The 52,700-nt window shown below is 70.5% G+C and carries 58 protein-coding genes and 1 pseudogene; 28 read left to right on the top strand and 31 right to left on the bottom strand.

The features are described 5' to 3' along the window. Positions 1–42 precede the first annotated feature (42 nt). The gene (locus ACFWY5_RS27210) at positions 43–528 is read right to left on the bottom strand and encodes an RrF2 family transcriptional regulator (RefSeq protein ID WP_379613196.1); all 486 of its coding nucleotides are present in this window, start codon (positions 526–528) and stop codon (positions 43–45) included. Positions 529–583: 55 nt separating this feature from the next. On the opposite strand from ACFWY5_RS27210, the gene ACFWY5_RS27205 reads away from it, so the two are divergent. After that, positions 584–1,618 (top strand): LLM class flavin-dependent oxidoreductase, encoded by a 1,035-nt coding sequence (locus ACFWY5_RS27205; protein WP_379613197.1) that lies wholly within the window; start codon positions 584–586, stop codon positions 1,616–1,618. On the opposite strand, the gene ACFWY5_RS27200 is transcribed toward ACFWY5_RS27205, so the two are convergent. Then, a complete protein-coding gene (locus tag ACFWY5_RS27200; RefSeq protein WP_379613198.1) occupies positions 1,587–1,973 on the bottom strand; it encodes an SCO5389 family protein in 387 nt (128 codons plus the stop codon). The two genes, ACFWY5_RS27205 and ACFWY5_RS27200, sit on opposite strands and share 32 nt — an antisense overlap. Before the next feature lie 88 nt (positions 1,974–2,061). Next, positions 2,062–2,997 carry an ATP-binding protein gene (locus tag ACFWY5_RS27195; protein ID WP_379613199.1) on the bottom strand — a complete coding sequence of 312 codons (936 nt, stop codon included), beginning with the start codon at positions 2,995–2,997 and terminating at the stop codon, positions 2,062–2,064. 70 nt (positions 2,998–3,067) lie between these two features. Here ACFWY5_RS27195 and ACFWY5_RS27190 point away from each other — a divergent pair, with 70 nt between their 5' ends. Continuing rightward, positions 3,068–3,541 (top strand): tetratricopeptide repeat protein, encoded by a 474-nt coding sequence (locus ACFWY5_RS27190; RefSeq protein ID WP_379613200.1) that lies wholly within the window; start codon positions 3,068–3,070, stop codon positions 3,539–3,541. Here the strand turns inward: ACFWY5_RS27190 and ACFWY5_RS27185 are convergent. After that, entirely contained in the window at positions 3,538–4,935 is a 1,398-nt protein-coding gene (locus ACFWY5_RS27185) for an LCP family protein (protein ID WP_379613201.1), read from the bottom strand. The two genes, ACFWY5_RS27190 and ACFWY5_RS27185, sit on opposite strands and share 4 nt — an antisense overlap. Positions 4,936–5,060: 125 nt before the next feature. On the opposite strand from ACFWY5_RS27185, the gene ACFWY5_RS27180 reads away from it, so the two are divergent. Beyond that, positions 5,061–5,777, top strand: coding sequence for a class I SAM-dependent methyltransferase (locus ACFWY5_RS27180; RefSeq protein ID WP_379613202.1), 717 nt, complete (start codon positions 5,061–5,063; stop codon positions 5,775–5,777). A 40-nt stretch (positions 5,778–5,817) separates the two neighbouring features. Here the strand turns inward: ACFWY5_RS27180 and ACFWY5_RS27175 are convergent, their stop codons facing one another. From ACFWY5_RS27175 to ACFWY5_RS27160, 4 genes are all read right to left on the bottom strand, one after another. Next, positions 5,818–6,435 carry a hypothetical protein gene (locus tag ACFWY5_RS27175; RefSeq protein WP_379613203.1) on the bottom strand — a complete coding sequence of 206 codons (618 nt, stop codon included), beginning with the start codon at positions 6,433–6,435 and terminating at the stop codon, positions 5,818–5,820. Next, a complete protein-coding gene (locus tag ACFWY5_RS27170) occupies positions 6,436–7,098 on the bottom strand; it encodes a hypothetical protein (protein WP_379613204.1) in 663 nt (220 codons plus the stop codon). It abuts the gene before it with no gap. Between the two features lie 88 nt (positions 7,099–7,186). Then, on the bottom strand, positions 7,187–8,188 hold the full coding sequence (locus ACFWY5_RS27165; protein WP_379635177.1) for a polyprenyl synthetase family protein: 1,002 nt from the start codon (positions 8,186–8,188) through the stop codon (positions 7,187–7,189). Positions 8,189–8,262: 74 nt separating this feature from the next. Beyond that, positions 8,263–9,675, bottom strand: a complete 1,413-nt coding sequence (locus tag ACFWY5_RS27160) for an MDR family MFS transporter (RefSeq protein ID WP_379635175.1) — start codon at positions 9,673–9,675, stop codon at positions 8,263–8,265. Positions 9,676–9,731: 56 nt separating this feature from the next. On the opposite strand from ACFWY5_RS27160, the gene ACFWY5_RS27155 reads away from it, so the two are divergent. From ACFWY5_RS27155 to ACFWY5_RS27145, 3 genes are read left to right on the top strand one after another with little or no spacing between them, the layout of a single operon-like run. Beyond that, complete coding sequence (locus tag ACFWY5_RS27155) at positions 9,732–10,238, top strand: PadR family transcriptional regulator (protein ID WP_379613207.1); 507 nt, start codon at positions 9,732–9,734, stop codon at positions 10,236–10,238. Positions 10,239–10,252: 14 nt separating this feature from the next. Continuing rightward, complete coding sequence (locus ACFWY5_RS27150) at positions 10,253–10,651, top strand: VOC family protein (RefSeq protein ID WP_379613208.1); 399 nt, start codon at positions 10,253–10,255, stop codon at positions 10,649–10,651. Between the two features lie 34 nt (positions 10,652–10,685). Continuing rightward, a complete protein-coding gene (locus ACFWY5_RS27145) occupies positions 10,686–11,624 on the top strand; it encodes a serine hydrolase domain-containing protein (protein ID WP_379613209.1) in 939 nt (312 codons plus the stop codon). On the opposite strand, the gene ACFWY5_RS27140 is transcribed toward ACFWY5_RS27145, so the two are convergent. Then, positions 11,599–12,474 carry a LysR family transcriptional regulator gene (locus ACFWY5_RS27140; protein ID WP_379613210.1) on the bottom strand — a complete coding sequence of 292 codons (876 nt, stop codon included), beginning with the start codon at positions 12,472–12,474 and terminating at the stop codon, positions 11,599–11,601. The two genes, ACFWY5_RS27145 and ACFWY5_RS27140, sit on opposite strands and share 26 nt — an antisense overlap. A gap of 71 nt (positions 12,475–12,545) precedes the next feature. Here ACFWY5_RS27140 and dapA point away from each other — a divergent pair, with 71 nt between their 5' ends. Beyond that, entirely contained in the window at positions 12,546–13,421 is an 876-nt protein-coding gene (dapA, locus tag ACFWY5_RS27135) for a 4-hydroxy-tetrahydrodipicolinate synthase (protein WP_379613211.1), read from the top strand. Between the two features lie 4 nt (positions 13,422–13,425). On the opposite strand, the gene ACFWY5_RS27130 is transcribed toward dapA, so the two are convergent. Continuing rightward, positions 13,426–14,571 (bottom strand): FAD-dependent monooxygenase, encoded by a 1,146-nt coding sequence (locus tag ACFWY5_RS27130; RefSeq protein ID WP_379635173.1) that lies wholly within the window; start codon positions 14,569–14,571, stop codon positions 13,426–13,428. A gap of 51 nt (positions 14,572–14,622) precedes the next feature. On the opposite strand from ACFWY5_RS27130, the gene ACFWY5_RS27125 reads away from it, so the two are divergent. The 3 genes and pseudogenes from ACFWY5_RS27125 to ACFWY5_RS27115 all read left to right on the top strand — a co-directional run bounded on the left by ACFWY5_RS27125 (position 14,623) and on the right by ACFWY5_RS27115 (position 17,421). After that, positions 14,623–15,120, top strand: coding sequence for a MarR family winged helix-turn-helix transcriptional regulator (locus ACFWY5_RS27125; RefSeq protein WP_379635171.1), 498 nt, complete (start codon positions 14,623–14,625; stop codon positions 15,118–15,120). A gap of 156 nt (positions 15,121–15,276) precedes the next feature. Next, positions 15,277–15,606, top strand: a pseudogene (locus ACFWY5_RS27120) (ATP-binding cassette domain-containing protein); the annotation flags it as partial. Between the two features lie 138 nt (positions 15,607–15,744). Beyond that, a complete protein-coding gene (locus ACFWY5_RS27115; RefSeq protein WP_379635314.1) occupies positions 15,745–17,421 on the top strand; it encodes an ATP-binding cassette domain-containing protein in 1,677 nt (558 codons plus the stop codon). A gap of 375 nt (positions 17,422–17,796) precedes the next feature. On the opposite strand, the gene ACFWY5_RS27110 is transcribed toward ACFWY5_RS27115, so the two are convergent. The 5 genes from ACFWY5_RS27110 to ACFWY5_RS27090 all read right to left on the bottom strand — a co-directional run bounded on the left by ACFWY5_RS27110 (position 17,797) and on the right by ACFWY5_RS27090 (position 26,071). After that, positions 17,797–22,563 (bottom strand): DNA repair ATPase, encoded by a 4,767-nt coding sequence (locus ACFWY5_RS27110; RefSeq protein WP_379635169.1) that lies wholly within the window; start codon positions 22,561–22,563, stop codon positions 17,797–17,799. A gap of 4 nt (positions 22,564–22,567) precedes the next feature. Next, a complete protein-coding gene (locus ACFWY5_RS27105) occupies positions 22,568–24,652 on the bottom strand; it encodes an SPFH domain-containing protein (protein WP_379613215.1) in 2,085 nt (694 codons plus the stop codon). Next, the gene (locus ACFWY5_RS27100; RefSeq protein ID WP_379613216.1) at positions 24,652–25,209 is read right to left on the bottom strand and encodes a hypothetical protein; all 558 of its coding nucleotides are present in this window, start codon (positions 25,207–25,209) and stop codon (positions 24,652–24,654) included. Before ACFWY5_RS27100 ends, ACFWY5_RS27105 begins: the two co-directional genes overlap by 1 nt. Before the next feature lie 137 nt (positions 25,210–25,346). Next, positions 25,347–25,838: a DUF1269 domain-containing protein gene (locus ACFWY5_RS27095; protein ID WP_379613217.1), complete on the bottom strand. Its 492-nt coding sequence runs from the start codon at positions 25,836–25,838 to the stop codon at positions 25,347–25,349. 47 nt (positions 25,839–25,885) lie between these two features. After that, positions 25,886–26,071: a hypothetical protein gene (locus tag ACFWY5_RS27090; protein ID WP_184959265.1), complete on the bottom strand. Its 186-nt coding sequence runs from the start codon at positions 26,069–26,071 to the stop codon at positions 25,886–25,888. A gap of 80 nt (positions 26,072–26,151) precedes the next feature. Between ACFWY5_RS27090 and ACFWY5_RS27085 the strand changes: the two genes are divergently transcribed. Continuing rightward, positions 26,152–27,075, top strand: coding sequence for an NADP-dependent oxidoreductase (locus ACFWY5_RS27085; RefSeq protein WP_379635167.1), 924 nt, complete (start codon positions 26,152–26,154; stop codon positions 27,073–27,075). Positions 27,076–27,122: 47 nt separating this feature from the next. On the opposite strand, the gene ACFWY5_RS27080 is transcribed toward ACFWY5_RS27085, so the two are convergent. Beyond that, the gene (locus ACFWY5_RS27080; protein WP_379635165.1) at positions 27,123–27,632 is read right to left on the bottom strand and encodes a CGNR zinc finger domain-containing protein; all 510 of its coding nucleotides are present in this window, start codon (positions 27,630–27,632) and stop codon (positions 27,123–27,125) included. A gap of 88 nt (positions 27,633–27,720) precedes the next feature. Between ACFWY5_RS27080 and ACFWY5_RS27075 the strand changes: the two genes are divergently transcribed. Both ACFWY5_RS27075 and ACFWY5_RS27070 read left to right on the top strand, forming a co-directional pair. Then, complete coding sequence (locus ACFWY5_RS27075) at positions 27,721–28,575, top strand: alpha/beta fold hydrolase (protein WP_379635163.1); 855 nt, start codon at positions 27,721–27,723, stop codon at positions 28,573–28,575. Continuing rightward, positions 28,575–29,036 (top strand): HPP family protein, encoded by a 462-nt coding sequence (locus ACFWY5_RS27070; RefSeq protein WP_379635161.1) that lies wholly within the window; start codon positions 28,575–28,577, stop codon positions 29,034–29,036. The genes ACFWY5_RS27075 and ACFWY5_RS27070 overlap by 1 nt, the downstream gene beginning before the upstream one ends. A 2-nt stretch (positions 29,037–29,038) precedes the next feature. Here the strand turns inward: ACFWY5_RS27070 and ACFWY5_RS27065 are convergent, their stop codons facing one another. Genes ACFWY5_RS27065 through ACFWY5_RS27050 form a run of 4 tightly spaced genes read right to left on the bottom strand, consistent with a single transcriptional unit; the run spans position 29,039 to position 31,744 of the window. Further along, on the bottom strand, positions 29,039–29,962 hold the full coding sequence (locus tag ACFWY5_RS27065) for an aminoglycoside phosphotransferase family protein (protein ID WP_379635159.1): 924 nt from the start codon (positions 29,960–29,962) through the stop codon (positions 29,039–29,041). A gap of 7 nt (positions 29,963–29,969) precedes the next feature. Beyond that, positions 29,970–30,848, bottom strand: coding sequence for a 1,4-dihydroxy-2-naphthoyl-CoA synthase (locus ACFWY5_RS27060; RefSeq protein WP_184959270.1), 879 nt, complete (start codon positions 30,846–30,848; stop codon positions 29,970–29,972). 10 nt (positions 30,849–30,858) lie between these two features. Then, the gene (locus tag ACFWY5_RS27055) at positions 30,859–31,371 is read right to left on the bottom strand and encodes a PadR family transcriptional regulator (RefSeq protein ID WP_379613223.1); all 513 of its coding nucleotides are present in this window, start codon (positions 31,369–31,371) and stop codon (positions 30,859–30,861) included. A 37-nt stretch (positions 31,372–31,408) separates the two neighbouring features. Next, positions 31,409–31,744 (bottom strand): ArsR/SmtB family transcription factor, encoded by a 336-nt coding sequence (locus tag ACFWY5_RS27050; RefSeq protein WP_379613224.1) that lies wholly within the window; start codon positions 31,742–31,744, stop codon positions 31,409–31,411. Between the two features lie 87 nt (positions 31,745–31,831). Here ACFWY5_RS27050 and ACFWY5_RS27045 point away from each other — a divergent pair, with 87 nt between their 5' ends. Further along, positions 31,832–31,999, top strand: a complete 168-nt coding sequence (locus ACFWY5_RS27045) for a DUF3073 domain-containing protein (protein WP_184959274.1) — start codon at positions 31,832–31,834, stop codon at positions 31,997–31,999. A 97-nt stretch (positions 32,000–32,096) separates the two neighbouring features. Here the strand turns inward: ACFWY5_RS27045 and ACFWY5_RS27040 are convergent, their stop codons facing one another. Then, positions 32,097–32,981 carry an NADP-dependent oxidoreductase gene (locus tag ACFWY5_RS27040; RefSeq protein ID WP_379613225.1) on the bottom strand — a complete coding sequence of 295 codons (885 nt, stop codon included), beginning with the start codon at positions 32,979–32,981 and terminating at the stop codon, positions 32,097–32,099. A gap of 154 nt (positions 32,982–33,135) precedes the next feature. Between ACFWY5_RS27040 and ACFWY5_RS27035 the strand changes: the two genes are divergently transcribed. Both ACFWY5_RS27035 and ACFWY5_RS27030 read left to right on the top strand, forming a co-directional pair. After that, positions 33,136–34,185, top strand: a complete 1,050-nt coding sequence (locus tag ACFWY5_RS27035; RefSeq protein ID WP_379635157.1) for a hypothetical protein — start codon at positions 33,136–33,138, stop codon at positions 34,183–34,185. Positions 34,186–34,205: 20 nt separating this feature from the next. Then, a complete protein-coding gene (locus ACFWY5_RS27030) occupies positions 34,206–36,764 on the top strand; it encodes an AAA family ATPase (protein ID WP_379635156.1) in 2,559 nt (852 codons plus the stop codon). Here the strand turns inward: ACFWY5_RS27030 and ACFWY5_RS27025 are convergent. Further along, a complete protein-coding gene (locus ACFWY5_RS27025) occupies positions 36,757–37,203 on the bottom strand; it encodes a hypothetical protein (RefSeq protein WP_379635154.1) in 447 nt (148 codons plus the stop codon). The two genes, ACFWY5_RS27030 and ACFWY5_RS27025, sit on opposite strands and share 8 nt — an antisense overlap. Continuing rightward, positions 37,190–37,714, bottom strand: coding sequence for an RNA polymerase sigma factor (locus ACFWY5_RS27020; protein ID WP_379613229.1), 525 nt, complete (start codon positions 37,712–37,714; stop codon positions 37,190–37,192). The genes ACFWY5_RS27025 and ACFWY5_RS27020 overlap by 14 nt, the downstream gene beginning before the upstream one ends. A 119-nt stretch (positions 37,715–37,833) precedes the next feature. On the opposite strand from ACFWY5_RS27020, the gene ACFWY5_RS27015 reads away from it, so the two are divergent. Together ACFWY5_RS27015 and ACFWY5_RS27010 are read left to right on the top strand one after the other, a co-directional pair. Continuing rightward, positions 37,834–38,718 (top strand): DUF1702 family protein, encoded by an 885-nt coding sequence (locus ACFWY5_RS27015; protein ID WP_379635152.1) that lies wholly within the window; start codon positions 37,834–37,836, stop codon positions 38,716–38,718. Between the two features lie 40 nt (positions 38,719–38,758). Beyond that, on the top strand, positions 38,759–40,270 hold the full coding sequence (locus ACFWY5_RS27010; protein ID WP_379635150.1) for an NAD(P)-binding domain-containing protein: 1,512 nt from the start codon (positions 38,759–38,761) through the stop codon (positions 40,268–40,270). Here the strand turns inward: ACFWY5_RS27010 and ACFWY5_RS27005 are convergent. Then, positions 40,267–41,214, bottom strand: coding sequence for a glycerophosphodiester phosphodiesterase family protein (locus ACFWY5_RS27005; RefSeq protein WP_379635148.1), 948 nt, complete (start codon positions 41,212–41,214; stop codon positions 40,267–40,269). The genes ACFWY5_RS27010 and ACFWY5_RS27005 overlap by 4 nt on opposite strands. A gap of 48 nt (positions 41,215–41,262) precedes the next feature. Continuing rightward, positions 41,263–41,865: a response regulator gene (locus ACFWY5_RS27000; RefSeq protein ID WP_379635146.1), complete on the bottom strand. Its 603-nt coding sequence runs from the start codon at positions 41,863–41,865 to the stop codon at positions 41,263–41,265. A 7-nt stretch (positions 41,866–41,872) separates the two neighbouring features. On the opposite strand from ACFWY5_RS27000, the gene ACFWY5_RS26995 reads away from it, so the two are divergent. The 7 genes from ACFWY5_RS26995 (at position 41,873) to ACFWY5_RS26965 (ending at position 47,049) form a co-directional block, all read left to right on the top strand. Then, on the top strand, positions 41,873–42,895 hold the full coding sequence (locus tag ACFWY5_RS26995) for a sensor histidine kinase (RefSeq protein ID WP_379635144.1): 1,023 nt from the start codon (positions 41,873–41,875) through the stop codon (positions 42,893–42,895). A 3-nt stretch (positions 42,896–42,898) separates the two neighbouring features. Further along, the gene (locus ACFWY5_RS26990) at positions 42,899–44,716 is read left to right on the top strand and encodes a polysaccharide lyase 8 family protein (RefSeq protein WP_379635142.1); all 1,818 of its coding nucleotides are present in this window, start codon (positions 42,899–42,901) and stop codon (positions 44,714–44,716) included. Between the two features lie 55 nt (positions 44,717–44,771). Further along, the gene (locus tag ACFWY5_RS26985) at positions 44,772–45,146 is read left to right on the top strand and encodes a PRC-barrel domain-containing protein (protein ID WP_379613236.1); all 375 of its coding nucleotides are present in this window, start codon (positions 44,772–44,774) and stop codon (positions 45,144–45,146) included. Between the two features lie 66 nt (positions 45,147–45,212). Beyond that, positions 45,213–46,205: an SDR family oxidoreductase gene (locus ACFWY5_RS26980; RefSeq protein WP_379635140.1), complete on the top strand. Its 993-nt coding sequence runs from the start codon at positions 45,213–45,215 to the stop codon at positions 46,203–46,205. After that, a complete protein-coding gene (locus tag ACFWY5_RS26975; RefSeq protein WP_379635311.1) occupies positions 46,127–46,324 on the top strand; it encodes a DUF6766 family protein in 198 nt (65 codons plus the stop codon). The genes ACFWY5_RS26980 and ACFWY5_RS26975 overlap by 79 nt, the downstream gene beginning before the upstream one ends. A 45-nt stretch (positions 46,325–46,369) precedes the next feature. Continuing rightward, the gene (locus tag ACFWY5_RS26970) at positions 46,370–46,783 is read left to right on the top strand and encodes a CBS domain-containing protein (RefSeq protein WP_379635138.1); all 414 of its coding nucleotides are present in this window, start codon (positions 46,370–46,372) and stop codon (positions 46,781–46,783) included. A gap of 5 nt (positions 46,784–46,788) precedes the next feature. Continuing rightward, positions 46,789–47,049, top strand: coding sequence for a hypothetical protein (locus tag ACFWY5_RS26965; RefSeq protein ID WP_379613241.1), 261 nt, complete (start codon positions 46,789–46,791; stop codon positions 47,047–47,049). 7 nt (positions 47,050–47,056) lie between these two features. Here the strand turns inward: ACFWY5_RS26965 and ACFWY5_RS26960 are convergent, their stop codons facing one another. Further along, on the bottom strand, positions 47,057–47,554 hold the full coding sequence (locus tag ACFWY5_RS26960; RefSeq protein ID WP_379635136.1) for a DUF1707 domain-containing protein: 498 nt from the start codon (positions 47,552–47,554) through the stop codon (positions 47,057–47,059). A 49-nt stretch (positions 47,555–47,603) separates the two neighbouring features. Further along, positions 47,604–48,326, bottom strand: a complete 723-nt coding sequence (locus ACFWY5_RS26955; protein WP_379635134.1) for a TetR/AcrR family transcriptional regulator — start codon at positions 48,324–48,326, stop codon at positions 47,604–47,606. A gap of 77 nt (positions 48,327–48,403) precedes the next feature. Here ACFWY5_RS26955 and ACFWY5_RS26950 point away from each other — a divergent pair, with 77 nt between their 5' ends. Then, on the top strand, positions 48,404–49,198 hold the full coding sequence (locus ACFWY5_RS26950) for a DUF4097 domain-containing protein (protein ID WP_379635132.1): 795 nt from the start codon (positions 48,404–48,406) through the stop codon (positions 49,196–49,198). Here the strand turns inward: ACFWY5_RS26950 and ACFWY5_RS26945 are convergent. Beyond that, a complete protein-coding gene (locus ACFWY5_RS26945; protein ID WP_379635130.1) occupies positions 49,183–49,371 on the bottom strand; it encodes a hypothetical protein in 189 nt (62 codons plus the stop codon). The two genes, ACFWY5_RS26950 and ACFWY5_RS26945, sit on opposite strands and share 16 nt — an antisense overlap. Positions 49,372–49,413: 42 nt before the next feature. Beyond that, positions 49,414–49,788 carry a hypothetical protein gene (locus tag ACFWY5_RS26940; RefSeq protein ID WP_379635128.1) on the bottom strand — a complete coding sequence of 125 codons (375 nt, stop codon included), beginning with the start codon at positions 49,786–49,788 and terminating at the stop codon, positions 49,414–49,416. 73 nt (positions 49,789–49,861) lie between these two features. Between ACFWY5_RS26940 and ACFWY5_RS26935 the strand changes: the two genes are divergently transcribed. After that, the gene (locus ACFWY5_RS26935; RefSeq protein WP_379635126.1) at positions 49,862–49,993 is read left to right on the top strand and encodes a hypothetical protein; all 132 of its coding nucleotides are present in this window, start codon (positions 49,862–49,864) and stop codon (positions 49,991–49,993) included. 196 nt (positions 49,994–50,189) lie between these two features. Continuing rightward, complete coding sequence (locus ACFWY5_RS26930) at positions 50,190–50,666, top strand: hypothetical protein (protein WP_379613247.1); 477 nt, start codon at positions 50,190–50,192, stop codon at positions 50,664–50,666. 3 nt (positions 50,667–50,669) lie between these two features. Here the strand turns inward: ACFWY5_RS26930 and ACFWY5_RS26925 are convergent, their stop codons facing one another. Together ACFWY5_RS26925 and ACFWY5_RS26920 are read right to left on the bottom strand one after the other, a co-directional pair. Next, positions 50,670–51,050 (bottom strand): HNH endonuclease family protein, encoded by a 381-nt coding sequence (locus ACFWY5_RS26925; protein WP_379613248.1) that lies wholly within the window; start codon positions 51,048–51,050, stop codon positions 50,670–50,672. 818 nt (positions 51,051–51,868) lie between these two features. Next, entirely contained in the window at positions 51,869–52,450 is a 582-nt protein-coding gene (locus ACFWY5_RS26920; RefSeq protein WP_379635124.1) for a TetR/AcrR family transcriptional regulator, read from the bottom strand. Positions 52,451–52,700: the final 250 nt, after the last annotated feature.

The following is a 52,700-nucleotide window of genomic DNA, read 5'->3' as shown; positions in this document are numbered from 1 at the left end:
TGGATGTTTGATATCTAGAATTTGGTCGCGGGAGAAGCCCGCTCAGGTGCGCAGGCTCTCGAAGCGGGCACGGGTGCCCTCGCGGGTGCGCGGATGCTTGCGCTGGACGGTCGCGGCGATGTCGGCGACGGTCTTGCCCGCCAGTGACTTGCGCCAGGCGAGGTCGGCCTGCCGCATGGCCACCGCGACCTCGCAGTGCGCGCGGTAGTCCACGTCGTCACGGCCGCCCGGACCCTTGCGCAGGATGCCCTCGCAGCGGAACGCGTCCTCGCGACCCTCGATCGCGGTCACGATGTCGAGCAGCGTGATCTGGTCGGGCCGCCTGGCCAGCTTGAAGCCGCCGCGCGGGCCCGAGATCGAGGTGAGGATGCCCGCCTTCACCAGGGACTGAAGCTGTTTGTTGAGGTAGGCGGCGGGCAGCTCGTAGAAGGCGGCGAGCTTCTTCGCCGTGACCGCCTCTTCTGGGTCGAGCCACGTCATGTTGACGCAGCTGTGCAGCGCCCACTCGACGCCCTCGTTCATCCGCATATTCTGGATACTAGACCTCCAGAATAGGAAGCGCAACCCGGTTAGCATCTGAGGGGTGCGTATCGGGATCTTTCTGATCGCGGCCCAGTTTCCCGGGCAGGACGCCGGTCAGGCGCTGGCCCAGGCCGTGGAGTGGATCGAGGCCGCCGAGGCGGCCGGGTTCGACGACGTGTGGATCGCCGAACATCACTTCATGTCGTACGGCGTGTGCCCGTCGGCCACCACGCTCGCCGCGCTGGCCCTGGGCCGGACCCGGCGCATCGGCGTCGGTACGGCGGTCAGCGTGCTGTCGGCCTGGCACCCGGTGGCGCTGGCCGAGCAGGCGGCGATGCTGCACCACCTGTCCGGCGGCCGGTTCACGCTCGGGGTCGGGCGCGGCGGGCCGTGGCTGGAGCTGGAGGTGCTCGGCACCGGCGTGGAGCGCTACGAGCGCGGGTTCGCCGAGTCGCTCGACCTGCTGTGCGCGGCGATGTCGGGGGAGCGGGTCGCGGCCGACGGGGAATTCTTCCGCTTCCGCGAGGTGGAGATGGTCCCGGCGGCCCGGATGCGGCCGGTGGTGGCCTGCACGTCGCGGGCGACGCTGGCGCTGGCGGCCGAGCGTGGGCTGCCGATGCTGCTGGGCATGCACGTCGGCGACGAGGAGAAGGCGGGCCTGCTGCGCGAGCACGCGGCGCTGTCGGGCGGCGTCGGCGGGCACGTGGCCGCCGCCGTGGGGTTCGTGGGGGACTCGACCGAGCAGGCGGTCAGGGAGCTCAAGGAGGCCATGCCGCGCTGGCTGGAGCCGGGTTTGGCGGGATACGTGCCAGTGGACGGCCGGCCCCGCCCGCCCCGCGATATCCCGAAATATGTGGACTTCTTGAGTCAGGTGCACCCGGTCGGCGACGCCGATCTCTGCGTCGAGCGGATCCGGCGCACCGCCGAGGTCACCGGCCTGCGCCACCTCATCCTCATGGTCGAGGGCGGCGGGCCGGACCGGACTCTGGACAACATCCGCCGCCTCGGGCGGGAGGTGCTGCCGAGGGCCCGGCGGCCGACACCGCCGGGCCCCGCGCTGCCGGCTAGCAGTCCACCAGCTCCGGCTTCTGGTTGAGGATCTGCGCCCTGGGGGTCACGAACTCGGCGAGCGCCTTTTCGGCCGACGGGTCGAAGACGGCGACCCGGTGGCAGTTCTGGAAGGCGAGCCGTACCCCGAAGTGGCGCTCCAGCGCGCCGCGCATCGAGTCGCTGGCGAGGCAGCGCAGGAGCTGTCCCCGCGCCTCCTCCGACGGCGGCGGTACCTGGTTGTCGGCGAACTCGGCGCCGCTCTGACCACGCTGCTGGACCAGCTCGCTGATCACCGACCAGGCGTAGGGCAGGGAGTCGCGCACGCAGGCGACGAAGGCCGCGTCGTCGACCTCCCCGGCACGGGCCCGATCGAGCAGATCGTTCGGAACGGTCAGCGACATGCTGTCTCCTCACTATGGAAGAAAGGGATCTATCTGACGCTAGGTGAGAGCCCCGGAGGGCTCCAGATGGCGGGAGGGGGACAGTCGTCTATTGGGCCAGCGCGGCAGGGCCGTACACGAAGCCGGGGTCGATCTGCGTGGCGAGGTCGAGGCCGGTGCGCTCGTTGCCCCACGCGCGGGCGTTGCGCAGGTGGAACTCGGCCGTCTGACGGCCGAACCGCGCCCAGTCCTTGGGCTGCGCGTCGAGCTGCTTCAGCAGTACGGCCAGCGCGTCGAGGTTGCCGGTCTCCAGATCGGCCAGCGCGAACGGCCGCCCCTGCTCCAGCGCGCGCACGGCCGGCGAGTGCTCCATCCAGGTCAGCAGGTCGTCGCCCACGTGCTCGCGCAGGAACTCGACGTCGCCGGGGTCCTGCACCTTGTTGCCGACGACCGCGATCGGCACCTCGAAGTCGGCGGCGTAGTCGCGGTACTGCCGGTAGACGCTGACGCCCTGCCGGGTCGGCTCGGCGACGAGCACGGTCAGGTCGAAACGGGTGAACAGCCCGGAGGCGAAGGAGTCGGCGCCGGCGGTCATGTCGACCACGACGTACTCGCCGGCCTCGTCCACCAGGTGATTGAGCAGGAGCTCGACCGCGCCGACCTTGGAGTGGTAGCAGGCGACGCCGAGGTCCTCCTCGCCGAACGGGCCGGTCACCATGAGCCGCGGGCCCTCGGGCGTCGGGACCGTGTAGGGCAGGTCCTCGAACGTCAGCAGCCGCGAGCCGCGCCCCGGCGGGGTGGTCTTGACCATGGCCGCGGCCGAGGGGATGCGCGGGTTGTCGCCGCGCAGCAGGTCCTTGATCTCGGTGAGGCGGGCGCCGAGCGGCTCCGGCTGGGTGTCGAGGCCGAGCACGAGCGCGAGGTGCTGGTTGATGTCCGCGTCGACGGCGACGACCGGGCTGCCCTGGCCGGCCACATATCTGGCGAACAGCGCGGACATGGTGGTCTTGCCGCTGCCGCCCTTCCCCACGAATGCCACGCGCACGCCGGAGCCTCCCTTTGGTTTTGAAAACCGTTTTCGTTCTTGGGTGGGCTCATCATGCCACACTGCGGCCATGAGAGAAGAAGCTTTGGCGCGAGTCGCGGAACTGAACCGAGAGGGCAAGCTGGAGGAGGCACGCGCTTCGCTGCTGGAGTTGTCGGCCGCGTATCCGGGTGATCCGGACGTGGCGCGGGAGACGGCCTACGCGCACGACCGGCTCGGCCTGGAGAAGGAGGCGGTGCCGTACTACGAGAAGGCGCTTGAACTGCGGGCCGATGACCGGATCGGGGTGTTCACCGGGTTCGGCAGCACGCTGCGGGTGCTCGGCCGTTATGACGAGGCGCTGGAGACGCTGGAGCGCGGGCTGGCCGAGTTCCCCGGCGATCCGGCGTTGCGCGCCTTCCGCGCGATGGCGCTGCACAACAAGGGAGCCCACCGCGAGGCGGTGAGCTCCCTGCTGAAGCTGGTGTCCGAGGGCGAGCAGGCCGGTGGGTACGGCCGCGCGCTCGCCTACTACGCCGACAACCTCGACCTGGTCGTGGACTAACCGCAGGTCTCGTCGAGGGCGATCGGGCGGTCGGCGCTCGGTTCCTGCGTGGGCGTGGGCGTGGGCGTCGGCCGCTCGCCGGGGGCGGTGGCGGTCTTGTTCGCCGGGCGCTCGGCCAGCGCCTGCTCGACCTTCCGCCTGATCAGCTGCCAGTCGGGGTAGGCGGTGCTGATCAGCGGCGGCACGAAGCTGAGGCTGCGGATCCTGGTGTCCTTGACCTTCTGCGCCAGGTCGACCAGGGCGGGCAGCAGGCTCTGCGGGATGTCGGTGGAGATGGCCCGCTTGGTGGCGGTGGCCAGGCTCTCGAAGCTGTTGAGCACGGTCATCGGGTCGGCCTGCTTGGCGACCGCGTTGAGCAGGCACTTCTGGCGGCCCATGCGGACGTAGTCGTCGCTGTCGGTGCGCGAGCGGCCGTACCAGAGCGCTTCCTCGCCGGAGAGCTTGCGGGTGCCGGCGGGCAGCAGGCCCTCGCGGTACTTGCCGTAGACGATGGGTTCCTTGATGGTGACCTTGACCCCGCCCATCGCATCGACGATCTGGGCGAAGCCATACATGTCGACCATCGCGTAGTAGGTGACCGGGATGCCGAGGATGCCGCTGATCGTCTGCTTGAGCAGGGCCGGGCCGCGCTGGCCCTTGTGCACGCCTGGGGTCATCTCGGGGTAGTCCTCGGCGTACTGGAAGACCTCGTTGAGCAGGCCGGGCGTGTACGGCGGCTCGCCGGTGAAGCCATAGGGGAAGCGCTGGCGGGCCGGGCCGGCGGGCAGCGGCACGTTCTCCAGGTTGCGCGGCAGGCCGAGCAGGGTGGCGGCGCCGGTGGCCACGTCCACGCTGGCCACGGTCATGCTGTCGGTACGCACGCCCGGCCGGTTGGCGGCGGCGTCGGCGCCGATGAGCAGGATGTTGACCCGGTCGGCCCCGCTCCAGGGGTCGGCGGCGACGACGGGGGCGGTGTTCGTGTTGTTGAACAGGCTGGTGACCACGTCGCGCGAGACATAGGCCAGGCGGGCGGCGTAGGCGGTCGGGGCGACGACCAGGACGCACAGGACGACGGCCAGGATCGTGGTGGCCTTGCGGGCGGCGGTGTCGGAGGCGGCCGGCCGTACCAGGGCATAGGACCAGATGATCACCGTGGACCAGGCGACGGCGATCGCGATCAGCGTGATCGTCAGGGTGGTCAGCCAGCTCGGCTGGACCGCCAGCGACAGCAGATGGCTGCCCAGGACGGTGATCACGGTCAGCACGGAGGCGAGCAGCAGCGCGTAGACGGCCATCAGCGCCAGGCCGGTACGCCGCCGGCCGGTGGCCAGGTGGGCCACGCCCCACAGCAAGGCCGAGCCGAAGGTCAGCGCGATGCTGGCGCCGAGGCTGAATTCGCGATCTCTGGCTGCCATCCCCTGCCAACCCCCGTTTCGAGCAGATCCGTCTCAGATTAGTAACGGTTTAGGGATGATTGGGACAAAATCCGGGTTGTGGCGCGTCAATTCACGGCAACGGAAACTTGCGATATAACGTGAGTGTGAGACGTGGAAAATATGGATTCGACGCGCCGCTGCCCTTCGCGGGACTGGTCGTGGGAGCCGTTGTGCTGCTGGCTCTCACGATCGTCTCCTTCGCCTACGACGTGCTCCCCGCCGGCCTCGCCTTCCTCCTCGGAGGTCTATATACCCTGGCCAGCGCGTTCAGCTACGCGTACACCACACGCCGGGGAAAGTTCGAGATCTGGGCGGGGGAGCTCGACGACCTCGACGGCGGCGAACGCGTGCTCGACCTCGGCTGCGGGCGCGGCGCGGTGCTCATGGCCGCCGCGCGACGGCTGTCCAAGGGGTACGCGACCGGCCTCGACCTGTGGCGCGCCAAGGACCAGTCGGGCAACCACGCCGCCGCCACCCTGGCCAACGCCGAGGCGGAAGGCGTCGCCGACCGGATCGAACTGGTCACCGGCGACATGCGGGCGCTGCCGTTCGTCAGCGACAGCTTCGACACGGTCGTCTCCAGCCTCGCGATCCACAACATCGGCACCGCCGGAGGGCGCGCCGAGGCCGTGCGCGAGGCCTACCGCGTGCTCGCGCCGGGCGGCCGGCTGCTGATCGCCGACTTCCAGCGCACCGAGGAGTACGAGGCGGTCCTGCGCGGCCTCGGCGCCTCCGACGTACGCCGGCGCGACCTCGGCTGGCGGTTCTGGTACGGCGGGCCATGGTTCGCCACCCGGATGGTGGAGGCCGGCAAGCGGTGAGTCTGCAGCGTGCGGGCTTTGAGTCGCGGGTGGGCTGGGGTCAGAGGAGGCGGGGGAGGGCGGGGCGCATGACGCGGAGGGCGGCGCCGGCGTCGGCGAGGTAGAGGTGGGGGACGTCCACGAACACGCGCATCGGGCCCTGGTCCAGGCCGAGATTCCGCGCCATCTCGGCCTGGACGTCCGCGAGCGGGAGGTAGTTCAGGTAGCTGGTGAAGGCGTTCTGGGAGCGGAAGGTGGCGGTCATCAGCAGGCGGTCGTCTCTTGCCCGGAAGGCGAGGCCGGTCAGGCAGGGGACCGAGTCGTACGGCTCGCCTGGGGTGGTCAGGGAGATCCAGCCGCTCTTGCTGTACGGCCTGGCCCGCAGCAACTCCGCCGCCCAGGTCAACTGGCCCTTGATACGGGCGCCATAGCTGTATTTGAACGGCTCCACGATCGTGTCTTCGGTGAATTTCCTGGTGTAGAGGGCCAGCTTGGCGGCGTCGCCGTACCGCTCGACGATGGGGTCGGCGGGGCGCGGGCGGGTGATCTCGACCAGCACGGGCGGGCCTTCGATGACGGGGCCGCGGTCGTCGTCGGCCGGGACGCCGGATATCCAGACATGGCGGATCAGGCCGATCCACGCCTCCCCACATGACGCCCATTGCACTGGGCTGTCCATTTACGTCTCCATATTCGGGAACTTGTAGGGGTTGTGGGGGAGCCGGCGGCGTCTTGTCACGTTGCAACGCACGTAGTAGATCGAGTAGTGCACCAGGGCGACGAGCAGGATGCTGGTCAGCAGCAGGAGCAGGTTCGGGTACGTCCTGGACAGCCCGGTCACCCCGACCGTCAGGTACGCCGAGTTGACCAGGGCCATCATCATCACGTTGATGCCCGGCCAGGTCAGCGGCGCGTAGGTCTCCGGGAAGCGCGGGTCGACGGGCAGGTTGGGTGTCCAGTCGAGCTCGTCCTTCAACTGTGCCGTGTACAGCAGGCGGAAGTTGTTGATGGCCCTGGCCGTCCTGCCGTGCGCGTTGACCGCTTCGATGAGCCGCAGGAACGGCAGCACCCCCAGCAGGCCGAAGGCGGCCACCAGCGCGAAGAGGTACGGGGGAACGGTCTGCCAGGTCGTCAGATCATGGGGATTGACGACCTTGGCACTGGTCAGCGCGATCGTGGCGAGGAACGGCACCGACAACAGGCTCATCGCGAGCCTGGTCATCTTGAGCCGTTCTTCCTTCGCGGCCAGGTGGACCTGGTAGATGCCGCTGAAGTCCACGGCGGCGAGTTGGAGGAAGTGGGTCGCTTCGAGCGGCCCCGGTGAGGGGGATGACTTCCGCATCAGCGTGCTCCTGGATGGCCCGGTGAATCCAGTATGAGCACAGTTTCTGGAATTTGACTGGCTTTCCTGCCAATCATTCCAACAAATCTCAACTCGTGGATGTCAGTGCAGGTCGGTTGATGGTTCTGATGATTGTGTCGATGTATGAGGTGGGCAGAGAGTAGAGGATTCCGGCGATCTCGTGGTCGCCGATCTCGGGGAGCGCGGCGAGGGCGTCGGCGGCCAGTCCGCGGCAGTATTCGATGGTCGTCTCGATCATCTTGGTCTGGCGGAGCCTGGTGAGGATCTCGGCTACTTGCTCATCAGAAATTCCCCTTTGTAGTGATATATCACCGTTTGTGAGGAAGTTCGCTTTTGCGAGGATTAGCGGGAGGCTGTAGACGCCCTGCTTGAGATCGTTGCCCGCGGGTTTGCCGAGTTGCTCGCTGGTGGCGGTCAGGTCGAGGAGGTCGTCGAGGATCTGGAAGATCAGGCCGAACCGCTCGCCGTACGCGGCCACCCTCGCCCGGTCCTCCGGGGAGGCCTGCGCGCAGACGGCGGCCACCAGGCAACTGGCGCGGAAGAGCGCCGCGGTCTTGCCGGTGATCGAGCGCAGGGCGCCGGCCTCGGTGCGGTGCGGGTTGAACAGGTCCGTCGTCTCCAGGTACTGGCCTTCGGCCAGCTCCACCACCGTGGCCGCCAGCACTTCGGCGACCGGGCGCGAGACCGAGGTGATCGCGGCCAGGCCCGCTCTGGCCAGCATGAAGTCCCCGATGACCAGGGCCTTGCCGTCGCCCAGGTCGGCGTTGAGCGTCGCCGCGCCCCGGCGTTGTGTCGCGCGGTCCATCAGGTCGTCGTGAACCAGTGAGCCCGCGTGGATCAGTTCCACGCAGGCCGCCGCGGTGATGACCCTTCTGTCGGGGGTCTTGCCCAACGCCATCGCCGTGGCGAGCGTCAGCGCGGGTCTCAGGCGTTTGCCGCCGGAGTTGATCACACGGGAGGCACCGGCGTTGATCCCCGGCAGCGCCGAGGAGCCGCTCAGTCGCGCTACGCGCGTTTCCACCTTGCGGAGGCCGTTGACGATCGCCGGGTTTCGCAGCAACTGATCCATACCTCCAGACTGCGTCGCTGTGGCTGTGCCGTACCTGAGAGACGCTGAGTTTTTTCTCAGGAGACCCACCAGCCTCACGGGAGGGCGAGGCGGGTGTTGGGGAGGGCGATCAGGGCCAGCAGGGCGACCAGGGCGCCGGCCACTCCCAGGACGGGGATGATCAGGGCGGCGGCGGAGGCGTGGGCGGCGGGCAGGCCGTGGAGCGGGGCCTGCTCGGTCAGGACGGAGGTGTAGGTGGTTCCGGCCAGGGCCAGGGCGACGGAGCCGCCGATGTGGCGGAAGAAGTTCAGGTTGGCCGAGGCGGTGCCGAGGTACTGGGGTGCGACGGAGGCCTGGGCGGCGACCGTCAGGCCGGACAGCATGGGGCCCATGCCGAGCCCGATCAGCGACATCCAGACGATGAGCAGCCAGTTCGGGGTGTGGACGGTCAGGTTCAGGCAGAGGAGCGTGCCGACGATCATCAGGGCGGGCGCGGCGACGAGCCACGGCTTGTAGACGCCGGTCCTGGCCATGAGAACGCCCATGATCCAGCTGCCCGCCAGCATGCCGAGCATCAGCGGGTAGATGCGCAGGCCGGAGGTGGTCGCGTCCTCGCCGAGCGCCTCCTGGAAGTAGCGGGGCAGGAACACGACGCCGGTGTACATGACGAACGCGGTGAAGAACGAGGTCACGTTGACCAGCGTGTAGCTGCGGCCGGCGAACAGGTGCATGGGCATGACCGGCGAGGCGGCCCGCCGTTCCACGAGGACGAAGACGGCGAGCAGCGCCAGCGCGAGCCCGATCGGCCCCAGCACCGGCAGGCTGGTCCAGGTGTTGCCGTCGATGCCCTTTTCGGTCAGGCCGATCAGCAGCGCGCCGATGGCCAGGCTGAAGATCGCGATGCCCAGGTAGTCGGGGCGTTCGCGGCCGGTGCCGGGCTGGTGGGGCAGGCTGCGCGCGACCACGGCGAGCAGCACCAGGCCGATCGGCACGTTGACGTAGAAGGCCCAGCGCCAGGTCGCGTGGTCGGTGAACAGCCCGCCGAGGAACGGCCCGGCCAGGTAGCTCAGCGCCATGACGCCGCCGATGGCCCCCTGCACCCGGCTGCCGCCCTGGGTGGGCGGGAACAGGCTGAGCGCCAGCGCGAGCGACAACGGGACCAGCGCGCCGGCGCCCAGGCCCTGGATCGCGCGGAACGCGATGAGCTGGGTCATGTCCTGCGCGAGGCCGCACAGGGCCGAGCCGAGGACGAAGATGACCATGCCGATCAGCAACAGCGGTTTTCTGCCGTATTGGTCGGACAGCCTGCCGTACAGGGGCATTGTCACCGTCGAGGTGAGCAAGTAGGCGGTCACGACCCAGGTGTAGAGGTCGGATCCGCCCAGTTCCAGGGTGATGCGGGGCAAAGCGGTGCCCACGATCGTCTGGTCCAGCATCGCGATGAACATCCCGCCGAGCGCGGCGGCCACGAGGAGGGTGGTGCTCTGGGGCTTTATGTCAGTCCGCACCTGTGAAGGTTCATATGTAAGTCTTTACATGTCAAGTCTTGGGTATGCTCCGGAGCATGTCCCTGCGGATCGCGTTGCTCGGCCTGCTGGCCGCCAAGGGCCCGGCGAGCGGTTACGACCTGGCCAAACTGTTCGAGGGTTCGCTCAACCATGTCTGGCAGGCCGGACACACCCAGATCTATCCGGAACTGGTGAGGATGGCCGGTGACGGGCTCCTGGCGGTCGAGGCCGAGGGCGCGAGAGGGCGCAAGATCTACACGATCGCGGACGAGGGGGCGCGGCAACTGCGCGAGTGGCTGGCCGATCGCGAGCCGGCCACGACCGTCCGCAGCGAGACCGCGTTGCAGGCGTTTCTCCTGCCGATTCTCGACACGGACGAGGCCATCGCGGCAGTCGAGCGAGTCAAGGCGCGTGCACAGAAACGCCTGGACGAACTGAAATGCCTGCCGCCGGTCGCGGAGAATCCCAAGTTCGGCAAGTACGCGCTGCGCCTCGGCCTGGCCCAGACCCGCGCGACGATCGAATGGGCCGACGAAACACTCCACGCGCTGCGCACCAAATAGGCCATGATCTACCGATGATCGGTCATATCGGAGTCAACGTTCCCGACCTCGAAAGCGCGCGGACCTACTATGACGCGCTGATGCCATTGCTGGGCTTCGAAAAGTACCTGGATATGGCCGATCAGTTCGCTTTCCGTCCGGCGGGGGGCAAACCGGGCGCGTATCTCTTCTTCTATCCGGCGGTCACGGAGAGCGCCTACAGCAGGCACCAGACCGGGCTGCAACATCTGGCCTTCATGGTCAAGAGCCGGTCGGCGGTACGAGCCGCGCATGACTGGGCCATCGGGATGGAATGCCAGATCCTCCAGAAGCCCCGAAATTTCCCTGAATATCCGCCGCCCTACTACGCGACGTTCTGGCTGGATCCGGCGGGGATCATGCTGGAGGCGGTGTGCCACCACGACCGGCCTTGACTCTCACACCGTGTGAGATGGGACGGTATGCCCTATGACGGAACTTGCTGAACGAGTCGACCAGGTCATCCGCGACGGTCGCGCGCCCGGCCTGCACGGGCTCGTGGTGGTGCGTGGTGGCGAGACGGTCCTTGAGCGCTATGGCCAGGGCGAGGACTTCAAGTGGAACGATTCGATCGGCACCGTGGTCTTCGACCGCGACACCCCGCACGACATCAGGTCGGTGACGAAGAGCATCACGGCTCTGGTGTACGGCATCGCCCTGGGCAAGGGCATGGTGCCCGATCCGGACGAGCCGCTGATGGCCGCCTTCCCCGAGTACCCTGACCTGGCCGCGTCCAAGCGAAACCACACGATCGGCCACGCGCTGACCATGACGCTGGGCCTCGAATGGGATGAGAGCGTCCCCTACACCAGCCCGGCCAACAGCGAGATCGCCATGGAGATGGCGCCGGACCGCTATCGCTACATCCTGGAACGCCCGGTCGTCGAGGAGCCCGGCACCCGCTGGGACTACTGCGGCGGCGCCTCCGCCCTGATCGGCCGGCTGATCGCCAAGGGCGTCGGCACCACCCTGGACGCCTTCGCCCGCGACACGTTGTTCGATCCGCTCGGGATCTCGTTCGAGTGGATGGCGGGTGAGGACGGCACGGTCTCGGCCGCCTCCGGCCTGCGCCTGGCGCCGCGCGATCTGGCGGCCCTGGGGCAGGTTGTGCTGGAGGGCGGGCGGGGAGTCGTGCCCGGGGAGTGGATCACGCGGTCGCTCACGCGGCACGTCACGCGGGAGGACGGGTCGGGGTACGGGTATCAGTGGTACCTGGGCGACGGGTGGTTCGGCGGGTTCGGGAACGGGGGGCAGCGGCTCTTCGTCGTGCCGGGCGAGGACCTGGTCGTGGCGATCGCGGCCGGCGAGTACAACGACTTCGGGCAGCCGAGCGCCGCCGCCGTCATGGACGCCGTTCTCCGCGGGTGACCGCGCTCTTGAACGCGGCCACGGCGGCGAGGATCGCGGGGTGCCGGCCGTACCCCTTGCGGAAGGCGACGAGCGTGCGACGCGACAGCGGCAGCGGGGTCAGGCGCACGCCCGGCGGCGGCGCCTGCGCGGCCAGGCCGGGCACCAGCGCGACGCCCTGACCCGCGGCGGCGAAGGCGAGGACGGTGTCGAAGTCGTCCACGTGGTGCCGTACGTGTGGCTCGAACCCGGCCGCCTGGCACGCCCGGATCGCCATCGTGTGGCAGAGCGTGCCCGGTTTGCTCATGATCCACGGGTCGTCGCGGGCGTCCCGGATCGAGGGCCGGTCGGTGAGGTACATCGGCTCCTCGAACAACGGCTCGGCGCAGATCCCCAGATCCACGACAGGCGGCACGAAGTCGTATTCGTGCACCAGCGCCACGTCCAGCTCGCCCGCCCGCAGCGCGGCCGACACGTCCGCCGGGTCGATCTCCGACACCATCGGCTCCAGCGCCGGGTGGCCCGCCGCGAGTTCGGCGAGCGCGCGCGGCAGCAGCACCCTGGCCGCCGACGGGAACGCGCCGATCCGCAGCGGCCCGCCCGGCCCGCCGCTGAGCGCGGCGAGCGCCGCCGTCGCCCGCTCCAGCTCTTCCAGTACGGCATGCGCGTGCGTCACCAGCACCTGGGCCGCCGGGGTCAGGCTGACCGTGCGGCCGGTGCGTTCGAGCAGGGGCAGCCCGGCCTCCCGTTCCAGGGCGCTGAGCTGCTGGGACACGGCCGACGGGGTGAAGTTGGCGGCTTCGGCGACGGCGGCGATGGTGCCGCGCTGGGCGAGTTCGCGCAGCAGGTGGAGCTTGCGGGGGTCGAGCATAAGACAAGCTTAAGCTCGACGGTAGGAATCGGCGCTGGACCTAATCAATGATCGTGCCGCACGCTCGGAGCATGCTGAGAGGAATCTACGTACCGCTGATCACGCCCTTCACCGCGGGCGATCAGGTCGATCTGGAGGCGTTCGAGAAGCTCGCGCACCACGTGCTCGACCAGGGCGCGAGCGGGCTCGTGGCGCTCGGCACGACCGGCGAGGTCGCGATGTTGAGCGCCGAGGAGCGCGCCGCGGTGATCGGGAACTGTGTGCGGGTCGCCGGTGAGCGGGATGTTCCGCTGATCGTGGGCGTTTCCGGCAACGACACCCGCTCGACGATCGCCGCCCTGCGCGCGTTGCCGTCCGGGGTGACGGCGGCGCTGGTGCCGGTGCCGTACTTCCTGCGCCCGTCGGAGCGCGGGGTGATCGCGCACTTCGAGGCGCTGGCCGAGGCGTCGCCGGTGCCGCTGGTGATCTACCACATTCCCTACCGGACCGGTCAGCCGGTCTGCGCCGCCACGCTGCGGCAACTGGGCGCGCACCCGATGATCGCCGGGGTCAAGTACGCGGTGGGCGGCATCGACCAGGACGCCGTCGACCTGCTGGCCGATCTGCCGACCGGGTTCGAGGTGCTGGGCGGGGACGACGCGTTCATCTCGCCGCTGCTCGCGCTGGGAGCCTCGGGCGGCATCCTGGCCTCCGCGCATCTGGCCACGGACCGGTTCGTCGCGTTGGTGGAGGCTTGGGAGTCGGGGGACGCCGTACTCGGGCGCTCGCTCGGACACCGGCTCGCGCGCCTGTCCGCGGCGCTCTTCGCCGAGCCCAACCCCGCGGTGATCAAGGGGGTGCTGCACGAGCGCGGGCTGATCCCCACCGCGGAGGTACGGCTGCCGCTCCTGCCCGCCGGAGCCCAGTCGGTCACCCAGGCCGTCGCCGCCCTGTCCACCATGGGCTGACCCGTCACAAGGAGACGTGGTGGCGGTACAGCCAGGAAAGTGACTCCTGGCTGGCCGTCTTCTTCAGGAACAACGGCATCATCAGGTCGCGGAACACCCGCCCCACCGGCCCCGCGGCCTTGCTGTTGCTGATGGTCCGCGAGTACGACACCACCCGCTCGGCCCGCTCGCGGCGCTCGGCCTCGAACGCGGCGAACGCGGCGCTGTGGTCGGGGGCGTCACGCAGGCAGCGGGCCAGCACGATCGCGTCCTCGATGGCCTGCGAGGCGCCCTGGCCGGCGCTGGGCGAGGTGGCGTGCGCGGCGTCGCCGGTCAGTACGACTCTGCCCTTGTGCCAGGTGGGGACGGGCGGCAGGTCGTACACCGGGAAGCCGTCCCCGATCGGGCTCTCGCGCAGGAGGTCGGCGGTGCGGTTGCCGTCGTGGCGGAAGGCGTCGACGAGCAGCGGCCGCCAGTCGGCGGGCACGTCGCCCTCCTCGCGCGGCAGGTTCGCGAACCACCAGATCTCACCCGAGGCCGCCACCGTGTAGCCGAAGAACGCTCTCTTGCCGAAGATCATGTGGTACGTGCCCGGTTCGCCGGTCAGGCCGGGGAAGGTGGTGATCCCGCCGAAGCTGTACAGGCCGGAGTAGCGGGGAGCCGGGGCGTCCGGGTCGAGGAGGGTGCGGGTGCGTGAGTGCACGCCTTCCGCCGAGATCAGGATGTCTCCGGTCGCCTGCGTACCGTCGTCGAAGTGGGCCACGACCTGGTCGCCGGTGTCGTCCAGGGAGACGAGGCGCTTGCCGTACCGGATCTTGATGCCGCGCGCGGTGGCCTGGTCGCGCACGATGCGGTAGAGGTCGGAGCGCAGGATCGTGTGGCTGACGGTGCCGTCGTCGAGGGCCAGGCCGTTGGCGACCTCGCCGAGGCGTTTGCCGGAGCCGCTGGTCATGACCATGCGCGGGGTCGGGATTCCGGCGGCCATGACCTCGCGGTGCGTGTCGAGGACGCGCAGGGCGGACAGGCCGTTGGAGGCGACGTTCAGGAACGAGCCGACGCCCTCCGCCGTCGCGCCGTAAGCCTCGAAGATCTCGGCCTCGATGCCCGCCTTCCGCAGTGCCATCGCGGTCGCCGGTCCGCCGATCCCGCACCCTGTGATGAGAGCCTTCATCGTGATAACCTTTCGTTCGGTCGAACGAAATATATGACGATGGGAGGCGGTGTGTCCAGAGATATTTCGGAACACCGAAAGAATCTTCTCCAGGCGCTCGGCGACGCGGGGCGGGAGAGCAGCAACGCCGCAGTCATGTACCACACCGTCATGAGCGGGCTGCTCGGCCTCGGAGTGACCGAGTGGAAGGCCCTTGACCTGCTACAACGCCTCGGGCCGCTGACCGCGGGCGAACTGTCGCAGCACACCGGTCTGGCTCCGGCCTCCGTGAGCGGGCTGGTGGACCGGCTCGAGGCGAAGTGGATGGTACGCCGCATCCGCGACCTCAAGGACCGGCGCCGGATCATCGTCGAGATCAACCCGGAGCAGCTGTCCGGGGCGAGTGCCGAGGCGATCGAGGTGTTCGAGCCGTTGATGCGGGGACTGGCTGATCTGTACGACGCGTACACGGACGAGCAGTTGGAGCTGATCCTCGACTACGTGACCAAGGCGGCGGCGGTCCAGCGCGCCGCGACCACCATCCTCACCGAACGCCGGGCCCATGATTAGGGCTTGACATATCGCCCCATCCACCCCAACCTAATCCGCATGGGTTCCCTGTGATTCTCGCACCGGACGCGTAGAGCGCTGCTCCGCGATCCGTACCGCCATCGATCCGTTCGTTTCGATGCGGCATTTGTGCCGAGAATCGGAGGTGGCTGCTTTATGCGCGCTACCCAACTATCGCTCTCAGACATCACCAAGCGTTACGAAGACCGCGTCGTCCTTGACCGGGTGACCTTCACCGTGAAGCCCGGCGAGAAGGTCGGCGTCATCGGGGACAACGGGTCGGGCAAGTCCACGTTGCTGCGGCTGATCGCGGGGGCCGAGACGCCCGACAACGGCGAACTCACCGTCGTGGCGCCCGGCGGCATCGGGTACCTGCCCCAGGCACTCGACCTGCCCGCCGGATCCACGGTGAGCGACGCCATCGACTGGGCCCTCCGCGACCTCCGCGCCCTGGAGGCCCGCATCCGCACAGCCGAAACCCGCCTGGCCAACGCCGACCCCACCCCCACAACCTCGACCGACAACACACCCACGCCCACCTCACCCACGACCACCACCGCCACCCCGCCCACGGCGACCCCGCCCACGGGTGCCGGGACTACCGGCTCCTCGCCCACCGGCTCTTTGTCCTCTGCCAACGACACCGCCACGGCCACGTCGGCCACGGGTGCTGGGGCTGCCGGGTCCGCGGGCACGGCCGTAACCGGTGATCAGGGTGCTGGGACGCGTGGGACCGATACCACCACCGCAGGGATGGCTGTGGCCGAGCTGGAGGTGGAGCTGGCTGCCTATGGGGAGTTGGTGGCGGCTTTTGAGGCGCGGGGCGGGTACGAGGCCGATGCGCGGGTGGAGGTGGCTCTGCATGGGCTGGGGCTCCCGGGGCTGGATCGGGAACGCCCGCTGGACACCCTGTCCGGCGGCGAACGCTCCCGTCTCGCCCTGGCCGCCACCCTCGCCGCGGCCCCCGAACTGCTCCTGCTCGACGAACCCACCAACGACCTGGACGACCAGGCCGTCACCTGGCTCGAAGAGCACCTGCGCGCCCACCGCGGCACGGTCGTGGCCATCACCCACGACCGGGTGTTCCTGGACCGGATCACCTCCACGATCCTGGAGGTCGACCAGTCCCAGGTACGCCGCTACGGCAACGGCTACACCGGCTACCTCACCGCGAAGGCGGCCGAGCGGGCGGCATGGGCGCTGGAGCACGAGGAGTGGAAGAACGAGCTGGCCCGCCACGCCACCCTCGTCGACGCCAACGCCTCCCGCCTCGGCGCCATCCCCCGCAAGGTCGCCAAGGCCGGCATGGGCACCGGCGCCTGGCGCGCCCGCTCCCGGGCACATGGCGCGATGAGCCGCATCCGCCAGTCCAACCAACGCCTGGACTGGCTCCGCACCCACCCCGTCCCACCCCCACCGGCCCCCCTCCGCTTCACCCCCACCCACCTCTCCCCGACCAGCCCCGGCCGAGTCCCCGCGACCCGACCGGGCCGAGCACCGACGAACGGCATGCCAGCGGCTGGGCCGGACCGGCCGTCCGTGTCTGGGCCGGACCTGGATGGGGCGTCTGGCCCGAGACACGCGGCTGGGCCGGACCGGGATGGGGCGTCTGGACCGAAACACGCGTCTGGCCCGAACCCGGCGGCCGGGTCCGCCCCGGCAGCCGGGTCGGATCAGGTGGCCGGGTCCGGTCAGGTTGGTGAGGTGGAGCGGGCTGGGTTGGTGGAGCTTGGTGGGGTTCGGGTGGGGGAGCGGCTCAGGCTGGGCTTCCTGCGGATCCTGACCGGCGAGCGGCTACTGGTCACCGGGCCCAACGGGGCGGGCAAGAGCACGCTCATGCAGGTGCTGGCCGGCGAGCTGGTACCCGACACCGGGACGGTCAAGCGCCCGCCCCGCGTGGGGTACCTGCGCCAGGAGGACCGGCCGCGCCGGATGGATCGGACCGTGCTGGGCGCGTTCGCCGAGGGGCGGCCGGGCAGCATGGACGAGCACGCCGACGCGCTGCTGTCCTTGGGACTGTTCCGTCCCGCGGACCTGCGGTTGCGGGTGGGTCAGCTGTCGTACGGCCAGCGCCGCCGCATCGACGTCGCCCGCCTGGTCAGCCGGCCCGTCGACCTGCTCCTCCTGGACGAGCCCACCAACCACCTCTCCCCTCTCCTCGTGGAACAACTGGAGGAGGCCCTGTCCGTCTACGAGGGCGCCTTGGTGATCGTCACCCACGACCGCCGCATGCGGGCCGCCTTCCAGGGCTCACGCCTGGAACTCAAAGACGGCCACCCCACCTCTCTCCAACCCGCATAGCCCGCCCGCGACGTGCCCATCCACAGCCTGTGGATGGGCACAACCGCCAACAACCAGGCAGCCCGAAGGCCCATCCGGCGCCCTCTGGCCAGTGCCCGGCCGCCCGTTGCCTGTGGTCCGGGCCGGGTTGGGGCGGAGCCAGACCAGGTAGAGGCGGTCATCGGGGCAAGTCGGGCAGCCGTGGCAAGTTGGGCGGCCGGGTCAAGTCGGGCAGCCGTGGCAAGTTGGTCAGCCGTGGCAAGTTGGGCGGCTGGGGCGCGTCAGGTGGCTGGGGCGAGTCAGGTGGGGCCCATGGATGACCTGCGCGCGCGTCAGTCCCCGCGCCGCCGCCCAGGTCAGCGGGGCGGCGGGGCAGGGAAGACGCGAGGTGGATCGTCAGGTTTCGGGGGTGGATTGGCGGATTGCGGTGGTGATGTCGGTGACGCGGTCCGTCAGGAGGCCGATGGCGCCCACTGTGCGGGTCACCGGGTCGTCCTCCGCCCCGCCCAACGCTCTCGTGCGCAGGTACGCGGCCTTGATGGCGGTCCAGCGCTCCCGCTGTTCCGGTGTCAGGCGCCCCCTGAGCTCGGCGAGCTTGAGCAGGTTGGCCTCGGCGTCGGAGGTGAGCGTCTGGGCCTCACCGACGTAGTGGTCGTCGATCACCGCCTCCAGTTCGGCGTCGTTCATGGCGGGCACGATCCGCTCGGCCAGCTTGTTCATGTTCCGGTAGGAGCCCTGCAGCTTGTACGGCGGCTCGGTACGCGCGTCGTCCGACTGGGCCGCCGAGGCGATGTACGCCTGGTTGTTGGCCAGCACCACCTCCTGCACCCGCACCAGCTTGGCCAGCACGGACAGGATCTGGTCCAGTTCGACCTTGGAGTAGGGGTGCTTGAGCTGGTCGGAGCGGACCGTCTGGTCGCCGCGCGCCAGCCGTACGAGCAACTCGACGTCGGAGCGGTCGCGGGTGGAGAGCGGGGCCAGGACGGGGTTGGAGGTGAGGGCGTTGTCCACATAGCTGAGCGCGAACAGCTCGTCGCGCCCGGACAGCACGTCGCCGAGGTTCCACACGTCGGCCCGGTTGGCGAGCATGTCGGGGATGCGGAAGCGTTTGCCGGACTCGGTGTACGGGTTTCCGGCCATGCACACGGCGAAGCGCTTGCCGCGCAGGTCGTAGGTGCGGGTGCGGCCGTTCCAGACGCCTTCGATGCGGCGCTGGGCGTCGCACAGCGAGATGAACTTCTGCAGCAGCTCGGGCGAGGTGTGCTGGATGTCGTCGAGGTAGAGGAGCGTGTTGTTGCCGGTCTCCAGCGCGAAGGAGATCTTCTCGACCTCCTGGCGGGAGGTGGCGTCGGGAGCCTCCTCCGGGTCGAGCGAGGTGACGGCGTGGCCCAGGGCCGGGCCGTTGACCTTGACGAAGACGAGGCCCAGGCGGCTGGCGACGTACTCCATGAGGGTGGTCTTGCCGTAGCCGGGCGGTGAGATGAGCAGCAGGAGGCCCATCTGGTCGGTGCGTTTGCCCGCGCCCGCCGCGCCGAGCTGCTTGGCCAGGTTGTCGCCGATGAGCGGCAGGTAGACCTCGTCGAGCAGGCGGTTGCGCACGAAGGCGCTCATGACCTTGGGCTTGTACTCGTCGAGCCGCAACCGCTCGCGCTCGGCCGCGACCAGCTCGACGCGGCGTTTCTGGTACGCGCGGAAGGCCGGGACGCGTTCGGCGGCGAACGTCCTGGTCCTGGTGAGGATCTCGTCGAGGCGCAGCGGCAGCGTGCGCTCGGTGATGCGCGGGTGGGCGCCGAGCAGGCCCTCGACCACGGCGCTGACGCTCGCGCTGGAGTCGTAGCGGGGCAGGTCGCCGCAGAGTTGCAGGGCGATGGCCTCGGGCAGGTCGGGTGACTGGTCGAAGGCGCCCAGCCAGGCCTCGGCGAGCTGGATGCGCGCGGGCGGTTCCAAGGACTGGAGATCGTCCTCGAACGAGCGCTGCGCCGCCGGGCCCAGCCGGGCGCGGAAGTTGTCCACCACGGCACGGGCCGCCTTGCTGGTGACGAAGCCGGGCGGGGTGGTGGCCAGCTCCTCCACGAGATACTCCCCGGCCAGCCGGGCCACGCCGGGGGCGGCGGTGATCAAGGACGACAGTTCCTCGGCCAGGGCGGCCACGGCCTCGTGGGCGCCGAACGCCTCGCGCGCTCTGACCAGGGAAGACGCTCTGGTGGTGAATGTTTTACGTGAAACCTCGTCGGTGTGGAAGGCCCAGAAGAGCTGGGCCGCCGCTCTGGCCGCGGGGGAGTAGCGCAGCAGCCCGGCGCCATCGCGCAGGCGGACCAGGGCGTCGAGGATCAGGGTGGCGTCGTGGTCGTGGACGCCGCGTTCGTAGCCCTCGTCGTAGCGTTCCTCGGCGGCCCGCCGTACGAGATCCGCTGAGGGGAGGTCGGCGGTGCCGAGAAGTGCGGCGGCCAGGTGCTCGGCGCGGTAGACCTCGGGAGTCTCCGAGACGAGCAACTGGTCCCAGAACGGGCGGGTGTCGGCGAAGTCGGACGGGACCGCCGCCCGGTAGTCGGTGCCGGTGATGGCGAACTGCATCGTGCCGTCGTGGGGGACCAGCGTGAGGTCGACGGGCTGGGTGTTGACCGCGAAGCGGTGGCGCCCCAGCCGCAGCGTCTCGCCGCCCGCGTCGAACAGGTCGAGCCGGTCGCGCAGCGAGCGCCCGGCCTCCTGCTGGGCGGCCTTGACCCGGCCGTCGAGCTCTTCCGCGCGCACCGGGTCGCCCAGGGTACGCAGCTCGGCGGAGACCGACTGGAGCTTGGCGACCATGGGGTCGGTGGCGAAGTAGGTGTTGACCTCGTCGAGCGAGGCCAGCCCGGCCACCCGCCTGGCGACGCTGCCCAGGATGCGCTCGGCCGAGGCGAAGACCCGGTCGGCGCGGCGGGCACGCTCGTCGAGCTGGCCCTGCTTGCGGGCGGAGAACGCCTCGTAGACGTCCTCCCGCTTGGTGGTGAGCTGGGCGGCGAAGTCGTCGAACTCCCCGAAGCGGGATTCGAGCCCTTCCAGCTGCAGCATGAGCTTGCCGAGCTGCTCGTCGCAGCGCTCCGGTGTGTCGGCCATGGCCAGCGCGCCGGTGATCGCCTGCCCGAGCAGCGCGAACTCGGCGGCGAAGGCGGCCCGCCCCTCGCTGGACAGCAGCTCCCTGCGCCGGCCCTCCAGCACCGCGCGGGCGCGGTTGACGCCGCCGAGCACCTCGGCGATGCGCTCCAGGATGGAGGTACGCACGGTGGCGTCGGCGATGTCGAGCGAACCGACCACCTCGGTGACCACCTCAAGCCCCTCGGCCTGGTCGGCCAGCAGCTCCGACACCGGGACGGCGTCGGCCACCGTGGCGATCGCGCCCGCGTCGGCGGCGAGCCGCTCGACCGCGCTGTGGTAGCCGGTGAAGGCGTCGGGACCCTGCAGGAACGTGACCGCGCGGGTGCCGCTCTCCTTCAGCTCGGCCGCCAGCTCGCCGGCCAGCGAGTCGAGCCGGGTGAGGTCGATGTAGCGGACCTCGCGCAGCGTCACCAGCCGCCCCTGCGCGCGGCGCAGCGTGGCCAGCAGGCTGACCCAGGCGTCGGCACTGGCCGGCAGGTCGCCGCGGGCCTGCCGCACGAGGGTGACGGTCTCCTCCTCGGTGGTGGCCAGCGTCCGCGCGGCCTGCGCGGTCAGCTGCTCGACGTTCTCGTACTCGTCGAGCACCTGGCCGGCGGTGGCGCGTACGTCGGTGAGCGGGGTGCGCAGCCCGTGCTCACCGAGCCAGTGGTAGTGGTCGAAGGCCCGCTCGCAGGCGGCGATCAGCGCCTCGAAGGTCGCCGCGGACGGCGACATCTCCTCGACCATGCGCGCCACGGACAGGCAGTCGGAGATGCCGCGGACCAGCTCGGCGTTGCCGATGCGCTCCAGCGGCCCCGAGCCGGTGGGCTGGGCGGCGGCGTAGGTGTCGGAGACGTACGGCGTCTGCCACACCTGCATGGGATGGACCCGGGTCGGCTCGTCGGAGGTGGCGCGGAAGACCACCATCGTGCCGTCGTCGAACAGGCTGAACCCGTGGCACGGGATGGGATTGGCCACCTCCTTCCTGATCACGTTGTACGGCAGCAGCAACGACCGCCCGTCACCCCGGGCATGGAAGACGTAGAGCACGTCCTCCCCGTTGGGCGAGCGGACCACGCGCTCGAACTCCAGCTCGCTGACGTCGAGGTCGAACGTCTTGCTGACCCCGGTCGCCAGGTAGTAGCCACCGGGGAAGATCAACCCCTGGTCCTCCGGCAGCCGCTGGCAGGCCTGGCCGATGCCGTCGAGCCTGACCACCGCCTTGGTCCGGGTGTTGAACACCAGGTGCCGCCACTCCGGCTCCTTGTACGGCCGGATGCGCAGCAGGATGAGCGGCCCGACCCGCGCGTAGGAGACGTCCGCGTCGGCCAGCGACTGCAGCGGCTCGGTGACCGGCTCGGAGTAGATCCCGTGGCCGCTCTCGGTGTTGTCCTCGACCTTGATGGTCAGGTCGCCGCCGACGGTCTCGACGAAGACCTCGCCCTCGACGGAGATGTGGGGATGGCGGCCCAGGACGTGGTCGTCGCGGGTGGTGACGGTCCACTCGAAGTCGTGGGACGCCGGGAACACGTGGTCGCGCTCGCCCCGGTTGTCGAGGTATTTGCCGGACAGGTCCCAGCGCAGGACCTTGCTGTCGCTCGGCCCGGTCTGGAAGACCGCCAGCAGCTTGCCCTCGACCCGGCGCAGGGTCTGCAGGCGGGTCTCCTTGTAGTACCGGTACAACTCGGCGAAGTCCTTCTGGAAGGCGGGGTCGGTGAGCGCCTCCCACTGTGCCGGATCGAACCGGAACGCTTCGCCGTCGCGGGTGAACCTGTGGACGGAGAACACGTCGTCCACAGCCGTTTCCGGCTTAAGTCCAATGAAAACGTTGTACCCGAACACCATCACCTCCCCGACGGAGACGATGTCCCTGGGCACGCAGTTGTTCTCTGTCCTGATCCGTTCCGTGCCGAGCAGCGTGAGCTCGGCGCCGCCGAAGACCTTCAGCCGCTCGTCGTTGACCGCCTCCGCGGCCTGGGCCAGCAGCTTGGCCTGCGACTGAAGGCGGTTCCTGAGCACCTCATAGGTGCCCGCCTCAAGATCCGCCATGCGCTCAGGCCCTCAGCGCGGCGACCGAGGAGTCGGCGACGCCGAGTCTGCGCGCGGTCTCCAGAAGCTCGGTCAGCTTCGCCTCCGGCCCGCCGCTCTGGATCATCTGCATGAGCAGCGCGGACACGGTGATGTTCTTGAGGTCCTCGGTGCCGATCCCGCCGACGATCGCCGCGAGGTCCGCGGGCAGGCTCGCCGATCCGTTGAGGTACGGCTCCGCCAGCGTCCTGGTCACGGCCGAGTGCTCCACGAACCCGTCGACCGCCTTGCCCGCGGTGATCGAGCCCACGATCTTGTCGAAGAACATCGTGTCGCCGCCCACGATGTCGATGTCGGCCTTGGCCAGCCCCGCCGCCAGCACGCCCGCCTGCGACTCGGCGACCTTCGCCTGCACCTCGATGCGCTTGAGGTGGACCTCCTTGTCGGCCTCCAGCCGCAGGCGGTACTCCTCGTGCGTACGCGAGGCCTCGTCCAGCGCGGCCAGCGCGGCGGCCTTCTCGGTCAGACCCTCGGCCTCGGCCTTGAGCTTCTCGCCGACGGCCGCGGCGGCGGCGAGCGCGAGGGCCTGCTCGCCCTCGGCGCGGGCCTTGAGCCGCTCGCCCTCGACCAGCGCCATCGCCTTGGCGCCTTCGGCCTCGGCGCGCAGCCGCTCGCTCAGCACCATCGCCTCGGCGCGGCCGACCTTCTCGATCGCCGCCGCGTCGCGCTCCTTCACCTGCACATCGGCCAGCCCCGCCGCGGCGCTCTCGGCCTGGACGCCTTCCGCGAGCCGGATCTTGGCGCGGGCGTCGAGGTCGGCGGCCTGCTGCCTGGCCTCGGCGAGCACGAGTTCCTCGCGGGCGCGGAACTTGGAGGCGGCTTCGGCGGCCTCGGCCGCCTTGATGTCCTTGACCAGGTTCTCCTGGGCCTCGGCCTCGGCGGCGATGATCGTGGTCTGGCGCAGCCGCTCGGCCTCCTCGACCGCGCGCAGCCGCTTGATGTTCTCCTCCTGCTCGGCGACGGTCTTGTCGACCGCGATGCGCTCGCGCACGACCTCGGCGATCGAGCGCTTCTCGGTCTCGACCTCCTTGTCCTTGGAGATGCGCGACAGCTCCGTCTCGCGCTCGCGGGCGATGACCTCCAGCATGCGGTCCTTCTCGATCCGCTCGGTCTCGATCGCGATCACGCGTTCCTTGTTCTTCTCCGCGACGGCGACCTCGCGGGCGCGGTTCTCGTGCTGGACGCCGAGCTGCTCGTCCGTCTTGATGTTGGCGGCCTGGGCCTTGAGGCGTTCCTCGGCCTGCACGCGGGCGGTCTCGGCCTCCTCGCGCGCCCTCATGGTCTCGATCTCGCGCTTCTGCTTGGTCTCGGCGTCGGCCTGGCGGCGTTCCAGCTCCAGGATCGCCTCGCGGGCGTCCACGTTCTGGCGGGTGATCTCCTTCTCCTCGTTGCGCTGGAACTCGTTGGTCCGCACGTGCTCGATGGCCGTGAGCTCGGTGATCTTGCGGATGCCCTGCGCGTCGAGGATGTTGGACTTGTCCAGGTTGTGGAGGGGCGTCTGCTCCAGGTAGTCGATCGCGGCGTCCTCGAGGCTGTAGCCGTTGAGGTCGGTGCCGATGAGCCGGAGGATCTCGTCGCGGAACTCGTCGCGCTTGGTGTAGAGGTCGACGAAGTCCAGGTGCTTGCCGGCGGTCTTGAGCGCCTCGGAGAACTTGGCGTTGAACAGCTCCTGCAGCGTCTCCTCGCCGCTGGCCCGCGCGGTGCCGATGGCCTGGGCCACCTTGATGACGTCCTCGGCGGTCTTGTTGACCCGGACGAAGAACGTGATGCGGATGTCGGCCCTGATGTTGTCGCGGCAGATCAGGCCTTCACGACCGGACCTGACGATCTCCATCGTCTTCACCGAGATGTCCATGGTCTCGGACTTGTGCACGACGGGCAGCACGACGGCGCCCGTGAACGTCACGTCGACCCGGTTGACCTTCGAGATGATCAGGGCCTTGCCCTGCTCCACCTTGTGGAAGAGGCGGCTGATGACCACGAGGATCGCGATGACGATGAGCAGGGCTGCGGCCAGCGTGATCGCCAGGCCAAGGGAGATGACACCCATCAGTGATCCCTTTCATAGGGCATGACCAGGAAGAATTCCCCGGAGGAGGAATAGTCGAAGATGAGGGCGTTGTCGCCGCGGGCGAGGCGGTCGTCGCCGGTCGTCCTGACCTGGACGACGGCGGAGGACCCGTCAGCGGCGGTGACCTCGGCCTGGCCGAAGTCGGAGGTGACCTGTCCGGTGCGGATCACGCAGTGCCGGCCGACGAAGTCGTGGCGCGAGGGGCCGCGCTCGTCGGGATACAGGCGGCGAAGCGGCACGACCAGCAGGCGGGCGCCGAACCAGCCGCCGGCCAGGGCCACGATGAGCACGGCGATCTGCAGGTGTGGCGCGGAGACGAACTGGCCGCCGATCAGGCTGAGCAGCCAGCCCAGCGTGATCACGATCGACAGCGTCACTCCGGCGGGCGCACCTGCCAGTCCGAGCCAGGAGGCGTCGACGTCGTCCAGGTCCAGAAGCCCGGTGAGCGCGGTCACCCAGTAGGCGACGACGATCACGAGCAGAAAGCTGAAAAGGACTGTCGGAAAACCCAGCACGGCTTGTAAGAACTCAGACATCTTCCCCCTGGTACATCCCCCGTCGGACTCTATACAGGTAAAGACGAAGTAAAGCGGAAAGTTCCCGATATGGGCAGGTTTGCCGCGCCGGATATGCAAAAGAGCGACCGGAAACCCGGTCGCTCCTTGGTGGCAGGTCAGGCGCGGGCGGCCGCGACGGCCTCCTTGAGGTGCTTCTCGTCCTCGGTGCTGAGCGAGGTCTTGATGATCTCGCCGCCGTACTGCGCGACCTGCTCGATGACCTTGTCCGGCGTGCTCTGGCGGACCAGGAGGAAGAGGGCGGCGGTGCCCGGGGGCATCTTCTCGCCGAGTTCCTTCATGAAGTCGTCGTTGACGCCGACGTCGGTGAGGGCGCCGCCCGCCGCGCCCGCGGCCGCGCCGAGCGCCATGCCCAGCAGCGGCATGAAGAACAGCAGCCCGATGAGGCCGCCCCACAGCGCGCCGCCGGCCGCGCCCACGCCGGTGGTGCTGGTGGTCTGGTGCAGCTTGATCTTGCCGTCGTCCTTGCGCTCGACGATGGCCGCGTCGTCAAGCGTGATGAGGTTCTGCTTCTGCAGCTCGAACAGCCGCGTGCGTACGGTCTCCGCGGTCGCGACGTCCGGATAGTCGATGACGATGAGGTTGCTCATGCCGTCCCCCGATTTCTATGAGCTCCTCACCGATAGTACACAGATGGCTACGCGAGGTCGGATGCTTCCCATTCGTGGCACGGCTGCAGCCCGTGGTGGTGGAAGATCACGCCGACCATCTTCTTGGTGGCGGAGTTGTGCACGCCCTGACCGGTCGGGCCGCACGGGCAGTCGTGCGACTCCTCGTGACCGATGGCGTCGTCGAGGGGTCTGACGTGGACGATCTTCTGCATGGTCGCTTGCCCTTCCTTTGGCGGGAAGTTTAAGTCACGGGGTTGACCTCAAGCAAAGTTGAGGATGCAGGCTCGTCGGCATGAGCGAAGTGATGAAGGCAGCGGCGTTCGCCGAGTTCGGCGGCCCCGAGGTGTTGAAGGTCATGGAACTGCCCGCGCCGCAGGCGGGCCCTGGACAGGTCCGGGTGCGGGTGAAGGCCGCGGGCGTGCAGCCGTACGACACCGCGGTACGCGCTGGATGGACCCCGCCGGGCATCACCGGCGACCTGCCGCGCGTTCCCGGCAACGAGTTCGCCGGAGTGATCGACCAGGTGGGCGAGGGCGTGACCGGGTTCGCGATCGGCGCGGAAGTGCTGGGCTTCACGCAGCTCAACGCCTATGCCGAGTACGCGGTCGTACCCTCCAGCTCGGTCACGCCGAAGCCCGCCGGGCTCGCCTGGGAGGTGGCGGGGGCGATGACCGCGGGCGTGCAGACGGCCGAGATCGCCATGGACAACCTGGCGATCGGGTCGGGGGACACGCTGCTGATCCACGGCGCGGCCGGATCCGTGGGCGGCGCCGCCACGCAGATCGCCCGCCGGCGCGGCGCCACGGTCATCGGCACCGCCCGCGCGGTCAACCACGACTACCTGCGCGATCTCGGCGCGATCCCGGTCGAGTACGGCCCCGGCCTCGCCGACCGGGTGCGCGCGCTGGCCCCTGACGGCGTCACCGCGGCCCTGGACGGCGCCGGCGGCGAGGCGCTGGAGGTCTCGCTGGAGCTGGTGGCGGATCGCGACCGCATCCTCACCCTGTTCGAGCACGACAAGGCCGCCGGGCTCGGCATCCGCACGACAGTGGGCGAACGGCTGGCCGAGCGCCTGGGCCGCTATGCCGCCCTGGTGGCCGCGGGCGAGTTCAAGTACCACATCCGCAGCACCTACCACCTGTCCGAGGCCGCCGACGCGCACCGCGAGATGGAGACCGGCCACGGCCGCGGCAAGATCGCCATCGTCATCCCGTAGAGCACCTAGCCAGAACACCCGAAAAAGACACCCGGGGTGAGGGGTTTCTAGGAAGCGCCGGTCGGGCGCTTGCGCTCGTTGAAGCGCCCGACCTTGGCCCGGTTGCCGCACACGTCCATGGAGCACCAGCGGCGGCTGCCGTTCTTGCTCACATCCAGGAACCACAGCACGCACCGCGGGTTCGCGCAGTGCTTGACCCGCCCGCCCATGACGCGCACGAGGTCGGCCGCCGCCACCCACGCCGCGTGCCACTCCGGCTCGTCCACGACCACCATCTCGTACGGCCCGCCCGCCCCGACCTGGGGCCGCAGGCTCCCGTGGGCCAGCACCGCGTTGAGCCGCCCGTGCCCCCGCCCCTCGAGCGCGTCGCGCATGGCGGCCCGTGCCTCGACCAGCCGCTCCCGCGCCCCCGATCCGCCCGGCAGCCCGTGGTCGGCGAGCCACGCCTCGACCCCCTCGGCCGTGTCGAACTGGTCGAGCAGCTCCCCCTGCCACACCCAGGTGGTGTCGACCAGGTCAAGACCGACGGGCTCCCCGCGCAGCGGCCGGATCCTCATCCTAACCTCTCAAATCAGTTTGACCGGTTAATCATGGCCATGCTATCTCTTAACCACCAAACTGCATTTAGCTGGTTAAGGAGTGATCATGCGCTACCACACCAAGGTCATCGAGGGACTGAACGTCTTCTATCGCGAGGCCGGAGACCCGTCGGCGCCCACGCTCGTCCTGCTGCACGGCTTTCCGACCTCGTCCATCGCCTACCAGGAGCTGATCGGCGAGCTGGCCGGGGAGTTCCATCTGATCGCCCCCGACTATCCGGGCTTCGGCCACAGCTCGGCCCCGGCCGCCGACACGTGGGAGTACACCTTCGACCACCTGGCCGACGTCGTGGACCAGCTTCTGGACTCCATCGGCGTCCACCGGTACGCGATCTACGTGCACGACTACGGCGCCCCGGTCGGCTTCCGCCTCGCACTGCGCCACCCCGAGCGCATCACCGGCATCGTCACCCAGAACGGCAACGCCTACGACGAGGGCCTGACCCCGTTCTGGGACCAGATCCGCGCCTACTGGGCCGACCCCTCCAAGGAGAACGGCGACGCCCTGCGCGCCCTGCTGACCCGCGAGGCCACCCACTGGCAGTACACCCACGGCGTCCCCGACACCTCCCTGGTCAACCCCGACCAGGAGGCCTTCGACCAGGCGCTGCTCGACCGGCCAGGCAACCAGGAGATCCAGCTCGCGCTCTTCCTCGACTACGGTGTCAACCCCGGCCGCTACCCGTCTTGGCAGGAGTACCTGCGCACCCACCAGCCTCCGCTGCTGGCGGTCTGGGGCAGGGGCGATGAGATCTTCGGCCCGGACGGCGCCCGCGCCTACGCCCGCGACGTGAAGGAGGCCCGCGTCCACCTGCTGGATGCCGGGCACTTCCCGCTCACGACGCGGCTGAGCCAGAGCGCCGCCCTGATCCGCGACTTCCTGCGCGGGCTGTCGGACTGATGCCGCCCTGGAAGAACGTGGTCAGCGCGACGACCGCGGCCCTGGCCGGGCTCCTGTTGCTGGCCGGGATCACCAGCGCCACTGGCCTGGCGTTGTTCGCCCTGCCGTTCGCCGCCACGGCGGGGATCGTCGCGCTGGCCCCGGCCGCGCCGTTCGCGCAGCCGCGCAGCATCGTGCTCGGGCACGTCAGCGCGACGGCCCTGGCGCTGCTCATCACGTCGGTCGCGGGGCCCTCGGTGTGGACGGCGGCCGTGGCCGCCGCCCTGTCGACGGCGCCGATGATGCTGCTCAAGGCGCCGCATCCGCCCGCCGGCGCGACCGCGGCGCTGGTCGGGCTCACCGCTCCGGAGCCGCTCTACCTGCTCAACCCGGTCATCCTCGCCAGCGTCGTCGTGATCGCCGGAGGGGTGGTGCTCGGGAAGCTGCTACCCGGCCACAGCTACCCGGCTTCCTGGAGGTGAGGTCACAGGCGCGGGCGCAACGCCTCGGCGATCGCCAGCTGGTCCTCGTCCAGCTCGGTCTCGCCGTCCTGGACGTCCCACAGGGCGTTCTGCAGGAGCCGGCCGTACGTCCAGCCGGCGGCCCGCTTGGGGTCGAGCGCGAGCCGGTCGACCAGCAGGTCGAACCGGCGGCGTACGGCGCGGTGCACGTCGCCGGTGGCCACGACGTCGTCCCAGCGGTTGTCCAGGGCGGGCCACAGGTCGAAGCCCGGGTCGCCGGCCAGCGGCTTGGGGTCGATGGCCAGCCACGGCTCACGCCCGGCGGCCAGGACGTTCTCGTAGTGCATGTCCCAGTGCAGCAACCGGTCACCCGGCTCGGTGACCAGTTCGGCGACGACCGAGGCGCACGTCTTCAGCCACGCCCGGTCGCTCTCCTTGGCCAGGGCGGCCACCGCGTCGGGCGTCTCGTCGATCATGTCCCGGGCGATGTCGGCCAGGCGGCGCATGCCCTCGGGCGCCGGGTGGGCCACGAGGCGGGCCAGCAGGTCGGCCAGGATCGTCAGGGCCTTGGTGTCGTCGGCGACCGTCGCCAGGGTGCGATGGCCCTCCAGCCGTTCGAGCAGCAGCGTGCCGGTGGAGGGGTCCTCGTCCAGGAGGCGGACCATGGCGTCGCCGTTCCAGACCTTCAGGCCCATCGCCTCGCTGGCGTTCTCGTCGTTGACCGGCTGCAGCTTGAGCGCGGCCGGTACGCCGTCGGGCCTGGTCACGGGGAGTACGAGCGAGACGAACCCGTGCATCGGGTCCCCGTCGAGCCGTAGCCCCCACTCATCGAGGTAGCGTCCGGCCAGGGCGGGCAGGCCGGCGATCCAGGTGGGGCCGCCTTCCTCGCCCTCGCCGATCTCGTCGTGGTTGCTGATGAGCTTGGCGGGTATTTCGATCTTCGTCACAAACGTCCTAGAAATGCCAGGGGAAGGGCGACCAGTCGGGCTCGCGCTTCTCCAGGAACGAGTCGCGACCCTCCGCCGCCTCGTCCGTCATGTACGCCAGCCGGGTCGCCTCACCCGCGAAGACCTGCTGTCCGACCAGGCCGTCGTCGATGAGGTTGAAGGAGTACTTCAGCATGCGCTGTGCGGTGGGCGACTTGCCATTGATTTTCCGCGCCCACTCCAGGGCCGTGCTCTCCAGCTCGGCGTGGGGGACGGCGGCGTTGACCATGCCCATGCGGTGGGCGTCCTCGGCGGTGTAGGTGTCGCCGAGGAAGAAGATCTCCCTGGCGAACTTCTGCCCGACCTGACGCGCGAGGTAGGCGGAGCCGAAGCCGCCGTCGAAGCTGGCCACGTCGGCGTCGGTCTGCTTGAAGCGGGCGTGCTCGCGCGAGGCCAGCGTCAGGTCGGCCACGACGTGCAGGCTGTGCCCGCCGCCCGCGGCCCAGCCGGGGACGACGCAGATGACGATCTTCGGCATGAAGCGGATGAGGCGCTGCACTTCGAGGATGTGCAGGCGGCCGGTGGCCGGGGTCCCGTCGGCGTACTGGTAGCCGTCCTTGCCGCGGATGCGCTGGTCGCCGCCGGAGCAGAAGGCCCAGCCGCCGTCCTTGGGCGAGGGGCCGTTGCCGGTGAGCAGGACGCAGCCCACGTCGACGCTCTGGCGGGCGTGGTCGAAGGCGCGGTAGAGCTCGTCGACGGTCTGCGGGCGGAAGGCGTTGCGCACCTCGGGGCGGTTGAACGCGATCCGCACCGTGCCCTGGTCGACGGCGCGGTGGTAAGTGATGTCGGTGAAGTCGAAGCCTTCGACTTCCTTCCACGCCTGGGGATCGAACAGCTCGGAGACCATGACGGCGAGCCTAACGGATCTGTTTCTCGGCCCATTCGGCCCACTCCTGCTGCGTCCTGGTGAAGCGCAGGCCCCACTCCAGGGCGAGCCGGCCGTACACGGAGAGGTTGTCGGTGTCGCCGTCGAGGAACTCGCGGATGCCCTCCAGGTGCTCAAGGGTCTTGCGGCCGATCTCGGCCTGGCGGCGGATGTAGCCGCGCGCCTGCTCGGGTTCGACCTGGGCCAGGAAGAAGACGCGCAGGAGCATGTCGCTGCGGATGGTCCCGGCCGGCTCCACGTCGATGATCCACCGGCGCAGCTCGGCCAGGCCCGCTTCGGTGATGGAGTACTCCTTGCGGCCGCGCGGACCCTCCGCCGACACGCTGACCAGACCGGCCTCGGCGAGCCTGCCGAGCTCGGTGTAGAGCTGGCTCTGCGTGGCCGGCCAGACGTTGCTCAAGGACGCGTCGAACAGCTTGAGCAGGTCATATCCGCTCGCGGGACCTTCGGAGAGCAGGCCCAGCACACCATGGCGAAGACTCATGTTCCTATAGTGACATATCTCAACTGGAACGTTCTGCTCACCCGTGCGCTTCCGCCCTCAGCTCGGCCAGCAGTTCGCCCTGGTCCGCCAGCATCTCGGTGAGGATGCGGCGGACCGCGTCGAGCAGGTCGGCCAGTTCGGGCGTGGCCAGGGAGTAGACGACGGTGCTGCCTTCCCTCTCGGCGCTGACGACCCCTGCCCTGCGGAGTATGGCGAGTTGCTGTGACAGGCTCGATGCCTCGATGTCGATCTGGGCCAGGAGATCCCGGACCGGAAGCGGCCCCTCCTGGAGAAGTTCCAGCACCCTTACGCGAGCGGGGTGCCCGAGCGTCCGGAAGAAGTCGGCCTTGGCCTGGTAGAGCGGGACGGGCATGCGTCCAGGCTAATCCAGTGCAGTTGCATAATTGTTCAAGTCGCAATGTCGTTGGTTAGGATGACACCCGGGGAATAGGGAGTTGCCATGGGCCGAGGAAGACAGAAGGCGAAGCAGACCAAGGTCGCTCGCGAGCTGAAGTACACCAGCCAACACATGGACATCGACGCGTTGCGCAGGGAGTTGTCTGCGGACACGTCGCATGATGAGGGCTCTGGCGTACCGCATGACCAGGAGTCCGAGCCCGCCCGTTGAGGCGGGTGCGAAGGAGCCGTGTGCCAGCCGTCCGGGAAGGGACCGGGCGGCGCGACACGGCCTTCTCGCGTCTCGGGCTCCAGGTCGGCACGGCCGCTTATCGGGGCTGAATCTCGATCACGGTCTTGCCGCGTGAACGGCCGGCCTTGTTCTTGGACAGCGCCGTCGCGGCGGCGGACAGGGGCACCACGTCGTCGATGTGGACCTTGATCCGGCCCGCGTCGATCAGGTCGGCCAGCAGGACCAGGAGTTCGGCGGAGGCCTTGTTGTCGAGGTTGACTCCGGTGATCTCTCTGGCCGCCAGGGCTGCCGGGTCCGCGGAGAAGACCGTGGTGACCACCGTGCCGCCGGGCCGTACCGTCTGGGCGAGCTGGTCCAGCGCGGCCGGGTCGGTGCTCACCGTGTCGAGCACCACGTCGATACCGTCGGGGTGAAGCTGCAGCACCTGCTCGGCGACCGGGCGCAGGGTGTGGTCGACGAGTTCGGTGGCGCCGATGCCGCGCATGTGCTCGGCCAGGTCGGCGGTGGCCGTGGCGATGACCTTGGCGCCGGCGTTGGCGGCGAACTGCACCGCCTGCTGGCCGACGCCGCCCGTGGCTCCGGAGACCAGGACCACCCGGCCCTGGTCGATCTTGGCGGTCTCGACCATGTTGTACGCGGTCGTGGTCGCGACGGGCACCGCGGCGGCCTGGGTGAAGATCATGCCGGCGGGCATGCGCGCGATGACCGGGGTCGCCAGGGCGTACTCGGCGTAGCTGCCCTTGAACTGGCCGTAGACCTGGTCTCCCGGGCGGAATGCCGACACCGCGGGGCCGACCGCCTCCACGACCCCGGCGCCGTCGATGCCCAGCACCTTCGGGAAGGTCAGGCCGGGGATCTTGAACTCTCCCTCGGCGATCTTCCAGTCCACCGGATTGAGGCCGGCGGCGTGGAGCCGGACGAGGACGCCATTGGGGCCCGGCGTCGGTTTCGGCAGTTCCATGAGCTCGGGTTCTTGCCCCAAGCCGGAGATGGCAATGGCACGCATGGGAGGTACATGCCCGTGTGTCCGGTTCGCCAACCTGAGTAGGGGCGTACTCACGACACCATCCGTGACCTGCCCGCACGCTGGGTGCGAAGGAAGCGAGGTGGTGGCTATGGCGGCCAGAAGCGTGGCGGTGACCTTCACCAACACCACGGGAGAGATCCTCGGCAAGAACTTCGAGGCGCTGATGCACGGCGTCTGGACCAATGACATCGAGCCTCCGCAGACCGTGATGCCCGGCGAGACCGTGAGCTGGGAGAGCGAGTCGGACGGCATCGCCACCGGCACCGAGGGCCGCGTGCAGTACCGCATAGGCGACGGCGGGCCGATCATCGAGATGCACTGGAGCAACCCGTTCGTCGGGGCCAACACGTTCAACGAGGTGTGCGTCGCGGGCAAGGCGCTGCTGCGCGGCGGCGGCGACGGCGAGAACGCCCGGGTGTCCTGGACGCTGGAGAACTCGCAGTGGCACACCACCGCGTTCCGGCCCACCCTGCACGGCTTCCACTTCAACAACTCCTGGCCGGAGGGCACCACGCTCAAGCACCTCGACCTCGGCGTGGTCAGCCTGCCGATCGGCGACGCCACCAACGGGCTGTGCGGCGGCATGGTCTACGCCGCCATGGACTACTTCCTGTCCAACCAGCTCGCGCCCGCGCAGACCGTCGCGCCCGCCGGTGAAGGGGTGCCGCTGTTCGACTACTTCGTCTCGCGGCTGTTCGACTCCTTCGACCTGCCCGACCTGCCGCTCAGCCTGCTCAAGCTGATGAACCCGGCCTACCCCGACACCGACCAGGGCATCTTCGAGCCGATCGGGCTCATGTCGGGCCGCTCGGCCATCATGGTCAGGGACTCATGGCCGAGGGTGAAGGACTGGATCGACCAGGGCTTCCCCCGGCCGATCTGCCTGGTGAAGACCAAGAGCCTCAACCCCGCCGACCTGGGCAAGAACCACCAGGTGCTCGTCTGGGGCTACCACGTGAGCGGCACCGGGGTCACCTTCGCCCTGTACGACCCCAACTTCCACGACCACGACGCGCTCATGATGACGTTCGACACCTCCCGCACGGACGTACCGGTCGCCGTCGGCGTCACCGACCCGGGCCAGGGCACGATCTCCTGCTTCCTGCCCACCGCCTACGCCGCCCAGACACCTCCCTGACCCCTGCTAGGTTCTGGGGCGTGCTCCAGGGAAGGAAGGACGAGCTGGTCGCGATCGAGCGGCTGCTCGGCACGGCACGCGAGGGTGGCAGCGGCGCGCTGGTCCTGCGCGGCGAGCCCGGCGTGGGCAAGAGCGCCCTGCTGGAGCACGCGGGGCGCGCGGCCGACGGGTTCGCGCTCCTGCGCGGATCGGCGGTGGAGAGCGAGTCGGAGCTGCCCTTCGCCGCCCTTCACCAGATCCTGCTCCCTCTCCTCGACGAGCTCGACGCCCTCGACGCGCTCCCGGAACCGCAGGCCGCCGCCGTACGGACCGCGTTCGGCCTGGCCACCGACGGCGTGGCCGACCGGTTCATGATCGGCCTGGCCACGCTGACACTGCTCGCCGAGAACGCGCCGCTGCTCTGCCTGATCGACGACGCCCAGTGGCTCGACCAGGCCTCCGCCGAGGCCCTGCTGTTCGCCGCCCGCCGCCTGCACGCCGAGGGAGTGGTGATCCTGGTCTCGGCCCGTGACGAGGCGTCGCTGGCCGGGCTGCCCGAGCTGCGGGTCGAAGGGCTCGACCGGGCGGCGGCCCACGCGCTGCTGGCCCGCCATCTTCCCGGCCTGCCACCCCACGTCAGAGACCGGGTGGTCGAGGAGTCGGGCGGCAACCCGCTGGCCCTGCTCGAACTGCCCGCCTCCGCGGCGGCGGAGGTCGGGCCGCTGCCGCTGCCCCGCCGCCTGCAGGAGGCCTTCGGCCAGCGCATCGCCGTCCTGCCCTCGCGGGCGCGCAGCGCGCTGGTGGTCGCCGCCGCCGCCGACACCGGCGAGCTGGGCACGATCCTCGCCGCCACGCGCGAGCTCGGGCTGCCCGACGACGCGCTGGCCCAGGCCGAGGGGCTGGTGAGCGTGCAGGGGTCCGCGGTCTCGTTCCGGCACTCGCTGACCAGGGCGGCGGCCTACCAGAGCGCCGGGTTCGTCGAGCGGCTGGCCGTACACCGGGCTCTGGCGGCGACGGCGGCCGACCCTGACCGGCGGGCGTGGCACCTGGCCGCGGCGGCGACCGGGCCGGACGAGGAGGTCGCGGCGGGACTGGAGGCCGCGGCGGAGCGGGCGCGCGACCGCACCGGGTACGCCGCCGCCGCGGCGGCCCTGGAACGCGCCGCGCACCTGACGCCCGACCCGGAGCGGCGGCTGCGCCGGCTGACCGCGGCCGCGCAGACGGCGACGGACGCCGGGCAGAACGGGCGGGCCGGCGGCCTGGTCGAGGAGGCGCTGCGGCTGAGCGGCGACCCGGACGCGCTGGCCACGTTGCGCGCCAAGGTCGCTTTCGAGGACGGCGACCCGGGGGCCGCCTACACGATCCTCATCGAGGCGGCCGGGCGGGCTGAAGGCGAGGCCCGGGTACGGCTGCTCACCGACGCGGCCAGAGCGGCCTGGACGCGCGCCGACCCCGCGGGCATGCGGCGCGCGCACGGCCTGCTCGCCGAGCTGCCAGGGCAGGAGTCGCTGGCGGCGGCCATCGGCGGCGCGGCCGAGCTGATGTCCGGCGATCCCGGCGAGGGCCTGCGGATCCTGCGCGAGAACGTGGCGGCGATGCCCCAGCGCCGCGAGGGACTGGTCGGCGAGCGGCTCGCGACCGTGATGGTGGACTTCTTCAGCGGCGACTTCGCCCGCTCGCGCGAGACGATGCTGGTGCTCGCGGGCGAGTTCCGGCGGCGCGGCATGATCGGCTGGCTGGCCGGGGTGCTGGGGACGCTGGCCGAGGCCGAGTTCTTCCTGGGCCGCTTCCACGAGGCGGCGGCCAGCGTCGACGAGACCATCCGCATCGCCGGGGACACCGGCCAGCGCCGGCGCGAGGCCCACGCGCGCGGCCTGCTCGCGGTGCTGGCGGCGGTACGCGGCGAGGAGGAGAAGGGCGAGGGCGAGTGGGCCGAGCGGGCGGGCGCGCTGCTCGACCTGGGGCGCGGCCGCTTCGAGGCGGCGCTGGAGCGCATGGAGCAGCTCACCGGGCAGAACCACGCGCTCTACTTCGCGCCCGACCAGGTCGAGGCGGCGGTCAGGCTGGGGCGTCCCGAGCGGGCCGCAGAACCGCTGGAGCGCTTCGAGCGGTGGGCGCGGGCCGCCGGCCAGCCCTGGGCCGACGCGGTGCTTGCCCGCTGCCGTGCCCTGCTGGCCGAGGATCCCGAGGAGCAGTTCGCGCTTGCCGTACGGGATGGGGCCAGGCCCTTCGAGCAGGCCCGCAGCAGGCTGCTGTTCGGGGAGTGGCTGCGCCGTGAGCGGCGCAAGGCCGAGGCCCGCACGCAGTTGCGGGCCGCGCTGGAGACGTTCGAGCGGGCGGGCGCGCACCCGTGGGCCGAGCACGCCCGCGCCGAGTTGCGCGCGGCGGGCGAGACCGCCGCACGGGCCGCGCCCGACGCGATGGCCGCCCTCACCCCGCAAGAGCTGCAGGTGGTACGGCTCGCCGCGACGGGCGCCACCAACAAGGAGATCGGAGCCCAGCTCTTCCTGAGCCCGAAGACGGTCGGCCACCACCTCTACCGGGCCTTCCCGAAGCTCGGCGTGGCCACCAGGACCGAGCTGGCCCACCTGTTCAGCTGAGCTCGGCCTTCCTTCGCAGCAGGGCGTTACGCCGGCGGTGAGCCAGGAACGTCACCACCGCCGCGACCGCCACGCACAGCGGTCCCACCACGAACAGGACCGGCGTGTCGCGCACGACGGCGAGCACGGCGAGCAGCACCGCCGTCACGGTGGAGGCGGCGAGCGCGAGCCAGCCCGCGACCACCCGGTCCAGCGCGAACATGGGCGTCCGCCGGGCCAGCACCCACCCGCCGTAGCAGGCCCAGGCCAGGCAGAGGGCCAGGAGCAGGGCGAAGCCGAGGTGCAGGCGCTCCGGCAGCGGCCCCGGCTCGGTCAGCCACAGCGAGCCCAGCGCGACGGCGCCGGCGAGCCCGGCGAGCAGCGCGACCAGCCCACCGGCCCGCCGCCACGGCGACAGCACGGGCGACAACTTGGCGATGACGTCATCAGGCGAGTTCATGGCCGTATCCCTTTCGCGTGAGGTGTTCCGACAGGAGGCGACGGGCGCGGTTGAGCCGTGACTTGACGGTGCCGACCGGGACGCCGCAGATCTGCGCGCAGTCCTCCAGAGAGAAGTCCTCCAGGTAGAACAGCGCGAGCACGTCCCGTTCCCGCACGGGCAGCGCGGCCAGGGCGCCGACCAGCTCAGCCCGGTCGAGCGCCGCCTCGAACGCGTCACCCTGCGGCGCGGGAGGCCGTGGCTCCGGCTGTGCGTATTCGGCGCGCAGCCGGTCGGCGATCGACCGCCGCGCGATGGTGAACAGCCACGGCGCGAACCTGCCCGGTTCCTTCAGCCGGGGCAGGCCGCGCAGCACCGCCACCCAGACCTCCTGGGTGACGTCGTCGGCCCGCTCGGCGTCCAGCATGCGCCGGACGTAGGTCCAGACGGGTCCGTGCCACGTTCTGACCAGCTCGGCCAGCGCGTCGCGCTCACCGAGCTGGCAGCGGACCACCAGCAACTCGTCGCTCATGCCTGTCCAGTCGGGTGATGGTCCGGGAAGGTTCATGCCGGGGCGATAAACACCTCATGCGGTCGTGTGCAGGCTTGTTCACGCTCTGTCACGTCCCTACCTTCTTGGCGGGGGGACGCATGAGAAAGCTCCTATGTCAGGATGCCGGACAGGTCGATTTCGAGCGGCGCGGGTTCCGGCTCGGGCCCGCGAGGGGCCACCTGGAAGCTGTCGGGCTGGCCTTCATAGCCGGGTTCAACGCCGCGGGTCCCGACGGGACGGACGTCTCCGGCCTCGCGCCGGAGATGCGCGGGTTCGCCTACGAAGGCGCGGGGATGGCGTGTGCCATGCACGACGTCCTGACCCTTTCCGGCGGCAGGCGGCTGGCCGCGCTGCTGGCCGGGCAGGGGCGCGAGCACACGTACCCGATCCATCTGGGCGCCGGGCAGGCCTTCGCCAGGCTCAGGCTGCGGCCGTGGCCCATGCGCAAGGCGCTGGACCCGCTGCTGCGCTGGCTGAGCTGGGACGGCTACGGCTTCCACCAGGCCTTCTTCCGCCGGCCCGTGGGCCTGACCACCAACGGGGTCAGGCGGGCCATCCGCGACCAGGGTTACGGCCGGGCGCTGTGGTTTCGCGAGTGCGCCGACGTGGACGCCCTCGCCGTCACTATCGCCGCCTTCCCGCTCGACCGGCACGCCGACCTGTGGAGCGGCGCGGGCCTGGCCGCCGTCCACGCCGGCGGCGCCACCCCCGACGACCTCGTACGGCTGGCCCGCCACGCCGGCGAGAACCGGGCCGACCTCGCCCAGGGCGCCGCCGTCGCCGCCGCGGCCAGGGTGCGTTCCGGCCTCGTCCCGGCCCACACCGAGCAGGCCATCGAGATCCTGGCCGGAGCCGGACCCGAACGGGCGGCCGGCTGGGCCGAGCGGGCCAGACGCGGCCGCGGCCACACCGCGGAGGAGTACCAGCTCTGGCGGGCGGAGATCCGCAGGTTGTGGGGAACGCGGCGAAACGTACGTTCCTGAGGGGGTTGACCGCTCCGGGCGGCCCGCAGAACCTACGGATGTGCAGACCTACCGCTATCTCGTCGTCGGCGCCGGTCCCGGCGGACTCCAGCTCAGCTACTTCCTGCACCGTCGCGGCGCGGACTACGTGACGCTGGAGCGGGAGGCGGGACCGGGGGCCTTCTTCCGGCACTATCCCCGCCACCGCAGGCTGATCTCGCTCAACAAGGTCCACGTGGGCGACGACGATCCGGAGATCCGGCTGCGCTGGGACTGGAACTCGCTGCTCAACGACGCGCCGGACCTGCTGTTCCCCGCGTACTCGGCCGAGTACCTGCCCTCGGCCGACGACCTGACCCGCTACCTCGCCGACTTCGCGGCCAAGCACGCGCTGAACGTGCGCTACTCCACGCCGGTTACGGAGATCCGGCGCGAGGAGGACGGCTTCGTGGTGCGGGCCGGCGAGCAGGTCTACCGGGCCGAGTGCGTCATCGTGGCCACGGGGTGGGGCGGGCCGTACGTCCCGGAGATCCCGGGGATCGAGCACGCGGTCGGCTACGAGGACATGGAGACCGACGGGGCGCGCTTCGCCGGGCAGCGGGTGCTGGTCATCGGCAAGGGCAACTCGGCGTTCGAGACCGCGCAGGCGCTGCTGCCGCACGCCGACATCGTCCACCTGGCCAGCCCCCACCCCTTACGGCTGGCCTGGCGCAGCAAGCACCCCGGCGACGTACGCGGGCAGTACGGCGCCTTCCTCGACAGCTACTGGTTCAAGACCCTGCACGCGGTCCTGGAGTGCGACATCGACCGGATCTGGCGGGAGGACGGCGTCTTCAAGGTCGCCATCACGTACACGCTGGCCGACGGGGAGCGGGCGCTGCTCGACTACGACGCGGTCCTGCGGTGCACCGGGTTCACCATGGACAAAGGGGTGTTCGGTGCGGGCAGCGTGCCGTACCTGCACGAGAACGGGCGGATTCCGGCCATCGGGCCGGACTTCCAGTCGGCCAACGTCGACGGGCTGTACTTCGCCGGGACGCTGATGCAGGGGCGCGACGTCAAGCACGCCTCCTCGGCCTTCATCGACGGCTTCCGCTACAACCTGCGTACGCTGGACCGGCTGCTGGCCGAGCGCTTCGACGGGGCGCCGCTTGAGCACCGGCCGGCGCCGGTGGAGGCGGGCGGGTTGTGCGCGTACATGCTGGACCGGGCGAACTGGAGCTCGGCGCTGTGGACGCAGTTCGAGTACCTGTGCGACGCCTACGTGTTCGAGGACGGCCGGATCGAGCACTACGAGGACCTGCCCGAGGACTACGCGGCCGGGCGGTTCCACGATCTGCTCACGCTCACGCTGCGCTGGGGGCCGCGCGACCAGCCGGACGTCTTCGCCATCCAGCGGCATCCGGAGCCGGATCGGGCCGAGGAGAGCGCCTTCCTGCATCCGGTCGTGCGCCGGTGGCGGGGCGGGGCGCTGGTGGCGGAGAAGCATCTGCTGGAGGATCTGCGGGCCCGGTGGCGCGACCCGGTCAGGCACGTCGCGCCGCTCACCGGGTTTCTGGCCGGGCAGCTCTAGCGCGGGCGCGGGGCCACCACGTCGATCCGGTTCGTCCAGATGCCGCCCGCGTAGCCTTCCGGCAGGCGTTCCAGGTCGGCCGGGGTGTCGAAGCCCTCCGACCAGCCGCCGTCGCCCGCGACGAGGACGACGCGCGTGCCGTGGGCGCGCATCCGCTCGACGAACTTGTGCGGCCAGCCCCACAACCAGGGGGCGTAGCTCTCCGGGATGTGCAGCTGGATGTTCTGGCAGGCGGCGGGGACCAGGCCGGTCCAGCCGGTCGCGAGGTAGCGCAGGCCGCAGCGTTCCATGACGGCCCGGGAGGCGACCCTCGCGCCGGGCGCCTTGGCGGCGTAGGCGGCCACCGAGGCGTCGCCACCGTAGACGGTGATCTTCGCGCGGCGCTCCGGGGGCAGGGCGGCGGCCACCTTCTCGCCGTCGGCCGGGTCGTCGCTCTTGATGTGCAGGAGCAGTTCCCTGCCGGGGAAGGCTTCCAGGACCTCCTCCAGGGGCGGCATCAGGCCCACGCCCTTGCCGCGGAAGGGGAAGGTCCTGCCGCCGTCTGGAGTGTAGCCGTGGCCGACGTCCAGGCGGCGCAGTTCGGCCATCGTGTGGTCGCGGACCGCGCCCCGTCCGTCCGTGCGGCACTCCAGGAGGTGGTCGTGGAAGACGGCGATCCTGTCGTCCTTCGTCACCTGGACGTCGAACTCGACCATGCCGGCTCCGGCCGCGAAGGCGGCGCGCATGGAGTCCAGGGTGTTCTCCAGGTAGGGGTGCTGTGGTGGGTGGATGCGCTCCGCCGTACAGGTGTCGCCGGTCAGGTCCGCGAACCCGAACGTCTGCGCCATCCCGCGGTGGGCCAGCAGGAGCGGCGGCTCGTCCGGCGTGCTCCACGAGCGGTTGCCCGCGTAGACGAGCGCGACGAGCCCCAGGAGCACGAGGAGGGCGATGCGGCGTTTCGGCACCGCTCGACGATCGCGCCGGGCCGCCTGGGCCCGCAACCGGCGAAAGGACTAGTCCCTTGGTACGAGCCGCGCGGCCTGGGTGCGGCTGGTGACGCCCAGCTTGGCCAGCACGTTGCTGACGTGCGCCTTGACCGTGCGCTCAGCCAGGCCCAGCGTGCGGGCGATGTCCTGGTTCGACAGGCCCTCGGCGACCAGGTCCAGGACCTCCCGTTCCCTGGCGGTGAGCGCCTCCAGGCCGGGCGGCCGGGCGCGGGCCAGCAGCCGGCCGGCCGAGGCGCTCAGCGTGGTGACGCCGGCATGCGCGCCCCTGACCGCCGCGGCCAGTTCCTCGCCGGTGGCGTCCTTGAGCACGAAGCCGTCCGCCCCGGCGGCCAGGGCGCGCTGGATCTCCGCGGCCCTGCCGACCGTGGTCAGCATGAGCACGCGCGGCCGCGGTCTGGGCAGGTGCTCGCGCAGCAGCGTGATGCCGTCGATGCCCGGCAGGTACAGGTCCAGCAGGATCACGTCCACCTCGCCGGCCGCGAGGAAGGCGAGAAGTTCCGGCCCGTCTTCCACCGCGGCGACCACCTCGATGTCAGGTTGTGCCCCGAGAATGAGGGACATGCCCTCCCGGACGAGCGCCTGGTCATCGACGATGACGAGCCTGATCACGCGGCCGATGTTACGAGATGCCCGGCTCTGGCTGGAACTCTCGCTCGCCGGCCTCCTCGCCGGGCTCTTCGTGATCAGCGGCGCGGCCGTCTCGGCGCCGCTCGGGCTGGCGCAGATTCTTCCGCTGGCCTGGCGGCGCGGGTACCCCGCGCTCGTGCTCGTCGTGGTCGCGCTGGCCACGCTCGTGCACCTGCGGCTCGGGATGTGGCGGGTGGTGGGCTACCTTCCCGCCATGCTCGCGCTGCACGCCGCCGCGGGGAGCGGCAGCAGGAGCGTGCGGATCTGGCTGTGCGCCGCGGCGGCGCTGGCGCTGTCGATCTCGGACGCCACCCTGCGCGGGCCGGTCGAGGGCGGGCTGATCAGCCTCGTGTCGTTCACCGTCGTGTGGGTGACCGGGGTCGAGCGCGGCCAGCACGCCCGTGAGCGGGCCGCGCTGGCGGCCACCGCCGCCGAGCACGCGCGGCTGCGCGCGGAGTCGGCCGAGCGCGAACGGCTGGCCAGGCGGCTGCACGACACGCTGGCCGGGACCGTCACGGTCATGCTCGTCCAGACCGAGGCGCTGCGGCACACGGCCGCCTTCGCGCCGCCCGAACGTGAGCGGGTGGATCGGGTGCTGTCGGCGGGGCGCAGGGCGCTGGACGAGGTCCGCGACGCCATCGCCGATCTCGACCGGCGGGACGCCTCGGGGGCCGAGCTTTCCGCCCATCTCAGCCGGTTGCGGGCGGCGGGGCTGGACGTGCCCGCCGTACCGTCGATGGATCTCGCGCCGCCGCTCGCGGACCTCTTCCACCGGCTGGCCGGGGAGGCGGCGACCAATGCGCTGCGGCACGGCGGGCCGGGCGCGCGGGTGGAGTACCTGGTCGAGGGGCGGGTGCTGACGATCGTCAGCACCCCCGTGCGCGCGCGGCGGGCCGGAAGCGGCGGTTACGGCCTGCGCAGCCTGGCCGCCGATCTTCACGAGTACGGCGGCGCCCTCGCATACGGCCGGGACGGCGAGTGCTGGGTCGTGACCGCGACCTTCCCGGAGTAGCCGGTGCTGTCCAGACGCGCGATGCTCCTGCTGGGGGCCGCCGCACTGCTCCCGGCCGAGGACCCGTTCGAGCTGGTCAGGCGGCGTTGGCGGGAGCTGGCTACGGGCCCGGTGGTCCACGACATCGACGGATATGTCCGGCGGGCCTACGCGCCCGGCACCGATCCCGAGGGCAACTGGTGGCGCTGGCAGATCGGCGTGCCCAAGCGGCTTCTCGACAGCGCGATGCGTACCGGCTATCGGGGCACGTTGCTGCTGGAAGCGGTCGACCACTTCGTGCCGGAGAGCGTGCTCGACGACTACGACGGCACCAGCACCGGCGCCAACCGCGTGGACCTGTGCACGGTGCTGCTGCTGCGCGCCGTCCTCGGCGGCGACCACTCTGACCGCGAACGGGCGGCCAGAGCGGTCGCCGGGCTCGCGCCGGTCCTGCGCTATGTCACGGAAGGCGATGGCTTCTACCGCGACGGCTCCTTCATCCAGCACTCCTGGGTCCCCTACCAGGGCGGCTACGGCGCGGTGCTGCTGTCCGGCCTGGCCAGGCTCTTCGCCGTGCTGCGCGGCACCCCCTGGGAGGTCGCCGACCGGCAGATCGTCCACGACAGCGTCGAGCGCTCCTTCGCCCCCTTCATCCACCAGGGCATGTGCATGGACCTCGTCCGGGGCCGGAGCGTCGGCAGGCACCCCGACGGCGCGCGGCGCAGGGCCCGCGAGATCGCCGAGGCCGTGCTGCTGCTCGGCGAGACGGCCGGCGCCGCCGAGCGGGCCCGCTGGCGCGGCATGGTCAAGGGCTGGGGACTGCTCGACGACGACCGGGTCGCGGCGCGTTCCGAGCCGACGGGCCACGTGCTGATGCCGATGAGCGCCCGCGCCGTCCACCGGGCGCCCGGCTGGTGCGCTGCGCTCAGCATGAGCTCGCACCGGATCGGCCACTACGAGCACGGCAACGGCGAGAACCTGCGCGGCTGGCACACCGGCGCCGGAATGCTCTACTGGTGGACCCCGGAGCACCCCGCCCAGTACGCCGACGGCTTCTGGCAGAGCGTCGACCCCTACCGGCTGCCCGGCACCACGGTCTCCACCCGCCGCCTGCCTGACGGCGCCGGGACCGCGTGGGGCGAGACCCTCACCCCGTGGCGCTGGGTCGGCGGCGCCACCGACGGCACGTACGCCACCGTCGGCCACCACCTGTCCGGCCTCGAAAGCTCACTTGAGGCGTTCAAGTCGTGGTTCTTCCTCGACGACGCCGTGGTCTGCCTGGGCGCCGGGATCGCCTGCAGCGACGGCGTACCCGTCGAGACCGTCGTGGACAACCGCAGGACCGGCGCCGACCTGGCCGTGGACCGCCGGGCGGGCTGGTTCCACCTGGACGGCCACGCCGGCTACGTCGTCCTGGACGGCGCGCAGCCGAAGATCGGGCGCGACGAGCGGTACGTGACGCTCTGGCTGGACCACGGCACCGACCCCGCGGACGCCGGTTACGCCTACGCCCTGCTGCCCGGCGCCTCCGAGGCCGGGACGCGGGCCCGTGCCGCCGCATCGACCTGGCTGCACGTGTTGGCCAACGCGAGCGGGCAGCAGGCCGTACACGTGCCGGGGCTGGGCCTGACCGCGGCCAACTTCTGGCAGCCCGGCACCGCCGGCCCGCTGACCGCCTCCGCCCCCTGCGCGGTCCTCGTCAGGGAGAAAGGCGACGGCACCGCCACGCTCACGGTCGCCGACCCGCGCCGCGAACTGCCTGGTCTGACCGTCGTCTGGAACCGGCACGTCCTCGTCTTCGAGTCCCTCCCCGAGCCCCGGACCGTGACGCTCCCCGTTTAACCGCCTGCCGCCGGGTAGCCGGATGTGCGTCCGCAACCAAAGGAAAGGAGCAGTCATGCAGCCTGACCCGAACCTGTGGGCCTTCCACCACGACGTATACGGAACCGGCGGCACCATGGATCTCGCCGGATACACCGTCGAGGCGACCGACGGCAAGATCGGTTCGGTCGACGAGGCGACTTACGAGGTCGGCGAGAGCTACATCGTCGTCGACACCGGCCCGTGGATCTTCGGCAAGAAGGTCATGCTTCCGGCCAGCGTCGTCACCAGGGTGGATCCGCAGGAGAAGAGAGTCCACGTCTCCCGCACCAAGCAGGAGATCAAGGACGCTCCCGAGTTCGACGACTCGAACTACAAGGAGTCCGTCTACCGGGACCAGATAGGCACCTACTACGGGAAGTTCCCCCCGTACGGTCCCGGTCCTCTGTAATGCGCGAAACCCAAGGGCAGGCCGCCCTCGCGGCCTGCCCTTGGCCTGTCTCTTCAGGAGGTTTCCATGGATCTGCGAGGAAAGGTGGTCGTGGTGACCGGCGCCAGCGGCGGTGTCGGCCGCGCCGTGGTGCGGGAGCTGGGCACGCGCGGCGCCACCGTGGCGCTGATCGCGCGCGGCACGGCGGGCCTGGCCGAGGCGTCGGTGGAGGTCGGCGTCGCGGGCGGCGAGGGCCTCGTCTACGAGGCCGACGTCGCCGACTATCACCAGGTACGGCAGGCCGCCCAGCGGATCGAGGCCGACCTCGGCCCGATCGACGTGTGGATGAACGTCGCCTTCTCCTCGGTGTTCGCCAAGTTCTGGGACATCCAGCCCGAGGAGTACGAGCGCGCCACCCGCGTCACCTACCTCGGCTACGTCTGGGGCACCCGCGTGGCACTCGACCTCATGCGCCCCCGCGGCCACGGCGTCATCGTCCAGGCCGGATCGGCGCTCACCTACCGGGCCATCCCCCTGCAGTCCGCCTACTGCGGCGCCAAACACGCCATCAAGGGCTTCACCGAGTCCGTCCGCACCGAGCTGCTGCACGAGAAGAGCGACATCCAGGTCACGATGGTGCAGTTGCCCGCGCTCAACACCCCGCAGTTCGACTGGGTGCTGGCCAGGCTGGGCCGCCACCCGCAGCCGGTGCCGCCGATCTACCAGCCCGAGGTCGCCGCCCGAGCCATGGTCTACGCCGCCGAGCACCCGCGCCGCCGCGAGTACTGGGTCGGCGCCACCACGGCGGCCACGATCCTGGCGCAGAAGTTCGCCGCAGGAGCCCTGGACCGCTACCTGGCCCGTGCCGGAGTCGACGCGCAGCAGATCGCCGGCGAGGCGCCCAGCGGTGTCCACAACCTGTGGAAACCCGCCGACGACGAGCAGTCCTACAGGGCGCACGGCCGCTTCGACGAGCGCAGCCATCCCCGCAGCCTGCAGGTCTGGCTCTCCCGCCACCGCGGCGTCCTCGCAGTCGGCGCCGCTGCCGCTGCCTACCTGGGCTGGCGGGCGCTCCGTTAATCAGCGCGTTTCTGGCCGTGCTTTCGATGATCGTGCTCGCGGTCTACCTGCGCCAACGTGGCTCGCCCGAGTCCAAGCCGGTCGGCGCCGGGCATGCGGCGACCGGTGTGGAGAGCTAGCGCGGGGGTAGGTGAGGCGCTTACCGGATCCGTCCTAGGAGGGACATGCCGACCGCACGAGAGATCATGACGCCCGGCGCGGAGTGCATCGCCGCCGACGCCAGCGTGTCCGAGGCCGCGGAGAAGATGGCCAGTCTCGACGTCGGCTCACTGCCGGTCTGCGGGTCGGACGAGCGGCTTCGGGGGATGCTGACCGACCGGGACATCGTGGTCAAGGTCCTGGCGATCGGCAAGGACCCGGACTCCTGCCGTACGGGCGAGCTGGCCAGGGGCAGGCCGGTCACGGTCGGCGCCGACGACGACGCCAGGGAGATCCTGCGCACGATGGCCGCGTACAGGGTCCGGCGGCTGCCCGTCCTCGACGGCCACCGCCTGGTCGGCATCGTCGCCCTGGCCGACGTCGCCCGCGCCCTGCCGGACGCCCCGGTGGGGGACCTGATGAGCGCGATTGCGAGCTGATGACCATGACGCACAACGAGGACTACCGTCCGCCCGAACGTTCGCCCGAGGGCAAGCCGATGGCGAGTGCCACCCCGCGTGACGTGGTGCACATCAGGGTGGGTTCGTTCATCCTGATCTTCGCCGTCGTGCTGGGCGTGGCGGGCCTGCTGCTGGGCATCCCGCTGCTGGCCGCCGCGGCCGGGGTGGTGATCGTGGCCACGATCGTGGACATGGTCCTGGCCGTTCGCGGGCAGCGCGCCCGTGGCACCGGAGAAGCCGGATGAGGCGGCCTCAGCGGTGGCGGATCTTGAGGCGGCCGTAGCCGAGCTCGCCGCTCACCTGGACGTGCAGGGTGCTCGGGCCCGGGTTGCGGGGTGGGCGGTGGGTGGCGCTGCCCCAGGTGAGGCGTACCCGGTCGTAGTCGACGCTCGCCCGCTTCGGCAGGGTGAGGAGGACCGAGCCGTAGGCCAGCTGGATGTCGATCTCGATGGCCGCGTGGCGGATGTCGGCGGCGGACAGGTCGAGGTTGGCGCCGCCGTATTCGCCGATGATCCGCAGTGAGCGGGGGACGCGCCACGCGCCCGAGCGGCGGATCCGGCCCCCCGTGGAGACCAGCTCAACCCGCTCGTCGGGCAGCTCGGCCAGTGCCGTGGCCAGCGTGCTGGGGGAGCGGGCGGTGAGGGCCTGCTCCAGGCGCACTTCCATCTCGGCGGAGTCGAGGTGGCCCTCCGCGTAGGCGTGCTGGAGCCTCTGGACGGCCTGGTCGCGCTCGGCCTCGGACAGGGGCATGACGACCTCCCTTCATGGTGTCATACAGACACCATAATGGTGCCATGCATCATCCGGTAGTGCGCTCGGACTCCAGGCCGTCGAGAATGTGGCGCAGGCCGAAGGAGAACTGGTCCTCGCGCGCGGCGTCGACGCTGACGTCGGTGGCGTGCTGGGCGGCGTAGAGGCGACGCAGCCGCGGGTACGGCTGGGCGGCCCGCTCGGCGACCGGCCACATGAGCGCCACCCAATCCTCCTGGCTCACGCCGTTGCGGGACATCAGCGACAACGCCGCCGCCTCGGCCATGGTGACACCGGTGACGTAGGACGCGACGGTGCTCAGCGCCCGGTTGGCCGCCTCCAGCGGGAAGCCGGCGGTCTCGAGGATGCCGATCATGCGATCGGTCGTTTCCATGGTGTTCGGGCCGAGGTACGACAGGCCGGCGGCGCCGAAGAGCTGTGCGGACCAGGGGTGGCGCAGGATCGCCGCGCGCAGGCTGTGGGCGCAGGCGAGCGTGGGGGTGCGCCAGTCGGCCGGGTCGCCGCTCTCGGGGATCTCGATCTCGGCGTAGATCTGGTCGACGACCAGCTCGATCAGCTCGTCCTTGCTGGCCACGTGGCGGTAGAAGGCGGTGGCGGCGGTGCCCAGCTCCGCGCCGAGGCGCCGCATGCTCAGCGCCTCCAGCCCCTCGGCGTCCAGGACGCGGATCGCGGTGGCGACGATCAGCTCGCGGGTGAGCGCGGGCGACTTCTTGGGCTGGCGCGTCCACACCGACGGGCTCTGTTCTTGCATGCTCTCTCCCTGGTCGCGGTCATTGTAGTGCACAGCGTGATTGCCAACGAGTACACTGTTCGCTTAGGGTGCACGGTGTGAATTCCTTCGACACCCCGGAACCCATCCAAGCCGCGATCGACCTCGCGGCGGGAGATGTTCGGCTCGTGGCGGAGCGCCGCGCCGACACGTGGGTCAGGGTGAACCCGCTCGACCCGGCCGACGACGACGACGCGACCGCGGCCGGTCTGACCGAGGTGGAGTACTCCGGCGGCCGTCTGAAGGTGCGCACCCCGCGCCTGTGGGGGCGCCGCACCGGCGCGGTCGAGGTGGAGATCCGGCTCCCCGAAGGCTCCGGCATGGAGATCGACCTGTCCACCGGCGGGGTACGCAGCCACGGCCGGCTCGGGGAGACCAGGATCCGCACCACTCACGGGGAGATCCAGCTCGACCAGACCGCCGGACTCCACCTGGAGTCGGGATCGGGCCACGTGTGCGTCGCCGCGGTCGAGGGTCCGGCCGTGATCAAGATGCCCAGCGGCGACCTGTGCCTCGGCGAGGTCACCGGCGGCCTGCGCGTCCGCGCCGCCAACGGGCGGATCGTGGTCGAGCGGGCCCACGCCGACGTCGAGGTGGTGACCGCGCACGGCGACATCAGGATCGGCGAGGTGGTCCGCGGCTTCGTCACGCTCACCACCGGCTCGGGGGCGGTCGACGTGGGCGTCAGGGAGGGCAGCGCCGCCCTGCTGAGCCTCGGCTCCACCTACGGCGCCGTCCGCGACCTGCTGGAGGAGGAGCCGGCGCCCGAGTCGGTCGCGGAGAACATCGAGATCCATGCCTCGACCACGCACGGCGACGTGGTGGTCCGCCGCGTGGCTCACCTGCGGAAGTAGGTGCGGGTCGACGGCAGGAGAAGCAGCACGATCACGGCCGGCGCGGCCACCGGGGTGAGGAACATGCGGCCCTCGGTCAGGACGAACACCCAGTCCGGGTAGGCGTCCGAGGTCGCGTCCACGACCGCCCGCGCGTCCGCGCCGGCGCCAAGGATGTTCTGAAGGTACTCCACCTTCGACAGCCTCGACGCCCACCTCGACCGGCTCGGCCTCACCTACTTCGCCGACGCCGTGGTCAGCAGCGCCAAGGTCGGCTGGCTGAGGATGACGATGACGTCCATCGCGAGGAACAGGGGCTGCGCGATCAGTGTGAGGATCCGGCCCGCGCGCCTGCCCGCCAGGTTGAGCGCGCCCAAGACCGCGACGACCGCGGTGCCGACGGGCACGAGCAGCGCGTAACCGCCCTCGTCGAAGTGCACGTTGTTCTCCGCCAGGGCCGACGGCGACAGACCCTGCCTGATCAGTTCGGCCTCGGCCGCCGCCTGCACGTCGGCGCCGTAGACGAGGCCGGCGACAGGGGCGATCAGGAAGGCCAGGGCGTACAGCAGCTGGAGGACGCCGGCGTAGCGGTGGTTCTTGGTGAGTTCCATGACGGTGACGATCGCGTGGCCCGCTGATACGGCGCTCTCACACCGCTGAGGGCGCTCGTGGCAAGCTACGCACGTGCGAGTTGTCCTGCTTGGTGCTGTTCAGGCGTTTGACGGGGACACGGCGCCGGTCGAGATCGGCGGCGTGTGGCTGCGCATGCTGCTGGCCAGGCTCGCGCTCGCGGCTGGCCGTCCTGCGCTGGACTGACCGACCGACCTGGCCGGTCAGCCGCCGGTCAGCCGCCGGACAGCCGTAACGCGCCCGCCGTCATGGGGCGCCGTAAGCGGGCGCCGATTCGGGGTCGGCCGGCAGACCTGCTTGCCGCCCACGTTGAACGCCCGCTAGAGGTCAAGATTTCCTGACGGCAAGACGGCAAGCTAGGCGTCAGGGTATCTTGACGGGCATGACGATGAAGCTTTCCGACATCCCCGACCACGAGGGGTTCGCCGCGCCCGTCCTCCCCGACGGCGAGCTGGCCCGTTCCTCCAGTGCGTTCACCCGAGCCTTCATCGGCTACCAAGCCGCCTGCTCCTGCGGATGGGCCGACCGCCGCCGCTTCCCGCCCACCCCGGAAGGCGCCAAGGACGCGGAGGGCCGCTGGTACACGCATGTCGCCCCTCTCCTGGCCGCAGCCCCACCCAGCTGGCTGGTCGTCAAGTCGAACCTGCTGTGCGAGCAGATCGTCAACCTCGCCGCCGACCGCCCGCTGGCCGCCCTCACCCTGCTGGCCCAGGTGGAGAGCTGGCAGCGTACGTTGCTCGACCAGGCCGTGGCCGGGGCGAAGGCGGCCGGTGCCTCCTGGGCCGACGTCGGCGAGGCCATGGGCATCACGAAGCAGGCGGCCCACGAACGTTTCCGCGCGCACGTGGGCCCCCAGTGACCGTCAGCGGCAGGTACGGAGCATGTTGATCAGCGCCTTCTTCTCCCGCTTGGTGACGAAGAGGCGGTAATGATGCTTCACCGAGATCCAGGAGGTGGCATAGCGGCACCAGTAGCCCCGGCGCGGCGGCCGCCAGCTCTGTGGCCCCTTGCCGCCCTTGGCGATGTTGATCGAGTGGCTGACGACCTTGAGCTCAGGCCGCGTCAGGTCATTGGCGAACGCCCGCCGCTTGGCCTGACTCCACCGCTTGGCCCCCGACCGCCACGCGTACGCCAGCGGCACCACATGGTCGACGTCCACCAGCTTCTCGCTCTTGAGCACCTTGCCGTCATAAGGGCTATACCAGGTCCCCTTGACCGGATGGCAGTACTTGTTCCTCCGCACACCCCGCCCATCACGCGCCAGCACAACTTCGCGCGCGTCACAGGTCCCCCGGTGATGCGCCCACCGAGGCTGGAACCGCCGATGACTGTAGCCCCGACCGGACAACGCCTTGGCAACCTTCAGCTGCCCGAGCATCCGAAGAGACCCGGCCTGTGACTGTTCGCGCCGTTCAGCCGCCGCCTGCGGACTCATGGCGACCGCCGTAACCGGAACAGCCAGAGCCGTGAGTACAGCAACGCGGACCACTCGACTTAAGATCATGCTTTCCCCCATACCCACGACACCGTAGGGGCTCAGCCGTCCTCGCGCACCCGGGATTCCCCACATCCCAGCAGCTACCCGCCCCAGAGCCCTGGCCCAACAGCAACTCCTCCCTGCACCACCCCCCAACCAACCGACTCGACCCACCCCGCTCCACAACGCCCCAGCCCCAGCCCTCAGCCCCCAGACCCCAACATTGGCCCCCGCCCGCCGCCGCTGGCCCACTGGGCGGCTTCGCCGTACCCCTCACTCATGCCCGTGACCCGCAGGCACCCGCGCTGCAAGCCCATCCGAAACGCGAACCCAACCGACAGGCAAGCGCAACAGAGAGGCGAGCCCGCCCGGCACACGAGCCCGTCCGGCACGCAAGCCCGACTGACACGCGAGCGCCGACCGGCACGCAAGCACCACTGACAACGATCGCGACCGAGAACAAAGGCGGTCAGGCGGCGAACCGCTCACACAACCGGGCCAACGCCAGCGGATACCGGTACTCGATCGCCAGGTGCGTAGCGTCGGACAGCTCTCCCTTCCTGAGCAGGGTCAACGGCGGGGGTCTAGCCGGGCAGGACGTGGGACAGCGCGCGGCGGAGGATGGCGGCGAAGGGTTCGTTGGTGCCCGGTTCCAGCCACCGCCGCCCCGCGACCCGGACCGCGCCCGCGACGGCGGCAGCCGTAACGGCGGGAAAGAGGTCGCCGTCGTCGTCGGTGCGCTCCGCGATCGCGTCGGCGAGCGGGCCCTCGGCCATGGTGAACGCCTTGAGCGCCTCACCTTCCAGCTCGGGTGTCAGCATGATCATGCTCAGCCCGGCCCGGTCGGGCTCGGGATCGGTGTAGAGCTCGATCACGGCAGCGGTGATGGCCTCGGTCAGCGACTCGCCGGCCGGGCGGGCGCGCAGGGCCTTGCCCGCGCGTTTGGACTGGTCGGCCTGGAAGGCGCAGATCGCCTCGCCTCTGCTGGAGAAATAGTTGTTGTACGTGCGGGGCGACACCCCGGCGGCCGCGGCGATGTCGTGGACACGCACCAGGGCCAGCCCGTTGGGCCCCTGCTCGATGGCCAGGCGCAGCGCCGCATGGCCGATCGCCTCCCTGGTGGCCTGGCTGTTGCGTGTCCGTAGGTCTGCGATCTCGTCGGTCATGCCGATACGATACCGCGAGATTGCGCGTCGCGCATCATGTGCGCGGCGCGCAAATTCTATGTAGAGTGCCAGCGAGCCGGGACGGCGCGGTCGCGGGCGCCGTCCCCCCACATACAGGTCAGGAGTGCGGAATGACGTCAAAAATGATCGCGTTCGACGAGGACGCCCGGCGCGGTCTCGAGCGCGGCATGAACCAGCTCGCTGACGCCGTGAAGGTGACCCTTGGTCCCAAGGGGCGCAATGTCGTGCT

Origin of the sequence: Nonomuraea sp. NPDC059007 (assembly GCF_042740555.1) — a bacterium.
In the GTDB taxonomy this organism is placed as follows: domain Bacteria; phylum Actinomycetota; class Actinomycetes; order Streptosporangiales; family Streptosporangiaceae; genus Nonomuraea.
The sequence above is the reverse complement of the archived record's forward strand: the minus strand, read 5'-3'. Positions and strand labels throughout refer to the sequence as shown.

What these genes read in the sequence shown, in the direction of transcription:
- ACFWY5_RS27210 (WP_379613196.1), bottom strand. Translation starts at nt 528, where the DNA reads ATGCGGATGAACGAGGGCGTCGAGTGGGCGCTGCACAGCTGCGTCAAC.
- ACFWY5_RS27200 (WP_379613198.1), bottom strand. Translation starts at nt 1,973, where the DNA reads ATGTCGCTGACCGTTCCGAACGATCTGCTCGATCGGGCCCGTGCCGGG.
- ACFWY5_RS27190 (WP_379613200.1), top strand. Translation starts at nt 3,068, where the DNA reads ATGAGAGAAGAAGCTTTGGCGCGAGTCGCGGAACTGAACCGAGAGGGC.
- ACFWY5_RS27185 (WP_379613201.1), bottom strand. Translation starts at nt 4,935, where the DNA reads ATGGCAGCCAGAGATCGCGAATTCAGCCTCGGCGCCAGCATCGCGCTG.
- ACFWY5_RS27175 (WP_379613203.1), bottom strand. Translation starts at nt 6,435, where the DNA reads ATGGACAGCCCAGTGCAATGGGCGTCATGTGGGGAGGCGTGGATCGGC.
- ACFWY5_RS27170 (WP_379613204.1), bottom strand. Translation starts at nt 7,098, where the DNA reads ATGCGGAAGTCATCCCCCTCACCGGGGCCGCTCGAAGCGACCCACTTC.
- ACFWY5_RS27165 (WP_379635177.1), bottom strand. Translation starts at nt 8,188, where the DNA reads ATGGATCAGTTGCTGCGAAACCCGGCGATCGTCAACGGCCTCCGCAAG.
- ACFWY5_RS27155 (WP_379613207.1), top strand. Translation starts at nt 9,732, where the DNA reads ATGTCCCTGCGGATCGCGTTGCTCGGCCTGCTGGCCGCCAAGGGCCCG.
- ACFWY5_RS27150 (WP_379613208.1), top strand. Translation starts at nt 10,253, where the DNA reads ATGATCGGTCATATCGGAGTCAACGTTCCCGACCTCGAAAGCGCGCGG.
- ACFWY5_RS27145 (WP_379613209.1), top strand. Translation starts at nt 10,686, where the DNA reads ATGACGGAACTTGCTGAACGAGTCGACCAGGTCATCCGCGACGGTCGC.
- ACFWY5_RS27140 (WP_379613210.1), bottom strand. Translation starts at nt 12,474, where the DNA reads ATGCTCGACCCCCGCAAGCTCCACCTGCTGCGCGAACTCGCCCAGCGC.
- dapA (WP_379613211.1), top strand. Translation starts at nt 12,546, where the DNA reads ATGCTGAGAGGAATCTACGTACCGCTGATCACGCCCTTCACCGCGGGC.
- ACFWY5_RS27130 (WP_379635173.1), bottom strand. Translation starts at nt 14,571, where the DNA reads ATGAAGGCTCTCATCACAGGGTGCGGGATCGGCGGACCGGCGACCGCG.
- ACFWY5_RS27110 (WP_379635169.1), bottom strand. Translation starts at nt 22,563, where the DNA reads ATGGCGGATCTTGAGGCGGGCACCTATGAGGTGCTCAGGAACCGCCTT.
- ACFWY5_RS27105 (WP_379613215.1), bottom strand. Translation starts at nt 24,652, where the DNA reads ATGGGTGTCATCTCCCTTGGCCTGGCGATCACGCTGGCCGCAGCCCTG.
- ACFWY5_RS27100 (WP_379613216.1), bottom strand. Translation starts at nt 25,209, where the DNA reads ATGTCTGAGTTCTTACAAGCCGTGCTGGGTTTTCCGACAGTCCTTTTC.
- ACFWY5_RS27095 (WP_379613217.1), bottom strand. Translation starts at nt 25,838, where the DNA reads ATGAGCAACCTCATCGTCATCGACTATCCGGACGTCGCGACCGCGGAG.
- ACFWY5_RS27090 (WP_184959265.1), bottom strand. Translation starts at nt 26,071, where the DNA reads ATGCAGAAGATCGTCCACGTCAGACCCCTCGACGACGCCATCGGTCAC.
- ACFWY5_RS27085 (WP_379635167.1), top strand. Translation starts at nt 26,152, where the DNA reads ATGAGCGAAGTGATGAAGGCAGCGGCGTTCGCCGAGTTCGGCGGCCCC.
- ACFWY5_RS27080 (WP_379635165.1), bottom strand. Translation starts at nt 27,632, where the DNA reads ATGAGGATCCGGCCGCTGCGCGGGGAGCCCGTCGGTCTTGACCTGGTC.
- ACFWY5_RS27075 (WP_379635163.1), top strand. Translation starts at nt 27,721, where the DNA reads ATGCGCTACCACACCAAGGTCATCGAGGGACTGAACGTCTTCTATCGC.
- ACFWY5_RS27070 (WP_379635161.1), top strand. Translation starts at nt 28,575, where the DNA reads ATGCCGCCCTGGAAGAACGTGGTCAGCGCGACGACCGCGGCCCTGGCC.
- ACFWY5_RS27060 (WP_184959270.1), bottom strand. Translation starts at nt 30,848, where the DNA reads ATGGTCTCCGAGCTGTTCGATCCCCAGGCGTGGAAGGAAGTCGAAGGC.
- ACFWY5_RS27055 (WP_379613223.1), bottom strand. Translation starts at nt 31,371, where the DNA reads ATGAGTCTTCGCCATGGTGTGCTGGGCCTGCTCTCCGAAGGTCCCGCG.
- ACFWY5_RS27050 (WP_379613224.1), bottom strand. Translation starts at nt 31,744, where the DNA reads ATGCCCGTCCCGCTCTACCAGGCCAAGGCCGACTTCTTCCGGACGCTC.
- ACFWY5_RS27045 (WP_184959274.1), top strand. Translation starts at nt 31,832, where the DNA reads ATGGGCCGAGGAAGACAGAAGGCGAAGCAGACCAAGGTCGCTCGCGAG.
- ACFWY5_RS27040 (WP_379613225.1), bottom strand. Translation starts at nt 32,981, where the DNA reads ATGGAACTGCCGAAACCGACGCCGGGCCCCAATGGCGTCCTCGTCCGG.
- ACFWY5_RS27035 (WP_379635157.1), top strand. Translation starts at nt 33,136, where the DNA reads ATGGCGGCCAGAAGCGTGGCGGTGACCTTCACCAACACCACGGGAGAG.
- ACFWY5_RS27025 (WP_379635154.1), bottom strand. Translation starts at nt 37,203, where the DNA reads ATGAACTCGCCTGATGACGTCATCGCCAAGTTGTCGCCCGTGCTGTCG.
- ACFWY5_RS27020 (WP_379613229.1), bottom strand. Translation starts at nt 37,714, where the DNA reads ATGAGCGACGAGTTGCTGGTGGTCCGCTGCCAGCTCGGTGAGCGCGAC.
- ACFWY5_RS27015 (WP_379635152.1), top strand. Translation starts at nt 37,834, where the DNA reads ATGAGAAAGCTCCTATGTCAGGATGCCGGACAGGTCGATTTCGAGCGG.
- ACFWY5_RS26995 (WP_379635144.1), top strand. Translation starts at nt 41,873, where the DNA reads ATGTTACGAGATGCCCGGCTCTGGCTGGAACTCTCGCTCGCCGGCCTC.
- ACFWY5_RS26985 (WP_379613236.1), top strand. Translation starts at nt 44,772, where the DNA reads ATGCAGCCTGACCCGAACCTGTGGGCCTTCCACCACGACGTATACGGA.
- ACFWY5_RS26980 (WP_379635140.1), top strand. Translation starts at nt 45,213, where the DNA reads ATGGATCTGCGAGGAAAGGTGGTCGTGGTGACCGGCGCCAGCGGCGGT.
- ACFWY5_RS26970 (WP_379635138.1), top strand. Translation starts at nt 46,370, where the DNA reads ATGCCGACCGCACGAGAGATCATGACGCCCGGCGCGGAGTGCATCGCC.
- ACFWY5_RS26965 (WP_379613241.1), top strand. Translation starts at nt 46,789, where the DNA reads ATGACGCACAACGAGGACTACCGTCCGCCCGAACGTTCGCCCGAGGGC.
- ACFWY5_RS26960 (WP_379635136.1), bottom strand. Translation starts at nt 47,554, where the DNA reads ATGCCCCTGTCCGAGGCCGAGCGCGACCAGGCCGTCCAGAGGCTCCAG.
- ACFWY5_RS26955 (WP_379635134.1), bottom strand. Translation starts at nt 48,326, where the DNA reads ATGCAAGAACAGAGCCCGTCGGTGTGGACGCGCCAGCCCAAGAAGTCG.
- ACFWY5_RS26940 (WP_379635128.1), bottom strand. Translation starts at nt 49,788, where the DNA reads ATGGAACTCACCAAGAACCACCGCTACGCCGGCGTCCTCCAGCTGCTG.
- ACFWY5_RS26930 (WP_379613247.1), top strand. Translation starts at nt 50,190, where the DNA reads ATGACGATGAAGCTTTCCGACATCCCCGACCACGAGGGGTTCGCCGCG.
- ACFWY5_RS26920 (WP_379635124.1), bottom strand. Translation starts at nt 52,450, where the DNA reads ATGACCGACGAGATCGCAGACCTACGGACACGCAACAGCCAGGCCACC.